At 72.9% G+C, this 52,865-nt stretch carries 46 protein-coding genes, 2 rRNA genes and 4 pseudogenes; 39 read left to right on the plus strand and 13 right to left on the minus strand.

Annotated elements, in window-relative coordinates:
* From ACLB9X_RS31510 to ACLB9X_RS31525, 4 genes are all read left to right on the plus strand, one after another.
* Positions 1–106 (plus strand): 23S ribosomal RNA (locus ACLB9X_RS31510); the annotation flags it as partial.
* A gap of 134 nt (positions 107–240) precedes the next feature.
* Positions 241–357: ribosomal RNA gene (gene rrf, locus ACLB9X_RS31515) — 5S ribosomal RNA — on the plus strand.
* A 218-nt stretch (positions 358–575) separates the two neighbouring features.
* Positions 576–1,421, plus strand: coding sequence for a hypothetical protein (locus ACLB9X_RS31520; RefSeq protein ID WP_410363847.1), 846 nt, complete (start codon positions 576–578; stop codon positions 1,419–1,421).
* Positions 1,406–2,149 carry a hypothetical protein gene (locus tag ACLB9X_RS31525; protein ID WP_410363848.1) on the plus strand — a complete coding sequence of 248 codons (744 nt, stop codon included), beginning with the start codon at positions 1,406–1,408 and terminating at the stop codon, positions 2,147–2,149. Before ACLB9X_RS31520 ends, ACLB9X_RS31525 begins: the two co-directional genes overlap by 16 nt.
* A gap of 74 nt (positions 2,150–2,223) precedes the next feature.
* Here ACLB9X_RS31525 and ACLB9X_RS31530 read toward each other — a convergent pair whose 3' ends face one another.
* Positions 2,224–3,507, minus strand: a complete 1,284-nt coding sequence (locus ACLB9X_RS31530) for a DUF1015 domain-containing protein (RefSeq protein ID WP_410363849.1) — start codon at positions 3,505–3,507, stop codon at positions 2,224–2,226.
* 72 nt (positions 3,508–3,579) lie between these two features.
* On the opposite strand from ACLB9X_RS31530, the gene ACLB9X_RS31535 reads away from it, so the two are divergent.
* From ACLB9X_RS31535 to ACLB9X_RS31550, 4 genes and pseudogenes are all read left to right on the plus strand, one after another.
* Complete coding sequence (locus ACLB9X_RS31535) at positions 3,580–4,608, plus strand: HAD-IIA family hydrolase (RefSeq protein WP_410363850.1); 1,029 nt, start codon at positions 3,580–3,582, stop codon at positions 4,606–4,608.
* Positions 4,609–4,767: 159 nt separating this feature from the next.
* A pseudogene (locus ACLB9X_RS31540) lies at positions 4,768–5,648 on the plus strand (FecCD family ABC transporter permease).
* Positions 5,645–6,244 (plus strand): annotated as a pseudogene (locus ACLB9X_RS31545) (FecCD family ABC transporter permease); the annotation flags it as partial. The pseudogenes ACLB9X_RS31540 and ACLB9X_RS31545, both read left to right, overlap by 4 nt.
* Positions 6,240–6,419 (plus strand): annotated as a pseudogene (locus tag ACLB9X_RS31550) (ATP-binding cassette domain-containing protein); the annotation flags it as partial. The pseudogenes ACLB9X_RS31545 and ACLB9X_RS31550, both read left to right, overlap by 5 nt.
* A 385-nt stretch (positions 6,420–6,804) precedes the next feature.
* Here the strand turns inward: ACLB9X_RS31550 and ACLB9X_RS31555 are convergent.
* Positions 6,805–7,152, minus strand: coding sequence for an SCP2 sterol-binding domain-containing protein (locus ACLB9X_RS31555; RefSeq protein ID WP_410363851.1), 348 nt, complete (start codon positions 7,150–7,152; stop codon positions 6,805–6,807).
* A 42-nt stretch (positions 7,153–7,194) separates the two neighbouring features.
* Here ACLB9X_RS31555 and ACLB9X_RS31560 point away from each other — a divergent pair, with 42 nt between their 5' ends.
* The 6 genes from ACLB9X_RS31560 (at position 7,195) to ACLB9X_RS31585 (ending at position 13,095) form a co-directional block, all read left to right on the plus strand.
* Positions 7,195–7,467 (plus strand): hypothetical protein, encoded by a 273-nt coding sequence (locus tag ACLB9X_RS31560; RefSeq protein WP_410363852.1) that lies wholly within the window; start codon positions 7,195–7,197, stop codon positions 7,465–7,467.
* A gap of 7 nt (positions 7,468–7,474) precedes the next feature.
* Positions 7,475–8,290, plus strand: a complete 816-nt coding sequence (locus tag ACLB9X_RS31565) for a TlyA family RNA methyltransferase (RefSeq protein ID WP_410363853.1) — start codon at positions 7,475–7,477, stop codon at positions 8,288–8,290.
* A complete protein-coding gene (locus ACLB9X_RS31570) occupies positions 8,287–9,219 on the plus strand; it encodes an NAD kinase (RefSeq protein WP_410363854.1) in 933 nt (310 codons plus the stop codon). Before ACLB9X_RS31565 ends, ACLB9X_RS31570 begins: the two co-directional genes overlap by 4 nt.
* Positions 9,220–9,315: 96 nt before the next feature.
* Positions 9,316–11,034 (plus strand): DNA repair protein RecN, encoded by a 1,719-nt coding sequence (gene recN, locus ACLB9X_RS31575; protein ID WP_410363887.1) that lies wholly within the window; start codon positions 9,316–9,318, stop codon positions 11,032–11,034.
* A gap of 122 nt (positions 11,035–11,156) precedes the next feature.
* Positions 11,157–11,930 (plus strand): hypothetical protein, encoded by a 774-nt coding sequence (locus ACLB9X_RS31580; protein WP_410363855.1) that lies wholly within the window; start codon positions 11,157–11,159, stop codon positions 11,928–11,930.
* Between the two features lie 88 nt (positions 11,931–12,018).
* On the plus strand, positions 12,019–13,095 hold the full coding sequence (locus ACLB9X_RS31585; RefSeq protein ID WP_410363856.1) for a glycosyltransferase family 4 protein: 1,077 nt from the start codon (positions 12,019–12,021) through the stop codon (positions 13,093–13,095).
* A 242-nt stretch (positions 13,096–13,337) separates the two neighbouring features.
* Here ACLB9X_RS31585 and ACLB9X_RS31590 read toward each other — a convergent pair whose 3' ends face one another.
* Together ACLB9X_RS31590 and ACLB9X_RS31595 are read right to left on the minus strand one after the other, a co-directional pair.
* Positions 13,338–14,957, minus strand: coding sequence for a PucR family transcriptional regulator (locus ACLB9X_RS31590; RefSeq protein WP_410363857.1), 1,620 nt, complete (start codon positions 14,955–14,957; stop codon positions 13,338–13,340).
* Between the two features lie 44 nt (positions 14,958–15,001).
* Positions 15,002–16,804, minus strand: a complete 1,803-nt coding sequence (locus tag ACLB9X_RS31595) for a glycoside hydrolase family 15 protein (RefSeq protein WP_410363858.1) — start codon at positions 16,802–16,804, stop codon at positions 15,002–15,004.
* 481 nt (positions 16,805–17,285) lie between these two features.
* On the opposite strand from ACLB9X_RS31595, the gene ACLB9X_RS31600 reads away from it, so the two are divergent.
* The 13 genes from ACLB9X_RS31600 (at position 17,286) to ACLB9X_RS31660 (ending at position 31,798) form a co-directional block, all read left to right on the plus strand.
* A complete protein-coding gene (locus tag ACLB9X_RS31600) occupies positions 17,286–18,968 on the plus strand; it encodes a CTP synthase (RefSeq protein WP_410363888.1) in 1,683 nt (560 codons plus the stop codon).
* A gap of 85 nt (positions 18,969–19,053) precedes the next feature.
* Positions 19,054–19,680 (plus strand): NUDIX domain-containing protein, encoded by a 627-nt coding sequence (locus ACLB9X_RS31605; RefSeq protein WP_410363859.1) that lies wholly within the window; start codon positions 19,054–19,056, stop codon positions 19,678–19,680.
* Between the two features lie 200 nt (positions 19,681–19,880).
* On the plus strand, positions 19,881–21,920 hold the full coding sequence (locus tag ACLB9X_RS31610; protein ID WP_410363860.1) for a tetratricopeptide repeat protein: 2,040 nt from the start codon (positions 19,881–19,883) through the stop codon (positions 21,918–21,920).
* A gap of 143 nt (positions 21,921–22,063) precedes the next feature.
* Positions 22,064–23,179: an alanine dehydrogenase gene (ald, locus tag ACLB9X_RS31615; RefSeq protein WP_410363889.1), complete on the plus strand. Its 1,116-nt coding sequence runs from the start codon at positions 22,064–22,066 to the stop codon at positions 23,177–23,179.
* A gap of 337 nt (positions 23,180–23,516) precedes the next feature.
* Positions 23,517–24,695, plus strand: a complete 1,179-nt coding sequence (locus ACLB9X_RS31620; protein WP_410363861.1) for a ParA family protein — start codon at positions 23,517–23,519, stop codon at positions 24,693–24,695.
* Positions 24,680–25,264 carry a hypothetical protein gene (locus ACLB9X_RS31625; protein ID WP_410363862.1) on the plus strand — a complete coding sequence of 195 codons (585 nt, stop codon included), beginning with the start codon at positions 24,680–24,682 and terminating at the stop codon, positions 25,262–25,264. Before ACLB9X_RS31620 ends, ACLB9X_RS31625 begins: the two co-directional genes overlap by 16 nt.
* A gap of 680 nt (positions 25,265–25,944) precedes the next feature.
* A complete protein-coding gene (locus ACLB9X_RS31630) occupies positions 25,945–26,715 on the plus strand; it encodes a segregation and condensation protein A (RefSeq protein WP_410363863.1) in 771 nt (256 codons plus the stop codon).
* A 32-nt stretch (positions 26,716–26,747) separates the two neighbouring features.
* Positions 26,748–27,317 (plus strand): SMC-Scp complex subunit ScpB, encoded by a 570-nt coding sequence (scpB, locus tag ACLB9X_RS31635; RefSeq protein WP_410363890.1) that lies wholly within the window; start codon positions 26,748–26,750, stop codon positions 27,315–27,317.
* Positions 27,317–28,420 (plus strand): pseudouridine synthase, encoded by a 1,104-nt coding sequence (locus tag ACLB9X_RS31640; RefSeq protein WP_410363864.1) that lies wholly within the window; start codon positions 27,317–27,319, stop codon positions 28,418–28,420. Before scpB ends, ACLB9X_RS31640 begins: the two co-directional genes overlap by 1 nt.
* A gap of 153 nt (positions 28,421–28,573) precedes the next feature.
* Entirely contained in the window at positions 28,574–29,227 is a 654-nt protein-coding gene (gene pnuC, locus ACLB9X_RS31645; RefSeq protein ID WP_410363865.1) for a nicotinamide riboside transporter PnuC, read from the plus strand.
* Entirely contained in the window at positions 29,224–30,072 is an 849-nt protein-coding gene (locus ACLB9X_RS31650) for a transcriptional regulator (protein WP_410363866.1), read from the plus strand. The genes pnuC and ACLB9X_RS31650 overlap by 4 nt, the downstream gene beginning before the upstream one ends.
* Positions 30,072–30,791, plus strand: coding sequence for an NUDIX hydrolase (locus ACLB9X_RS31655; protein WP_410363867.1), 720 nt, complete (start codon positions 30,072–30,074; stop codon positions 30,789–30,791). The genes ACLB9X_RS31650 and ACLB9X_RS31655 overlap by 1 nt, the downstream gene beginning before the upstream one ends.
* On the plus strand, positions 30,788–31,798 hold the full coding sequence (locus ACLB9X_RS31660; protein ID WP_410363868.1) for an ADP-ribosylglycohydrolase family protein: 1,011 nt from the start codon (positions 30,788–30,790) through the stop codon (positions 31,796–31,798). The genes ACLB9X_RS31655 and ACLB9X_RS31660 overlap by 4 nt, the downstream gene beginning before the upstream one ends.
* Positions 31,799–31,853: 55 nt before the next feature.
* Here the strand turns inward: ACLB9X_RS31660 and ACLB9X_RS31665 are convergent, their stop codons facing one another.
* The 3 genes from ACLB9X_RS31665 to ACLB9X_RS31675 form a co-directional block, all read right to left on the minus strand.
* Complete coding sequence (locus ACLB9X_RS31665; protein ID WP_410363869.1) at positions 31,854–32,534, minus strand: DNA polymerase beta superfamily protein; 681 nt, start codon at positions 32,532–32,534, stop codon at positions 31,854–31,856.
* A gap of 30 nt (positions 32,535–32,564) precedes the next feature.
* Entirely contained in the window at positions 32,565–33,020 is a 456-nt protein-coding gene (locus ACLB9X_RS31670) for a Rieske (2Fe-2S) protein (RefSeq protein ID WP_410363870.1), read from the minus strand.
* Positions 33,021–33,150: 130 nt separating this feature from the next.
* Positions 33,151–33,483, minus strand: a complete 333-nt coding sequence (locus ACLB9X_RS31675; protein WP_410363871.1) for a DUF952 domain-containing protein — start codon at positions 33,481–33,483, stop codon at positions 33,151–33,153.
* A 157-nt stretch (positions 33,484–33,640) separates the two neighbouring features.
* Here ACLB9X_RS31675 and ACLB9X_RS31680 point away from each other — a divergent pair, with 157 nt between their 5' ends.
* The 4 genes from ACLB9X_RS31680 (at position 33,641) to der (ending at position 37,922) form a co-directional block, all read left to right on the plus strand.
* A complete protein-coding gene (locus ACLB9X_RS31680; RefSeq protein ID WP_410363872.1) occupies positions 33,641–34,726 on the plus strand; it encodes a prephenate dehydrogenase in 1,086 nt (361 codons plus the stop codon).
* 361 nt (positions 34,727–35,087) lie between these two features.
* On the plus strand, positions 35,088–35,771 hold the full coding sequence (cmk, locus tag ACLB9X_RS31685) for a (d)CMP kinase (RefSeq protein ID WP_410363873.1): 684 nt from the start codon (positions 35,088–35,090) through the stop codon (positions 35,769–35,771).
* A gap of 53 nt (positions 35,772–35,824) precedes the next feature.
* Complete coding sequence (locus ACLB9X_RS31690) at positions 35,825–36,412, plus strand: lysophospholipid acyltransferase family protein (RefSeq protein ID WP_410363891.1); 588 nt, start codon at positions 35,825–35,827, stop codon at positions 36,410–36,412.
* A gap of 61 nt (positions 36,413–36,473) precedes the next feature.
* The gene (der, locus tag ACLB9X_RS31695; protein ID WP_410363874.1) at positions 36,474–37,922 is read left to right on the plus strand and encodes a ribosome biogenesis GTPase Der; all 1,449 of its coding nucleotides are present in this window, start codon (positions 36,474–36,476) and stop codon (positions 37,920–37,922) included.
* 63 nt (positions 37,923–37,985) lie between these two features.
* Here the strand turns inward: der and ACLB9X_RS31700 are convergent, their stop codons facing one another.
* Entirely contained in the window at positions 37,986–38,300 is a 315-nt protein-coding gene (locus tag ACLB9X_RS31700) for a hypothetical protein (RefSeq protein ID WP_410363875.1), read from the minus strand.
* A 271-nt stretch (positions 38,301–38,571) separates the two neighbouring features.
* Positions 38,572–39,351: a hypothetical protein gene (locus ACLB9X_RS31705; protein ID WP_410363876.1), complete on the minus strand. Its 780-nt coding sequence runs from the start codon at positions 39,349–39,351 to the stop codon at positions 38,572–38,574.
* Positions 39,352–39,623: 272 nt separating this feature from the next.
* On the opposite strand from ACLB9X_RS31705, the gene ACLB9X_RS31710 reads away from it, so the two are divergent.
* The 3 genes from ACLB9X_RS31710 to ACLB9X_RS31720 all read left to right on the plus strand — a co-directional run bounded on the left by ACLB9X_RS31710 (position 39,624) and on the right by ACLB9X_RS31720 (position 42,851).
* Positions 39,624–40,901 carry a glycosyltransferase gene (locus ACLB9X_RS31710; protein ID WP_410363877.1) on the plus strand — a complete coding sequence of 426 codons (1,278 nt, stop codon included), beginning with the start codon at positions 39,624–39,626 and terminating at the stop codon, positions 40,899–40,901.
* Between the two features lie 463 nt (positions 40,902–41,364).
* Positions 41,365–42,375, plus strand: coding sequence for a helix-turn-helix transcriptional regulator (locus tag ACLB9X_RS31715; protein ID WP_410363878.1), 1,011 nt, complete (start codon positions 41,365–41,367; stop codon positions 42,373–42,375).
* A 260-nt stretch (positions 42,376–42,635) separates the two neighbouring features.
* A complete protein-coding gene (locus ACLB9X_RS31720; RefSeq protein ID WP_410363879.1) occupies positions 42,636–42,851 on the plus strand; it encodes an I78 family peptidase inhibitor in 216 nt (71 codons plus the stop codon).
* An 82-nt stretch (positions 42,852–42,933) separates the two neighbouring features.
* Here the strand turns inward: ACLB9X_RS31720 and ACLB9X_RS31725 are convergent, their stop codons facing one another.
* Positions 42,934–43,959, minus strand: a complete 1,026-nt coding sequence (locus ACLB9X_RS31725; protein WP_410363880.1) for a phosphatase PAP2 family protein — start codon at positions 43,957–43,959, stop codon at positions 42,934–42,936.
* A gap of 434 nt (positions 43,960–44,393) precedes the next feature.
* Between ACLB9X_RS31725 and ACLB9X_RS31730 the strand changes: the two genes are divergently transcribed.
* On the plus strand, positions 44,394–46,052 hold the full coding sequence (locus tag ACLB9X_RS31730) for an MFS transporter (RefSeq protein WP_410363881.1): 1,659 nt from the start codon (positions 44,394–44,396) through the stop codon (positions 46,050–46,052).
* A 202-nt stretch (positions 46,053–46,254) separates the two neighbouring features.
* Positions 46,255–47,445: an acyl-CoA dehydrogenase family protein gene (locus ACLB9X_RS31735; RefSeq protein WP_410363882.1), complete on the plus strand. Its 1,191-nt coding sequence runs from the start codon at positions 46,255–46,257 to the stop codon at positions 47,443–47,445.
* Positions 47,446–47,528: 83 nt separating this feature from the next.
* On the opposite strand, the gene ACLB9X_RS31740 is transcribed toward ACLB9X_RS31735, so the two are convergent.
* Positions 47,529–47,963 (minus strand): cell division protein SepF, encoded by a 435-nt coding sequence (locus ACLB9X_RS31740; protein ID WP_410363883.1) that lies wholly within the window; start codon positions 47,961–47,963, stop codon positions 47,529–47,531.
* A gap of 291 nt (positions 47,964–48,254) precedes the next feature.
* On the opposite strand from ACLB9X_RS31740, the gene ACLB9X_RS31745 reads away from it, so the two are divergent.
* Complete coding sequence (locus ACLB9X_RS31745; protein ID WP_410363884.1) at positions 48,255–49,484, plus strand: DUF5685 family protein; 1,230 nt, start codon at positions 48,255–48,257, stop codon at positions 49,482–49,484.
* Between the two features lie 744 nt (positions 49,485–50,228).
* Entirely contained in the window at positions 50,229–51,137 is a 909-nt protein-coding gene (locus ACLB9X_RS31750) for a S1 family peptidase (protein ID WP_410363885.1), read from the plus strand.
* 90 nt (positions 51,138–51,227) lie between these two features.
* Here the strand turns inward: ACLB9X_RS31750 and hutG are convergent, their stop codons facing one another.
* Positions 51,228–52,208 carry a formimidoylglutamase gene (gene hutG, locus ACLB9X_RS31755; RefSeq protein WP_410363886.1) on the minus strand — a complete coding sequence of 327 codons (981 nt, stop codon included), beginning with the start codon at positions 52,206–52,208 and terminating at the stop codon, positions 51,228–51,230.
* An 86-nt stretch (positions 52,209–52,294) separates the two neighbouring features.
* On the opposite strand from hutG, the pseudogene proY reads away from it, so the two are divergent.
* Positions 52,295–52,537 (plus strand): annotated as a pseudogene (gene proY, locus ACLB9X_RS31760) (proline-specific permease ProY); the annotation flags it as partial.
* 181 nt (positions 52,538–52,718) lie between these two features.
* Here proY and ACLB9X_RS31765 read toward each other — a convergent pair.
* On the minus strand, positions 52,719–52,865 hold a 147-nt coding region (locus ACLB9X_RS31765; protein WP_410363892.1), incomplete at its 5' end, for a hypothetical protein.

Genomic DNA, 52,865 nt, shown 5'->3' on the forward strand with positions numbered 1-52,865 from the left:
CTTGAGAGGGTAAGGCTCCCAGTAGACGACTGGGTTGATAGGCCGGATATGGAAGCCAGGTAACTGGTGGAGTTGACCGGTACTAATAGGCCGAGGGCTTGTCCTCAGTTGCTCGCGTCCACTGTGTGGTTCCCGGGTTGCGAACAGTCGCACCGGTTGAACCAGTTTCACTTATTAATTGAAGAGTGTGCTTGTTCGCTAAGTGCCGATATCCCGCTCTGCGGGGTGGCCCGATAGAGTTTCGGTGGTCATAGCGTTAGGGAAACGCCCGGTTACATTCCGAACCCGGAAGCTAAGCCTTTCAGCGCCGATGGTACTGCAGGGGGGACCCTGTGGGAGAGTAGGACGCCGCCGAACAATCTTTGAAGGACCCTTGGTCCAGCGTTCACGCTGGACCAAGGGTCCTTTTTTGTTTGCTGATATGCCGAAGCGCGGCCGATGGCCGGCTGCGCGAGAATGACTGTGGTACCCGAAGACAGGAGTCACGCCGATGTCCACCAACTCTCCCGACGATCGTCCGGATCGCGAGCCGCGTCGCAGGGACGGTGGTGACAGGGGAGGTTTCCGCGGCGGTCGTGACGACCGGGACCGTGGGCCTCGTCGGGACAACGACCGTGGTGAGCGCGGGGGTTACCGCGGATCGCGTGACGACCGTGGTGGTCGTCCTGCCGGTGGCGGCTTCCGCCGTGACGACCGGGACCGGGATCGCGATCGTGACCGGGACCGTCAGGGTGGTGGGTTCCGTCGTGACGACCGGCGTGACGACCGTGGTGGTCGTCCCGGCGGCGGCGGTGGCTACGGTCGTCGTGACGACCGCCCCGGTGGCGGCTTCCGCCGTGACGATGAGCGTGGTGGCGGGTTCCGTCGCGACGAGCGTCGTGATGACCGGCGTGATGATCGTGGTGGGTACCGGGGTCCCCGTGAGGACCGGCAGCGTGACGACCGGGGCGGTCGTCCCGTCGGCGGCGGCTTCCGTCGCGACGACCGGGACCGGGATCGCGATCGTGACCGGGACCGTCAGGGTGGTGGGTTCCGTCGTGACGACCGGCGTGACGACCGTGGTGGTCGTCCCGGCGGCGGCGGTGGCTACGGCCGTCGTGACGACCGCCCCGGTGGCGGCTTCCGCCGTGACGACCGCGACCGGGACCGCCAGGGCGGCGGTTTCCGCGGTCCCCGCCGCGACGACAGGCGTGACGACCGGCGCGACGACCGTGGTGGCTACCGCGGCCGCGACGACCGCGGTGGCTACGGCCGTCGTGACGACCGGGAGCGTTCGGACCGCGAGCCCATCAAGCGGCTGCCCATCCCCGACGACGTCACCGGGGACGAGATCGACAAGGACGTACGGCAGGAGCTGCAGAGCCTTCCGAAGGGTCTCGCCGAGGACGTCGCCAGGAACCTCGTCATGGTCGCGAACCTGATCGACGAGGACCCCGAGCGGGCTTACGCCTACTCTCGTGTCGCTCTGCGGCTCGCCTCCCGCGTCGCCGCCGTGCGCGAGGCCGCCGGCTTCGCCGCGTACGCGACGCAGAAGTACGCGGAGGCGCTTGCCGAGTTCCGGGCGGCGCGGCGGATGACCGGCACCGTGGAGCTGTGGCCCGTCATGGCCGACTGCGAGCGCGGTCTCGGCCGTCCCGAGCGCGCGCTGCAGATGGCCGGCGAGCCCGAGGTGCAGAAGCTGGACAAGGCGGGCCAGGTCGAGATGCGGCTCGTCGCCGCCGGTGCCCGCAGGGACATGGGGCAGCTGGAGGCGGCCATCGTCACCCTGCAGAGCCCCGAGCTGGCCTCGAACGCCGTGCAGCCCTGGACCGCGCGGCTGCGGTACGCGTACGCCGACGCGCTCCTGGCCGCCGGTCGGGAGGGCGAGGCGCGTGAGTGGTTCGCCAAGGCGCTGGAGGCGGACAAGGACGGCGCGACCGACGCCTCCGACCGGCTCGCCGAGATCGACGGCGTCGAGTTCGTCGACGTGATGGACGACCTCGACGGGAGCCTGGAGAACCAGGACCTCGACGACCACGAGGGCGGTGCCCCGGTGTCCGAGCGGGGGGCGGAGCCGGGCGGCACCGGTGACGCCGGCACGCAGGCCGACGCCGAGGGCAAGGCGGAGGGCAGGCCCGAGGGCAAGGCGGAGGACACGTCCGCCGAGTAGCGGGCAGGCGGTAGTGATGAAGACGTGTGAGGGCGGTACCCGGCCGGGTACCGCCCTCACACGTGTGGGCCGCCTCAGTCGAGTGCGAGGCTCCGCAGCACCAGGCCCGTGGCCGGCTTCGGGCCGAACGAGGTCGACTTGCGCGGCATCGTGACGCCTTCGCGCGCGAGCTCGCGTACGACCTCTTCGGGCACCGGGTGCATCAACACGGCGGTGCCGCCGTCCCGTTCGGCCTGGGTGACCGCCGCCCGGGTGTCGTGGATGTAGGTGATGTGGTCCGGGGTGTCGGGGACGCGCCAGATGTGGTCGAGCAGCGTCGCGTGGAGCACGGTCGCGTCCAGCGTGCGCCAGGCCTCCGGGCGTCCGCGGGGGACCGTTCCGGAGAGCAGTTCCGGGTCCGGGCGGTCGACGAGATGGAAACGGCCGTCACCGGCGAGCAGGAAGGCGTTGCCCTCGGCGGCCGCTTCGGCGAGGGTGCCTATCGCCTGCTCCAGGGAGACGTCGAGGCCGCGGACGCGGAACGACCCGTCGAGAGCCGACAGGGCGTCGGCGATCGGCAGCCGGCGCAGCAGCCGGTGGATCGCGCGGACCTGGAGCGGGTAGCGGGCGGTGTCGATGAGCAGAACCAGACCGTAGTCCCAGGGGCCGGGCGAGCCCGTGTGTTCGGCGCGCAGGCGCAGATAGGTGGCCCAGCGGTGATGGCCGTCGGCAATGAGGGCCTGGCGGTGGCTCAGGTCGTCCCGGATACGGGAGAGTTCGCCCGCGTCCGTGACCGACCACAGCCGGTGGCTGAATCCGTCCTCGGTGGTGGTGGCGATGACCGGCGGGCCCAGGATGGTGCGCTCGATGACGGCACTGGTCCCGGAGAGTTCGCCACCGCTGCGGTAGGTGAGGAGCAGCGGTTCCAGGTTGGCCGCGGTGGTCCGCATCAGCGCGGCACGGTCGGCGACGACCTCCGGCATCACGTCCTCGTGCGGCAGGACGATGCCGTCGGACGGTTCGGACAGCGCGAGCGCCCCGATGACGCCGCGCTGGAGCAGATCGCCCTTGCGCTGCTCGTACACGTACAGGGCGGGCTCCGGGTCGGCGGCCAGCACGCCGTCGGACAGCCAGCGGGTCAGTGTCTCGGCGGCCTGCCGGTGACGGTCCGCGGGGGAGGCGGCCTGCGGCAGGATGAGACGCACGATGTTGTGCGGATCCGCCGATTCGAGGTGGTGCAGGCCGTCGGGCCTGACGACCACGTCGTACGGCGGCGAGGTCACGGCGGCGAGGCTGCCCACCCGCTCGGGGACGTAGCGCAGTCCGCGGAACGGGATCAGGTGCAGGCCGCCATTGGCCGCGGGACCTTCGTTGTTCATCAGGGCATCGTATGCGTGCACGGGGGATGAGCGATGATCGGGGGAGTGGACCCGAGCGAGGAGCGGATACGGATGAGTCAGCAGGGCACGAACCGGCCGGGCGCCAGCGCGAGCGCGCTGAGCGAGGCGTACGACACGGCCCTGCTCGACCTGGACGGTGTGGTGTACGCGGGCGGGGAGGCGATTGCGTACGCCGTCGAGTCGCTGGCGACGGCGCGTGCCGGCGGAATGCATCTCGCGTACGTGACGAACAACGCGCTGCGCACGCCGGACGCCGTGGCGGCGCACCTCACGGAGCTGGGCGTGCCGACCGCGGCCGGGGACGTGATCACGTCCGCGCAGGCGGTGGCGCGGCTGATCTCCGAGCAGGTTCCGGCCGGTTCCCGGGTGCTGGTGGTCGGCGGCGAAGGGCTGCGGGTGGCGCTGCGTGAGCGCGGGCTCGAGCCGGTGGAATCGGCGGACGACGGGCCGGTGGCCGTGGTGCAGGGGTACGGCGGGCCGGATCTGGCGTGGGGGCGGTTCGCGGAGGCGTGTTACGCGATCGCGCGGGGCGTGCCGTGGTTCGCCTCCAACACCGACCTGACGATTCCCAGCGCCCGGGGCATCGCGCCCGGCAACGGTGCGGCGGTCGAGGTCGTCCGGATCGCCACGGGCGCCGAGCCGCAGATCGCGGGCAAGCCGCTGCCGCCGATGCACCGGGAGACGATTCTGCGGACGGGCGCCGAGCGGCCGCTGGTGGTCGGGGACCGTCTGGACACGGACATCGAGGGCGCGTTCAACGGGGGCGTGGACTCGCTGCTCGTCCTGACCGGCGTGACGGACGCGGCGCGGTTGCTGGCGGCCGTTCCGCAGCACCGGCCGACGTACGTGGACGCCGATCTGCGCGGGATACTGACGCCGCAGCCGGAAGTGACAGAGGCGGACGGGGAGTTCCGCTGCGGGGGCTGGAGCGCGACGGTGCGCGGCGACGAGCTGGTGCTGGACGGCGCGGGGGCGGCGCTGGACGGGCTGCGGGCGCTGTGCGGGGCCGCGTGGACGTATGCGGGGGACGGCGCGTGCACGCTGGACGCGGGGAAGGTGCTGGCGACGCTGGAGTGGTAGCCCGGCGCGCTGATCCGGGCCGGGCGGTCGGCACGTGTGGGGCTGCCCTGACCGGGGTCGGTACGCCCGGGGTCACCACGTCCGGTTGGTCGCCACGACCGGGGTCGCCGGGCTCCCAGCCGGGGCCGTCGGCGCGCAAAGGACCGGCCGGTCTCCGACGTGTGGGACGGCCTGTTCCACAACACGGGCACCAGGAACGACGTCATCGTCCGGGACGTACGCGTACCCCGGACGCTGCTCGGCCTGATCGCCGGGGCCGCGCTCGGCCTGTCCGGCGCGGTCATGCAGGCCCTGACCCGCAACCCCCTCGCGGAACCCGGCCTGTTGGGCGTCAACGCGGGGGCGGCCGCCGCGGTCGTGTCGGCCATCAGCTTCCTCGGCGTCACCTCGCTCACCGGCTACGTCTGGTTCGCCTTCGCCGGGGCCGCGGTCGTCTCGCCCGCCGTGTACGTCCTCGGCGGGAGCCGCAGCGCCACTTCCGTACGGCTCGCCCTCGCGGGGACCGCGGCGACGGCCGCCCTGTACGGGTACCTCAACGCCGTGCAGCTGCTCGACTCGGCGGCGCTGGACCGGCTGCGTTTTTGGACCGTGGGCTCGCTGGCGGCGGCCGAGTCGGGCACGGTCACGAAGGTCGTGCCGTTCGTCACGGTGGGCGCGGTGCTGTCGTTGCTGCTCGCCCGCTGAACGCCATGGAGATGGGCGACGACACCGCCCGTTCCCTGGGCGCCCGTCTGAACCGTACCCGGGTCCTCGCGATGCTCGCGGTCACCCTGCTGTGCGGGGCCGCGACGGCCGCGTGCGGGCCGATCATCTTCGTCGGGCTGATGATCCCGCACATCGTACGGGCCATCACCGGCCCCGACATGCGCTGGATCCTGCCGTACGCCGCGGTCCTCGCGCCCGTCCTGCTGCTCGGTGCGGACGTCGTCGGCCGTGTCGTCGTGCGGCCCTCCGAACTGCAGGTGGGCATCGTCACCGCGCTGATCGGCCGTCCCGTCTTCATCCACCTCGTACGCCGCAAGAGGATGGCCCAGCTGTGAACAGCGCGGTGAAAGCGATACGCACGCCCGGAGGGTTCTCGGTCCGGGTCGAACCGCGGGCGGCGGCCGTCGTCCTGGTGTTCGCCGCGGCCGCCGCGGCCTCGGCCGTCGTTCTCATCGGCAGCGGCGACTTCCCCATGTCCTTCTCCGACGTCGTCGACACCCTGCTCGGGAACGGCACCGCAGCGCAGGAGTTCATCGTGCGGGAGCTGCGGCTGCCGCGCGTGCTCGTCGCCGTCCTCGTCGGGGCGTCCCTCGCCCTCAGCGGCGCGATCTTCCAGTCGCTGTCCCGCAACCCGCTCGGCAGCCCCGATGTGATCGGGTTCGGCCAGGGCGCGACCGTCGGGGCGCTCACCGTCATCGTGCTGTTCGGCGGCGGTTCGCTCGCCGTGTCGGGCGGCGCGGTCTTCGGCGGCCTGCTCACCGGCGTGCTCGTCCACCTCCTCGCGTGGAAGCGCGGCGTGCACGGCTTCCGGCTCGTGCTCGTCGGGATCGGCGTGGCGGCCGTGCTGACCGCGGTCATTCACTACCTGATCACCAACGCCGATCTGGTCGACGCGACCCGCGCCACGCTCTGGATGACGGGCTCCCTCGACCCTGCTGCGTGCCCTGTCCCGGATGCTCAAGCCCTCCCAGGGCCGGGTGCTGCTCGACGGGCAGGCCATCCACTCCATGCCCGCCAAGAAGGTCGCCAGGACGCTCGGCCTGCTGCCGCAGTCGTCGATCGCGCCCGACGGGCTCACGGTTTCCCGTGTGCCCGTGGTCCGGGGCCCGGCTGCGTTCCGGGCCCCGTCGCCCTCTGGGCGGTGCTCCGGGTGCGCTTGGGGCCTGGCAGCCGTGGGGCTTCGCCCCCCTGGGCCTGTGCCGCGCTCGGGCGGTTGCCCGAACCCCTGCGGTCCGTCGATCGTGGGGCTTCGAGTGCGGAGCCGGGGCTTCGCCCCAGGGCTCCATGCGCGCTCGGGCGGTTGCCCGAACCTCCCTGCGGCCCGGTGCCCATGAGCGTCCCCCGATACCCGTTGCCCCAGATCCGTGCCGCGCTCGGGCGGTTGCCCGGACACCCTGCGGGCCGGTGGCCCTGGGGAGACGAGCCCGTCCCCGGGGCTGGAGCGCGGGCCCGATGCGGAAGCGGCCCTCCAGAACGGCGCGGGAGCGTCCGTTACAGCAGTGCTCGAAGGCGGAGGAGGTCGCGGAAGCCGGCTTCGAGGCGGATGCGGCCGGACGCCCACGCTCTCGCGAAGTTCAGGTCGCCGTCGACCATCGCCACCAGGTCGTCGCCCGCCATCGCCAGGCAGATCTGGGCCTTCTCCCTGGGCGGGCCCGGCAGCGTGGCCGTCACCTCGATCCGGCCGTCCTGGAGGCGGCCGGTGAACGTCGTGTCCAGGTCCGTGACGTGGCAGCTGAGGGAGCGGTCCAGCGCCGCCGCGCTGCGCACGTCGCCGTTCGCGTTCGCCAGGTTGTCCGAAAGTCTCTCGAGTGCGCCGAGGCACTCCTGCGTCGTGGCCATCGTGATCGACGGTACCGCAGGGCTTCGCGGTAGCGTCTGGGCATGAGCGACTCCATGCCCGCCCAGGAGGGCCCCGCACCCGAGCCGGAGCCGGAGCCGGCGCCCGACCCCGCCGCGCCCGCGCCGCTCGGCGTGCCGCGCGTGCCCACCGGCAACGCCGACGTGGACGCCCTGCTGGAGAGGCTGGCCGACGCCGACCACCTCGCTGCCGCCGGACACCTGGAGGTGTACGAGGATGTACACCGGGGACTGCGGGACGCGCTGACCGCGCTCGACGCGCGCCCCCATGACCCGTCGCACAACCTCAGGAGCTGAACCCACCGTGGCAGGAGTCGCCCGCCGCCGTCTCGACGCCGAGCTGGTACGCCGCAAGCTCGCGCGCTCGCGCGAGCACGCCGCCCAGCTGATCGCCGCCGGGCGGGTCAGCGTCGGCGGCAACACCGCGACCAAGTCCGCCACCCAGGTCGAGACGAGCGCGGCGATCGTCGTCGCCGCCGACGACAACGACCCGGACTACGTGTCCCGCGGCGGCCACAAGCTGGCCGGCGCGCTGGCCGCCTTCGTACCGCTCGGCCTGAAGGTCGAGGGCCGGCGCGCGCTGGACGCGGGCGCCTCGACCGGCGGCTTCACCGACGTGCTGCTGCGCGCCGGCGCCGCGCACGTCGTCGCCGTGGACGTCGGCTACGGGCAGCTCGCCTGGTCCCTGCAGAGCGATGAACGCGTGACCGTCAAGGACCGTACCAACGTCCGTGAGATGACATTGGAGACGATCGACGGAGTGCCGGTGGACCTGGTGGTGGGCGATCTGTCCTTCATCCCGCTCGGGCTCGTGCTGCCGGCCATGGTCCGCTGCAGCGCGCCCGACGCGGACCTCGTCCTCATGGTCAAGCCCCAGTTCGAGGTGGGCAAGGAACGCCTCGGCAGCGGCGGTGTCGTGCGCAGCCCGGAACTGCGGGCCGAGGCCGTTCGTTCCGTGGCCGAGCGGGCGGGTGAGCTCGGTCTCGGCGTACGGGGAGTCACCGCCAGCCCGCTTCCCGGCCCGTCCGGGAACGTCGAATACTTTCTGTGGCTCCGGGCCGGGGCGCCCGAGCTCGATCCGGCGGACGTCGACCGTGCAGTGGCGGAGGGACCTCGTTGACCACGACAGCAGCGACCACGACATCAGCCAGAACCCGCGTACGCACCGTTTTCCTGCTCGCCCACACCGGCCGGCCCGCCGCGATCCGCAGCGCCGAACTCGTCGTCCAGGGCCTGCTGCGCAACGGCATCGACGTCCGGGTGCTGGAGGCGGAGGCGGCGGACCTGCCGTTGCCCGCCTCCGTCCAGACCGTGCCCGACGCGACGCCGGAGGTGCTCGACGGCTGTGAGCTGCTGATCGTGCTCGGTGGTGACGGGACGCTGCTGCGCGGCGCCGAGTTCGGCCGTGCCTCGGGCGTGCCGATGCTCGGCGTCAACCTGGGCCGGGTCGGCTTCCTCGCCGAGGCCGAGCGGGACGACCTCGACAAGGTGGTCGACCGCGTCGTCACCCGGGCGTACGAGGTCGAGGAGCGGATGACCCTGGACGTCGTGGTGCACAGCAACGGCGACATCGTGCACCGGGACTGGGCGCTGAACGAGGCCGCCGTCCAGAAGGTCTCGGCCGAGCGCATGCTCGAGGTCGTCCTGGAGATCGACGGACGCCCGGTGACCGGCTTCGGCTGCGACGGCATCGTCTGCGCGACCCCGACGGGCTCGACCGCCTACGCCTTCTCGGCCGGCGGACCGGTGGTGTGGCCCGAGGTCGAGGCGCTGCTGATGGTGCCGATCAGCGCGCACGCCCTGTTCGCGAAGCCGCTGGTGACCTCGCCGGACTCGACCCTCGCCGTCGAGGTCCAGCCGCACACCCCGCACGGAGTGCTCTGGTGCGACGGCCGCCGGACCGTGGAGCTGCCCTCGGGTGCTCGCGTCGTGGTCAGGCGAGGAGCCGTTCCGGTGCGGCTGGCCAGGCTGCACCACGCCTCGTTCACGGACCGGCTGGTGGCCAAGTTCGCCCTGCCGGTGTCGGGTTGGCGCGGCGCACCGCACTGAGCGGGTCCCGGCGTTGCCCGGGAGAGTGAATGCGTGGCCGGGGTCCGTCGCGCGGCGGCCCCCGGACCTCGTAAGGTCGTGTCCGTGTTGGAGGAGATGCGGATACGGTCGCTCGGAGTCATCGACGACGCGGTCGTCGAGCTGTCGCCCGGGTTCACCGCGGTGACCGGCGAGACGGGTGCGGGCAAGACGATGGTCGTCACGAGCCTCGGGCTGCTGCTCGGCGGACGGGCCGACCCCGCCCTGGTGCGGATCGGCGCCAAGTCGGCGGTGGTGGAGGGGCGGATCAGGGTGTCCGGCGACGCCCCCGCCGCGCTGCGCGCCGAGGAGGCCGGGGCGGAGCTCGACGAGGGGACGCTGCTGATCAGCCGGACCGTTTCGGCGGAGGGGCGCTCGCGCGCCCATCTGGGCGGGCGTTCCGTGCCCGTCGGCATGCTCTCCGAGCTCGCCGACGAACTCGTCGCCGTCCACGGCCAGACCGACCAGCAGGGCCTGCTGCGCCCCGCGCGTCAGCGCGAGGCGCTCGACCGTTACGCGGGCGACGCCGTCACCGGACCGCACGCCAAGTACGCGGCCGCCTACCGCCGGCTGCGCGCCGTCGCGGGCGAGCTGGACGAGCTGACCACACGTGCCCGTGAACGCGCTCAGGAAGCGGATCTGCTGCGGTTCGGCCTTGACGAGATCGCGGCCGTGGAGCCGCGGGCCGGCGAGGACGTCGAGCTGGCGGCCGAGGCCGAGCGGCTCGGGCACGCCGAGGCCCTCGCCTCCGCCGCCTCCCTCGCGCACGCCGCCCTCGCGGGCAACCCCGAGGACCCGGAGGCCGTGGACGCGACCACCCTGGTCGCCGGCGCGGGGCGGGCGCTGGACGCCGTACGGGCCCACGACCCGGCCCTGGCCGCGCTCGCGGACCGGATGGGCGAGATCTCCATCCTGCTCGGCGACGTGGCCGGCGAACTCGCCGGATACGCGGACAACCTCGACGCGGACCCGCTGCGGCTGGCGGCGGTCGAGGAGCGGCGGGCGGCCCTGACGCAGCTGACGCGCAAGTACGGTGAGGACATCGCGGCCGTGCTGGCCTGGGCCGAACAGGGCGCGGCCCGGCTCACCGAACTCGACGGCGACGACGACAGGATCGGCGAGCTGACCGCGGAGCGGGACGCGCTGCGCCGTGAACTCGCCGAGCTGGCCCAGGCGTTGACCGACGCGCGTACGGAGGCGGCGGCCCGGTTCGCGGAGGCCGTCACCGAGGAGCTCGCCTCCCTCGCGATGCCGCACGCCCGGGTCTCGTTCGCCATCCGGCAGACGGAGGACCCTGACGGAGTGGAGGTCGGCGGCCGGACCGTGGCGTACGGGCCGTACGGCGTGGACGAGGTCGAGCTGCTGCTCGCACCGCACCCGGGGGCGCCTCCGCGGCCCATCGCCAAGGGCGCGTCCGGCGGTGAGCTCTCGCGTGTGATGCTCGCCGTCGAGGTGGTCTTCGCGGGTACCGACCCGGTGCCGACGTACCTCTTCGACGAGGTCGACGCGGGCGTGGGCGGCAAGGCGGCGGTCGAGATCGGGCGGCGGCTCGCGAAGCTGGCCAAGTCGGCCCAGGTGGTGGTGGTCACGCACCTGCCGCAGGTGGCCGCGTTCGCGGACCGGCAGCTGCTCGTCGAGAAGACCAACGACGGTTCTGTGACCCGCTCCGGCGTCACCGCCCTGGAGGGGGAGGACCGGGTGCGCGAGCTGTCCCGGATGCTCGCCGGCCAGGAGGACTCGCAGACGGCGAGGGCGCACGCGGAGGAGCTGCTGGCGGCCGCCCGCGCGGACGGCTGACGGGGGCTCCGGCCGAGGCGGGCGTGTTCGTCGTCCGGTGTCGCCCCGGTGATCGTGCGCACCGGTGCCGGTCGCGGTGAACGCGCGTGATCAGGGCTCGCCTGATCAATAAGGTGGGGCTCATGCGAGCAGGCCAGGACATCAGGAGACCCGCCCGGACCGCCGCCCTTCTCACCGCCTTCGGCGCCACGCGGTCGGTCGTCTGGGTGCTGCGGCGGCGCGTGGGCACCGGTTCCGCGCGCTGGGAGCGCACGAACTACGCCGGACGCACCGTCGACCTGTTCGCCGGACCTGCCGTCGCCGTCGGGTCCGTGGTGGGCGCCCTGCCCGCCCGTACGCGGGGCGCGGCGGCGATCGCCGTCGGCGTGGCCGGATTGTGCGGGGCGTACGACGACACGGCCGGCGCCGGCGACTCGCGGCGCGGCTTCCGTGCCCACCTGGGCGCGCTGCGGCAGGGCGGAGTGACCAGCGGGGCCGTCAAACTGTTCGGGATCGGCGCCGCCGGGCTCGTCGCCGGGGCGATGCTCAAGGAACGGCCGCTCGACAGACTCCTCGCCGGCGTGGTGATCGCCGGCTCCGCGCACTTCGTCAACCTCGTCGACGTGGCCCCGGGGCGCGCTGCCCTCGCCGTCATGGGGCTCGGCGCGCCCGGCCTGCTGCGCCGGGGAGCGCTCGCCGCCGCGCCGGTCGGCGCCGCGGCCGCCGTCGTCACCGACGACCTCGGCGAGCGCACCATGCTCGGCGACACCGGCGCCCATGCGCTGGGCGCGGCGCTCGGTACGGCCGTCGTGGCGGGCAACGGCCGCGCCGGACTCTTCCTGCACGCGGCGGCCCTGGTCACGGCGGCGGTACGGGGAGCCGATGTCAGCAGAATCGCGGCCGAATCACCTATGTGAGTGATCCTGTTACAGAGGACCCCGTTCCGACACAGGCACGACATCAGAACGGTGCCGGAACGTCCGTACGGGCTGGCATCCTTGGCGCGTGAAAGAGCTGCGTACGGTCCAGGTGCTGGGCGGCGGCAGTGCGGGCAGCAGCGCGCACGTCAGATCGCTGGCCGCGGGGCTGGTGGCGCGGGGCGTGCGGGTGACGGTGTGCGCCCCCGCCGAACTCGACCATGCGTACGACTACGTGGGTGCAGGTGCGCACTTCGTGCCCGTGCCGCGCCGGAGCGATCCGCTGTCCGTCGGCGCGCTGCGCGCGGCGTGCGCCGACGCGGACGTGGTGCACGCGCACGGGCTGCACGCCGCCGTGCGCGCCGCGCTCGCGCTGAGCGGGCAGCGCGTGCCGCTCGTCGTCACGTGGCACACCCGCGGGCACGCCGAGGGCGCGCGACGCCGGCTCCTGCGGCTCCTCGAGCGAAGGGCCGTACGGGCGGCGGCCGTTGTGTTCGCCACCTGCTCCGAGCTGGTCGACCGGGCCCGCGAGTGCGGCGCCCGCGACGCCCGGCTCGCGCCGCTCGCGACGCCCCGCGCGTGCGCGGCGCTCGGCCGGCCGGACAAGAAGCGCGCCGAACTGGGCGTCGTCGAGCGCCCCTTGCTCGTCGCCGTCGGCAGCCTCGACGAACACCGCGGCTACGGAGTGCTGCTGGACGCCGCCCGCCAGTGGCGCGCGCTGGATCCGGTGCCGCTGCTCCTGATAGCGGGGGAGGGGCCTCAGTGGGCCGAGCTCCAGCGGCGCATCGAGGACGAGGACCTGCCGGTGCGGCTGCTCGGCCGCCGCGACGACGCGGCCGAGATCCTCGCGGCCGCGGACGTCGCGGTCCTGCCCAGCCGCTGGGAGGCGCGCTCGGTGCTGGCGCAGGAGGCGCTGAGGCTGGGCGTCCCCCTGGTGGCGACGGCCGTCGGCGGCGTGCCCGAACTGGTCGGCGAGGCGGCGGTACTGGTCCCGTACGGCGACGCGGGCGCGCTGGCGTCGGCGGTGTCGGGACTGCTGGCGGCCCCGGCGCGCCGGGAGGAGCTGGCGCGGGCGGGCCGGGTGCAGGCGGGGGCGTGGCCGTCGGAGGACGACACGATCGCGCAGGTGCTGAGTGTGTACGACGAGGTGGTGGGCGGGGGGTGAAGCGGGGCGCTCTGCCGGGGCTTCGCCGCGCAGCCCGTGCCGCGCTCCGCGCGGTGGCCCCGGTCGCCGGACGGGCCGGCTACGCCGCTGCCCGTCCAGCCCCGCTGGGGGGCACCTCCCACGGCCGCCAGGCCGTAGGGGCGGAGCCCGGAGGTGTCGTACGAGACCAGCCCCGCCGGCGATTGAGGCGCGGGGTTCGGGGCGGAGCCCCGCCACGGGGCGCCGGGGGCGGCGGCCCCCGGTCAAGGGGCGTGGCGGCGGGCGCGGAGGGCCAGGCTCAGGGAGAGCACCGTCTCCGGGTCGTCCAGGTCCGTGCCCAGCAGCTCCCCGATCCGCGCCAGCCTGTTGTACAGCGTCTGCCGGTTGAGATGCAGTTCGCGCGCCGTCTCCGCCTTGCGGCCCGCGTGGGCCAGATACCTCTCCAGCGTCGGCAGCAGCGGCGGGCGCGACGTCGCGTCGTGCGCCCGCAGCGGCCCGATCGCGCGGTCCACGAACGCCGCCAGGTCCGGATGCTCGCGCAGACGCCACAGCAGCAGGTCGATGTCCAGACGCCGGGCGTCGTACCAGGGGCGGTCACTCAGGCCGCGGGCCGCCGTCGCGGTCTCCGCCGCGTGCCGCAGCCCCGCGCCCGCCGTGGCCCAGCCGCCCGCCACGCCCACCACGACCACCGGCGGATGCGCCGCCCTCCCGAGCCCCGCCCGTTCGACGCCCGTGCGCAGCGCGTCGGCGACCCGGCCCGCGACCGCCGTCCGGTCGGACTCCGCCCGGAGGCCGACGAGGAGCGGCACGCGGCCCTCCACGGGGCGCACGCCGAGCAGGACCGGCACGCCGAGGGAGGCCAGCGCATCGGAGACGGCCCGGGCGAGCACGGCCCAGTTGCCCGTCGGCGTCAGCTCGGCGGCGAGCCGCATCACCACCGGCAGCAGCGGCCCCGAGCCCGGCTTGAAGCCGAGCACCCGGGCCTGCGCCGGGGCGTCCTCGGGGGCGATGCGGCCCTCGGCGAGATCGGTCAGGAAGTCGCCTCGGCCGCGGGCCGCGAGCTCCTCCTCCTGGCGGGCCTGCATGAGGACGACCGCGAGCGACGCCGCCGCGCGCTCCGCGGCGATGCGGTGGACGGGCAGCAGCGGGGACGACACCGCCAGCAGCACCAGCCGGGCGCGTACGGCGGCCGAGCCCCGGCCGCCGCCGGGCACGTCCACCAGGACGGCGTTCGTCGGCGGCCCCTCCTGGCGTCCGCCGCGGAGCCCTTCCCACACCTGGAGCGGGTCGGCGACGCCCGCCGCGTCGCCGGGGGTGTCCGCCGCGTACAGCAGCTGCCCGTCGGGCGTCTCCAGGAAGACCGGGTCGCCCGTGAACGAGGCGAGGATGCCGAGCACCTGGGGCACGCCGCCGCCGGCCAGGAGCGCCTCGGTGCACCGCCGGTTCACCTCCTCGGCCTGCCGCAGCAGCGCGTAGTGGCCGTTGACGATCTCGGTGTGGATCTCCTCCGTCACCGTCACGAACGGCACCTCGCGGTGCAGCTGCACCAGCGGCAGCCCGGCCGTGCGGGCCGTCTCGACGATCGTGCCGGGCAGGCGCGCGAACCGCGGCCCCAGTTCGACGACGAGCGCGGCGATCCCGCGTTCGGCGAGCCGGTTCACGAAGGCGCGCTGGTCGGCCGGCCGGGTGCCGAGCCCCAGACCGGTCGTCAGCAGCAGCTCGCCGCCCTTGAGGAGCGAGGCGATGTTGGGCACCTCACCGGCGTGCACCCAGCGGACCGTGCGGTCGAGCCGGTCCGCCCCTGCCAGGACCTCCGGCAGCCCGCTGCGGAGGCCGGGCAGCTCCAGCGCCCGCTGCACGGTGATGCCGCCCTGCGTCTCCATGGCTGCGGACGCTACAGGGGCGGCGCAACCTGGGACAACACGGATCAGCCGCCGTACGCGCCCGAGGCCGTCAGCCGCAGGGCGGTGTCGATCAGCGGGACGTGGCTGAACGCCTGCGGGAAGTTGCCCACCTGCCGCTGGAGACGCGGGTCCCACTCCTCGGCGAGCAGCCCGAGGTCGTTGCGCAGGGCCAGCAGCTTCTCGAACAGCTTGCGGGCCTCGTCGACCCGGCCGATCATCGCGAGGTCGTCCGCCATCCAGAACGAGCACGCGAGGAACGCGCCCTCGTCGCCCGGCAGGCCGTCCACGCCCTCGTCCGCGCCCTCCGTCGGGTAGCGCAGGATGAAACCGTCCGACGTCGACAGCTCGCGCTGGATCGCCTCGATCGTGCCGATGACCCGCTTGTCGTCCGGCGGCAGGAAGCCCATCTGCGGGATCAGCAGCAGGGAGGCGTCGAGCTCCTGCGAGCCGTACGACTGGGTGAAGGTGTTGCGCTCCTTGTCGTAGCCCTTCTCGCAGACGTCCCGGTGGATCTCGTCGCGCAGCTCGCGCCAGCGGTCCAGCGGTCCGTCGGCGTCGCCGGACTCGATGAGCTTGATGGTGCGGTCGACGGCGACCCAGGCCATCACCTTGGAGTGCACGAAGTGCCGGCGCGGACCGCGGACCTCCCAGATGCCCTCGTCGGGCTGGTCCCAGTGCTTCTCCAGGTACTGGATCAGCTTGAGCTGGAGCAGCGAGGCGTAGTCGTTGCGCGCCAGGCCGGTCATGTGCGCGAGGTGCAGGGCCTCGGTGACCTCGCCGTAGACGTCGAGCTGGAGCTGGTGCGCGGCGCCGTTGCCGACCCGGACCGGGCTGGAGTTCTCGTAGCCGGGCAGCCAGTCCAACTCGGCCTCGCCCAGCTCCCGTTCGCCCGCGATCCCGTACATGATCTGCAGGTTCTCGGGGTCGCCGGCGACCGCGCGGAGCAGCCACTCGCGCCAGGCGCGGGCCTCTTCGCGGTAGCCGGTGCGCAGCAGCGACGACAGGGTGATCGCCGCGTCGCGCAGCCAGGTGTAGCGGTAGTCCCAGTTCCGTACGCCGCCGATGTCCTCGGGGAGCGACGTCGTCGGCGCGGCGACGATCCCGCCGGTCGGTGCGTACGTCAGAGCCTTCAGCGTGATCAGCGAGCGGACGACGGCCTCGCGGTAGGGGCCGTGGTACGTGCAGTGGTCGACCCATTCGCGCCAGAAGTCGGCGGTCGCCGCCAGCGCGCCCTCGGGGTCCGGCAGCCCCGGCGGCTCCTTGTGCGAGGGCTGCCAGCTGATCGTGAACGCGATCCGGTCGCCGGGCGCGACGGTGAAGTCGGAGTAGGTGGTCAGGTCCTTGCCGTACGTCTCCGCCTCGGTGTCCAGCCAGACGGAGTCCGGTCCGGCCACGGCCACCGTGCGGGTGTCGATCTTGTGCACCCACGGCACCACCCGCCCGTAGCTGAACCGCATGCGCAGCGCGGAGCGCATCGGCACCCGGCCGCTGACGCCCTCCACGATGCGGATCAGCTGGGGCGCGCCGTCACGGGGCGGCATGAAATCGGTCACGCGGACCGTGCCGCGGGGGGTGTCGTACTCCGATTCGAGGATCAGCGAGTCGCCGCGGTAGCGGCGGCGGTCGGCGCTCGGCGGTGCGTCGTTCACGCTGTACGCCGGCCCGAGCCGCCAGTATCCGTGCTCCTCGGTGCCGAGGATTCCGGCGAAGCTGGCATGCGAGTCGAAGCGGGGCAGGCACAGCCAGTCGACCGTGCCGTCCCGGCAGACCAGGGCTGCGGTCTGCATGTCTCCGATGAGTGCGTAATCCTCGATGCGCCCGGCCACGTGTATCTCCAGTCGAACGGCCACGTCCGCCCCGCGGGGCGCTTACTGCAGTCAAGGGTCGTTGACGAGCCGCGGTGACCCCAAACACCACAGTGGCACCGTCGCCACCCCCATGGTGGGGGGTGGCCGGTTTTTCCGGGTGATGGGGCTCCGAGATGCCGGTCGAACGGCCCGGCTCGGCAGCGAGTGTCCGAGCAGGATACGACGCACGCACATGATCCGCGCAGGTGTCCGGACAACGTGACGACGCCGAACGGGCGAGCGGCAGGTGGGCTGCGGTGAACGGTCCGCACCCGGCCCGGGCGAGTCGCCGGGTGTGGCCGGAGCAGCCGTGTCCCGTCGCTGATACCCTGGTACCCCGTGGACCGGTGGCCGTCCCGCTACGAGAAGGCCCCGAAACCGCAGCGACGGCACCCCCCCGAATCCGGGCCGGACGCCGGTACGCACCCCACCAAGCGACCACGGGAGCCCCCTCTTGGCGATGCCGCCCGCTGCTTTTCGAAACAGCACAGCCATGACGACCAAGCACATCTTCGTCACCGGGGGTGTCGCCTCCTCCCTCGGCAAGGGCCTCACGGCCTCCAGCCTGGGCGCGCTGCTCAAGGCGCGGGGCCTGCGGGTCACCATGCAGAAGCTCGACCCGTACCTGAACGTCGACCCGGGCACCATGAACCCGTTCCAGCACGGTGAGGTGTTCGTCACCAACGACGGCGCCGAGACCGACCTGGACATCGGCCACTACGAGCGCTTCCTCGACGTCGACCTCGACGGCTCGGCCAACGTCACCACCGGCCAGGTGTACTCGCAGGTCATCGCCAAGGAGCGACGCGGGGAGTACCTCGGCGACACGGTGCAGGTCATCCCGCACATCACCAACGAGATCAAGTCGCGCATCCGCCGCATGGCCACCGACGACGTCGACGTGGTGATCACCGAGGTGGGCGGCACCGTCGGCGACATCGAGTCGCTGCCGTTCCTGGAGACCGTCCGCCAGGTCCGTCACGAGGTCGGCCGGGACAACGTCTTCGTGGTGCACATCTCGCTGCTGCCCTACATCGGTCCCTCCGGCGAGCTGAAGACCAAGCCGACGCAGCACTCGGTCGCAGCGCTGCGCAACATCGGTATCCAGCCGGACGCGATCGTGCTGCGCGCCGACCGGGACGTACCGACCGCGATCAAGCGCAAGATCTCGCTCATGTGCGACGTCGACGAAGCCGCGGTCGTCGCCGCCATCGACGCCAAGTCGATCTACGACATCCCGAAGGTGCTGCACACCGAGGGCCTGGACGCGTACGTCGTGCGCAAGCTGGACCTGCCGTTCCGCGACGTCGACTGGACCACGTGGGACGACCTGCTGGACCGCGTCCACAACCCCGACCACGAGGTCACCGTCGCGCTGGTGGGCAAGTACATCGACCTCCCCGACGCCTACCTGTCGGTCACCGAGGCGATGCGCGCCGGCGGCTTCGCGAACAAGGCCCGCGTCAAGGTGGAGTGGGTCACCTCCGACGACTGCAAGACGCAGGCGGGCGCGCAGAAGCAGCTCGGCGACGTCGACGCGATCGTCATCCCCGGCGGCTTCGGCGAGCGCGGGGTCGACGGCAAGGTCGGCGCCATCCGCTGGGCCCGTGAGAACAAGGTCCCGCTGCTCGGCCTGTGCCTGGGCCTGCAGTGCATCGTGATCGAGGCCGCGCGCAACCTGGCCGAGATCCCCGACGCCAACTCCACCGAGTTCGACGCCGGCACCGCACACCCGGTGATCTCCACGATGGAGGAGCAGCTGGCCTACGTGGAGGGCGCGGGCGACCTGGGCGGCACCATGCGGCTCGGCCTGTACCCGGCCAAGCTCGCCGAGGGCTCGATCGTCCGCGAGGTCTACGCGGACCAGCCGTACGTCGAGGAGCGCCACCGCCACCGCTACGAGGTGAACAACGCCTACCGCGCGGAGCTGGAGAAGAAGGCGGGCATCCTCTTCTCGGGCACCTCCCCCGACAACAAGCTCGTCGAGTACGTCGAGTACCCGCGCGAGGTGCACCCCTACCTGGTCGCCACCCAGGCGCACCCGGAGCTGCGCTCGCGCCCGACCCGTCCGCACCCGCTGTTCGCCGGCCTGGTGAGGGCGGCCGTGGAGCGGCAGCAGGCCGCGCGCACGTCGGGCGAGTAACCGCGGGCGATACGGTTGACCGGGGTACGGACCGTGCGGGTCCGTGCCCCGGTTTTCGTTTGTGTGTGGTGGAAGGACGCTTTTGATGACCATCAAGGACACGCCCGAGGAGTGGCGGGTCACCGCGACCGAGACGCCGTTCCGGGGCAACAAGACGAGCGTCCGCACCGACGACGTGGTCATGCCCGACGGCGCGGTGGTCAAGCGGGACTACCAGGTCCACCCGGGCTCGGTCGCCGTCCTCGCCCTCGACGAGGAGGGGCGGGTGCTGGTGCTGCGCCAGTACCGCCACCCCGTGCGCCACAAGCTGTGGGAGATCCCGGCCGGCCTGCTGGACGTGCCCGGCGAGAACCCGCTGCACGCGGCCCAGCGTGAGCTGTACGAGGAGGCACACGTCAAGGCCGAGGACTGGCGGGTGCTGACCGACGTCTACACCACCCCGGGCGGCTGCGACGAGGCCGTGCGGATCTTCCTGGCGCGCGATTTGTCCGCGGCCGACGGCGAGCGCTTCGAGGTCGCCGAGGAGGAGGCGGACATGGAGCTGGACCGGGTGCCGCTGGAGGAGCTGGTCCGCGCGGTGCTCGCCGGGGACCTGCACAACACCTGCCTGGTCGTCGGCGTCCTGTCGGCGGTGGCGGCGCGCGCGGGAGAGGGCTTCGACGCGCTGCGCGAGGCGCAGGCACCGTGGCCGGCCCGTCCGTTCGAGGCGTGACGCGGCCTGCGTACCGGGCCGGCCGGGGCTGACCGGTACTCACCGTCGCCAGTGTGACGATCGGTTGATCCGATCGAGCGATCGCGGCGTCCTCCCCGGCCGCTCCGCGCGGTTCGTCGCAGAGCGTGAACTACGCTCGAACCGCCCGTGCGGAGCCCCGGCGGGCTCGGCTCGTGCGCGGACGGACTGGAGCGTGCCCCGTGACGGATCAGGTGCTGGACTTGGGCGACCCCGACCGGGCCGATGCCGTTCGCTCCGGCCGGGGTGACCGGTTCTTCGGCCGCCAGCGGGAACTGAAGTCACTGCACGCCGACATCGAGCACGCCGGACTCGACACCCTCGCGGGCCGCAAGGCCGCCCGTGCCCGCGTCCTCCTCATCGCCGGGCGGCCCGGTTCCGGGCGGACCGCGCTCGCCGAGGAGCTCGCCCGGCAGCTCGCCGACCGGTACCCGGACGGCACTCTGCGCATCAGGCTGGCCGAGCCCGGCGGCCGGCCCGTACCGCTCGACGAAGCGGCCCGGCACCTGCTCGGCGACCTCGGCATCGCCTCGCCGCCCGGGGCCGGTGACGACGAACTGACCGGGATGGTCCGCGAAGCCCTCGCCGCACGGCGCGCGCTGCTCCTCGTCGACGAGGCCCACGACGCCGAGCACGTCGACCTGCTGCTGCCCGACAACCCCGACTGCCTGGTGGTCGCCGTCTCCGACGGTCCGCTGACCGGCATCCCCGGCGTACGCCCCTGCACCGTCGGCGGCCTGGACGCCAAGGCCGCCATCGAGCTGCTCACCGCCTTCACCGGCGAGGTCCGCATCACGGTGGACCCGCAGGCCGCGGAGGCGGTCGCGGAGGAGTGCGGCGGGCAGCCCGCCGCACTGGTCCTGATCGGCGGCTGGCTGGCCGCCCGGCCGGCGGTGTCGGTCGCCGACGCCGCCAAGCGGCTGCGGGCCCTGCCGGACGACGGGGAGCAGCCACGCGGCGTACGGCCGCTGGCCCGCGCGTTCCGCCTGGTCCACGAGTCCTTGCCGTCGCCCGCCGCCCGGATACTGCGCCTGCTCGCCCTGGCCCCCGCCGGATTCGCCGACGCCCACACCGCCTCCGCCCTGGCCGGCTGCTCGGTGGCCGCCGCCCAGGCCACCCTCGAGGGGTTCGCCGAACTCGGCCTGCTGCACCCCGCCGGGGACGGCTTCGAGGTGCCCGGCTGCCTCACCCCCCTGCTGCGCGCGCTGTCGGAGGCGACCGACCGGCCCGCAGAGGTACAGCTCGCCAGGGCCCGCATGCTGGAGCGGACGGTGCGCCGTCTCCAGGCATGCCGCGCGGTCACCGAGCCCGAGGAGTCACCGGCCCGCAAGAAGCTCGCGGGGCTTCCCCGTGCACTGCGCTTCGCGTCGGTGGCCGAGGCCGACGCGTGGCTGCGGGCGCACCGGCCCGCGCTGCTGGCCGCCGCGCGGCTCGCCGTCGACGACGGCGAGCTGGACACGCTGGCCCGCAGACTGGTCGCGGCCCTGGTCAGAGCCCTCGCCGCGCACCAGGGCACGGAGGCCGCCGCGCCCGACCTGTACGGACTGCACCAGCTGGTGCTCGGCGTCGCCGAGCGCCGCGGCCTGCACCGGGAGCGGGCCGCGGCGCTGCTGAACCTCGCCGACCTGGATGCCAGGACCGGCCGCACCGAGGACGCACTCGCCCGCTACCGGGCCGCACTGGACGCCGGCCGGGCCGCGAACGACGCCTATGCCACCGGCCGCGCGATGGAATCCGTCGGCGGTGCCTACCAGGAGCTGGGGGACTGGCAGCGGGCCGCCGACTGGTACGGGCGGGCGCTCGCCCAGCGCCAGGCACGCGGCGAGCAGGCCGACGCGGCCCGGCTGTACGGACGCCTCGGCACGGCCCACACCTACGCGGGCCGCTACGGAGAAGCGCTGCGCAGCTGGCGGGCGGCGGCCGCCGGATACCGCAGGCTCGGCGACGTCCCGGCCCAGGCGCGGGCGCTGAGCGAGGCGGCCCGGGTGCAGGAGTACGCGGGACGGCCGGAGGAGTCGCTGCACACCTGCCGCGAGGCCGTGGAATGGGCGCGGCGCGCCGGCGACGTACGTCTGCAGGCCGCGCTGCAGCTCAGGCTCGCCGACACACTCGACCGTCTCGGCGACCCGGCCGCGGCGCGGCTGCACCGGCTGACTTCGGAAAGACTGCTGGGAACCGAGGCTTCCACCTACGAAATCCGTAGTGCTCCGGAGAAAGATTGATGCTTTGTAAGGCTAGACAGCGAGAAATCCTTCATTAGACTGGTCGCACCACGTCTTCTCGTGGTGTGTCCCGGTGCGCGCTGTGTGCCTGGGTATCTATGGCATTGACCGAAATATCCCCTGAGTCAAGGACCGTGATCGACGTGAAGGTCGGTATCCCCCGCGAGGTCAAGAACAACGAGTTCCGGGTGGCCATCACCCCCGCCGGCGTGCACGAGCTGGTGCGCAACGGCCACCAGGTCTTCGTCGAGCAGAACGCCGGTGTCGGCTCCTCGATCACGGACGACGAGTACGTCTCCGCCGGTGCGCAGATCCTGCCCACCGCCGACGAGGTCTGGGCCACCGCCGACCTGCTGCTGAAGGTCAAGGAGCCCATTGCCGAGGAGTACCACCGCCTCCGCAAGGACCAGACGCTCTTCACCTACCTGCACCTCGCCGCGTCCCGCGAGTGCACGGACGCCCTCCTGGAGTCCGGCACCACCGCCATCGCGTACGAGACGGTGGAGACCGCGAACCGCGCGCTGCCGCTGCTCGCCCCGATGTCCGAGGTCGCGGGCCGCCTGGCCCCGCAGGTCGGCGCCTACCACCTGATGCGCTCGGCCGGCGGCCGCGGCGTGCTCCCCGGCGGCGTCCCGGGCGTGGTCCCGGCCAAGGCCGTCGTCATCGGTGGCGGCGTCTCCGGCTGGAACGCCACGCAGATCGCCGTCGGCATGGGCTTCGAGGTGACCCTGCTCGACCGCGACATCAACAAGCTGCGCGAGGCCGACAAGATCTTCGGTACGAAGGTCAAGGCCGTCATGTCCAACTCGTTCGAGCTGGAGAAGGCCGTCCTCGAGGCCGACCTCGTCATCGGCGCCGTGCTGATCCCGGGAGCCAAGGCCCCGAAGCTGGTCACCAACGAGCTCGTGTCCCGCATGAAGCCCGGAAGTGTCCTTGTCGACATTGCGATCGACCAGGGCGGCTGCTTCGAGGACTCGCGTCCCACCACGCACGCCGAGCCGACCTTCCAGGTCCACAACTCGGTCTTCTACTGCGTCGCCAACATGCCCGGCGCGGTGCCCAACACCTCCACCTATGCGCTGACCAACGCCACGCTCCCGTACATCGTGTCGCTGGCCAACAACGGCTGGGTCGAGGCGCTCCGTCGCGACGCCGCGCTCGCCAAGGGCCTCAACACCCATGACGGCAAGGTGGTTTACGCCGAGGTCGCTGAGGCGCACGGCCTCGAGAGCGTCGAGCTGAGCACGCTGCTCGGCTGACGGGTCAACCGACGTCGTCAACGTCACGCAGCCGGCCGGACCTTGCCCGAGGTCCGGCCGGACGCGTGTTCCGGCCCGGATCGCCGCGCCTGCTCAACTCGCCTCGAACGCAGCCCTTTACCATCTTGCCCGCCACCGAAACCTGTGCGCGGAAGCACGCGGAAAGGGCTCTGCGCCCTTGACATCGGCGTGTTCGATTGCCGACACATCGGGCCGGGTCCGGCGGATTGTGTTGCTGCGGACCGGTGACACGCCATAGAGTCGCCAACCGTCGGCATGGTGCCACGCTGACCTATCGATAAGTTTCCTGGTCACGTCCAAGGAGGTAAGACGACTTGTGAATGAGTCGACATTTACTCCCGGGGGTGGTCAACCAGGAACGGCTTCTGCGGGCCAGGACCCGTCGACCGGTTTCGAGGCTGTCGGCTCCGTCGCTGTCCGCCCCTTCGCGACGCACCAGCACACGACGCACATGACGACACCCCACACGATGAAGATGATGGACGGCCAACACGTGAACGCCATGGCCGGCAACGAGAGTGGCCGAGAGTCCACCCACTTCGCCGCCTACGAGGAAGTCCCCGAAGGGCACTTCTACGACCCCGACGCCGAGTACGAGCCCGATCCCGAGTACGCGGCCACCCTCGCGCCCGACGCCGCCCGCCAGCGCCGCGAGCGGATCGGCCCCACCGGGCGCCCCCTGCCGTACTTCCCGATCCCGGGCCCGCTGACCGATCACGGACCCGCGAAGATCATCGCGATGTGCAACCAGAAGGGCGGCGTCGGCAAGACGACGTCGACCATCAACCTGGGCGCGGCACTCGCGGAATACGGACGCCGGGTGCTGCTCGTCGACTTCGACCCGCAGGGCGCGCTGTCCGTGGGCCTCGGGGTCAACCCCATGGAGCTGGACCTGACGGTCTACAACCTCCTCATGGAGCGCGGCATGTCCGCGGACGAGGTGCTGCTCAAGACCGCCGTCCCCAACATGGACCTGCTGCCGAGCAACATCGATCTCTCGGCCGCGGAAGTGCAGTTGGTGAGCGAGGTCGCGCGCGAGTCGACGCTGCAGCGTGCGCTGAAGCCGCTGATGTCCGACTACGACTACATCGTGATCGACTGTCAGCCCTCGCTCGGCCTGCTGACCGTCAACGCGCTGACGGCGGCTCACAAGGTGATCGTGCCGCTCGAGTGCGAGTTCTTCGCGCTGCGCGGTGTCGCGCTGCTGACCGAGACCATCGAGAAGGTCCAGGAGCGGCTCAACCCCGAGCTGGAGCTCGACGGCATCCTCGCCACGATGTACGACTCCCGGACCGTGCACAGCCGCGAGGTGCTGGCGCGCGTCGTGGAGGCCTTCGACGACCACGTCTACCACACGGTGATCGGCCGGACCGTGCGCTTCCCGGAGACCACGGTCGCCGGTGAGCCGATCACCACGTACGCGTCCAACTCCGTCGGTGCCGCCGCCTACCGCCAGCTCGCCAGGGAGGTGCTCGCCCGGTGTCACGCCGAGTGAGTCTGCCCGGGGCCGACGAGCTGTTCCGTACGACCGGGGGCACGGCGCTGCAGGCGTCGACCCCGCGCAGGCAGACGAACGGTGAGCCGCGGGTGCCGGCGCCGGCGGGGGAGAGCGACCCTGCGGCGGACGGCACGCCGTCGTCCCGTTCGCAGGAGCACGCCGCGGCCGCCGAGCCGGAGGCGCCCGTCGAGGAACGCAGCCGGGGCGCGGAGGCCGCGGAGGCGGCGCCGGCTGGGGGTGCGGCTGCGGGTGCGGCTGGGGTGAAGGGACGCCGGGCGCCGGCGGGCGAGGCGCAGGCGGCGGGTGCCGCCGGTGCGACGCGCAGGCGGGGGCGCGGGGCCAACCGCCGGCCCAGTGGCCGTGAACGGCACGACGAGAAGATCACGGTCTACGTCTCGGCCGAGGAACTGATGGACCTGGAGCACGCGCGGCTCGTGCTGCGCGGCGAACACGGGCTGGCCGTCGACCGCGGGCGCATCGTCCGCGAGGCGGTGGCGGTGGTGCTGGCGGACCTGGAGCAGCGCGGCGACGCGAGCATCCTCGTGCGGCGTCTGCGCGGACGCTGACGCGGTAGCCTGCGGGCCTGCCCGCCTGCGCCGCCGCTGCCTGTTCCTGGACCACGATGCCCCCGACCGACGAAACGCCCCGCCCGTCGCGCCGTCGCGCGCTGGGCCGCGGCCCGGGCACGGGTCCGCGGCCGGCGTCCCCCACCCCGCCCCTTCCCGAAACCGGGGTCGAGCCCCCGGCCCCCGAGCCGCGCGCCGCGGACGCCCTGGGCGGGGCGGATGCGGAAGGCCCGGGTGGGCGTTCGGTGGGGGTTGTTTCCCCTCCCCCGCCCCTCCCCGAAACCGGGGTCAAGCCCCCGGCCCCCCAGCCGCACACCGCAGCCGAACGCGCGGCGGCGGGCCCCGGGGGGCTGGCCAGCGGCCCCGCCGGTGCCGCCGATGGGGGGGATCCGGCGTCCCCCCAGCCGCGTGCGCCGCGCGCCGCGGGTGAACCCGCGGCGGCGGGCCCCGGGGGGCTGGCCAGCGGCCCCGCCGGTGCCGCCGATGGGGCGGTTCCCGCGTCCCCCCAGCCGCGTGCGCCGCGCGCCGCGGGCGAACTGCTCACCGGCCCCGCCGGTGGGCCGGATTCCGTGGGTGAGCCCGCGGGCGGCGCGGCGTCCGGTCCGGGTGGGAGCCCGGGGGAGGGTCACGTCCCGCAGGGCGTAGGCGTGGGCGAGGGTGGGCGGTTCACCGTGCGGTTGGTGAACTTCGAAGGGCCCTTCGACCTCCTCCTGCAGCTCATCGCCAAGCACAAGCTCGACGTCACCGAGGTCGCCCTCTCCAAGGTCACCGACGAGTTCATGGCGCACATCCGGGCCATGGGCGCCGACTGGGATCTCGATCAGACCACCGAGTTCCTCGTCGTCGCCGCGACGCTCCTCGACCTCAAGGCCGCCCGCCTGCTCCCCGCCGCCGAGGTGGAGGACGAGGCCGACCTCGCGCTGCTCGAAGCCCGGGACCTCCTCTTCGCGCGGCTGCTCCAGTACCGCGCGTACAAGCAGATCGCCGAGATCTTCGACCGCAGGCTCGACGACGAGGCCCGGCGTTTCCCGCGGACCGTGGGGCTGGAGCCGCACCACGCCGAGCTGCTGCCCGACGTCGTCATCAGCATCGGCGCCGAGGGCTTCGCGAAGCTCGCCGTCAAGGCGATGCAGCCGAAGCCCAAGCCGCAGGTGTACGTCGACCACATCCACGCGCCCCTCGTCAGCGTCCGCGAGCAGGCCGAGGTGGTCGTCGCCCTCCTCAGGGAGCGCGGCCGAGTCACCTTCCGCGAGCTGACCGAGGGCGTCGACGACACCCTGACCGTCGTCGCGCGCTTCCTCGCGCTGCTGGAGCTGTACCGCGAGAAGGCCCTCGTCCTGGACCAGGAGGAGGCGCTCGGGGAGCTCACGGTCACGTGGGCGGCCGGCGACGGGACCGCGGCGGTGACCGTCACCGACGAGTTCGACCAGGTTGTGGAGGAGAAGGAGTGAGCGAGCTCAAGCCCGCGCTGGAGGCCGTCCTCATGGTCGTCGACGAGCCGGCCACCGAGGAGCACCTCGCCAAGGTGCTGGAGCAGCCCCGCAGGGCCGTCGCGGACGCCCTGCGGGAGCTCGCGGACGAGTACACCGTGCAGGGGCGCGGATTCGAGCTGCGGCTCGTCGCGGGCGGCTGGCGGTTCTACAGCCGCCCCGCGCACGCCGCCGCCGTCGAGCGCTTCGTCCTCGACGGCCAGCACGCCCGGCTCACGCAGGCCGCCCTGGAGACGCTCGCGGTCGTCGCGTACCGCCAGCCCGTCAGCCGTTCCCGGGTCTCCGCGGTGCGCGGGGTGAACTGCGACGGCGTCATGCGCACCCTCCTCCAGCGGGGTCTGGTGGAGGAGGCGGGCACGGAACCCGAAACAGGTGCGATCCTGTACAGGACGACGAACTACTTCCTGGAGCGGATGGGCCTGCGCGGCCTGGACGAGCTCCCGGAGCTCGCGCCCTTCCTCCCCGAGGTGGACGCGATCGAGGCGGAGACGCAGGAAGGGCTCCCGTCGTTCGATCCGGATGCACCGGATCGTGAGGACGCAGACGACAAGACGGAAATTTGATGCGAAGCAGCAGCGGCAGGAACAGCAGCGGAAACAACGGCGGGAGCCGTGGTGGCAACAGCGGCGGCCGCGGCAGCAGCGGTGGGCGCGGCAACTACCGGGGCGCGGGCAACAACCGCGACGACAAGCAGGGCCGGCCCCGCAAGCCCCGTCCCGAGGAGCGTCGCTACGACGTGGGCACGCCCTCCGACGACCCGAAGAAGGGCCGCGGCGGCGCGGCCCGCGGCGGCGCCAAGGGCGGCCCGAAGCAGTCCCCCCAGCGCGGCGGCGGCCGCACCGCTCCCGCGCGCTCGCGCGAGTACGACGCCCGCGCCGAGCAGCGCAACCGCGAGCGGTACGAGAACCGGCCGCAGATCAAGACCCCCAAGACCTTCGGGGACCAGGAGGGCGAACGGCTGCAGAAGGTGCTCGCGCGCGCCGGCATGGGCTCTCGCCGGGCCTGCGAGGAGCTGATCGACGCGGGCCGTGTCGAGGTCAACGGCGAGATCGTGATCGAGCAGGGCGTCCGCGTCGACCCCGAGAAGGACGAGATCAAGGTCGACGGCCTGACCGTCGCTACCCAGTCGTACCTGTTCTTCGCGCTGAACAAGCCCGCCGGTGTCGTCTCCACCATGGAGGACCCGGACGGCCGGCAGTGCCTCGGCGACTACGTGACCAACCGTGAGACGCGGCTGTTCCACGTCGGCCGCCTCGACACGGAGACCGAGGGCATCATCCTGCTCACCAACCACGGCGAGCTGGCCCACCGTCTCACCCACCCCAAGTACGGCGTGAAGAAGACATATCTCGCCGCCATCCAGGGCCCCCTGCCCCGCGAGGTCGGCCGGCGGCTCAAGGAGGGCATCCAGCTCGAGGACGGCTACGCCCGGGCCGACCACTTCCGGGTCGTCGAGCAGACCGGCAAGAACTACCTCGTCGAGGTGGTCCTCCACGAGGGCCGCAAGCACATCGTGCGCCGCATGCTGGCTGAGGCGGGCTTCCCGGTGGACAAGCTCGTGCGCACCGCCTTCGGGCCGATCACGCTCGGCGACCAGAAGTCGGGCTGGCTGCGCCGTCTGACCAACACCGAGGTCGGCATGCTGATGAAGGAAGTGGGCCTGTAGTCCGCTGAAGGAAGCCGGCCTGTAGCACCGCACACCGCCGCAAGCCGCGCACCGCCGCAAGAGCCCGCGACCGTTCCCGGTCGCGGGCTCTTCCGCGTCTTGCGGGACGCGCCCGGAGGCCTTTATAGTCATCATGACTATTAAGGGGTGGGCATGAGTCTCGCGGACATCGTCGAACCGTTGCAGCAGCCGCTGTTCACCGTGCTCGGCACGCCGGTGAGCTCGACCGAGTTCCTGGGATTCGGCAGTGGCGCCCTCTGCGTCTGGCTCGTCGCCCGGCAGCACATCGCGAACTGGCCGATCGGCATCGCCAACAACGTGCTGTTCATCCTGCTGTTCTCCCAGGCGGGCCTGTACGCCGACGCCGGCTTGCAGGTCGTCTTCATCACCCTCGCCGTGTACGGCTGGTGGACCTGGACCCACGGGGGTGGACCAGGTTCCGGCACGCTGCCGGTGCGACGCACCACCCGCACCGAGTGGACGTGGCTGCTCACGGCGGGGGTGGTGGGGACCCTCGCGCTGACACTCCTGCTCGACCGCGCCACCGACTCGACCGTGCCCTTCTGGGACGCACTCACCACCGCCCTGTCCCTGATGGCGACCTACGGCCAGTGCCGCAAGCGCCTGGAGTCGTGGTGGCTGTGGATCGCGGCCGACGTCGTCTACATCCCGCTCTACGCCTACAAGGAGCTGTACCTGACCGCCCTGCTGTACGTCGGCTTCATGACGCTCTGCGTCATCGGCCTGCGCAACTGGTCGCGGGATGCGGGCACCGGGCGGCAGCGGGTCGCGGAGGCCACCGCATGAGCCGCTTCCGGCACGGACTGGTGCTCGGCACGTTCTATCCGCCGAACGCCGGGCACCACCATCTCGTCCGCACCGCGGCCGGCCGCTGCGACCGGCTCACGGTGCTCGTGTGCGCCGCCTCCGTGGAGAGCGTCCCGCTCGCGGACCGCGTCGCCCGGATGCGCGAGGTGCACCCGGATGTGCGCGTCGTCGGAGCCGTGGACGACATCCCGGTGGACGTCTCCGACCCCGCCGTCTGGGACGCGCACATGACCGTCTTCCGCACCGCCGTCCCCGAGCCCGTGGACGCCGTCTTCACCTCGGAGGCGTACGGCGACGAACTCGGCCGCCGCTTCGGCGCCGCGTCCGTGTGCGTCGACCCCGACCGCGTTCACCACCCCGTCTCCGGCACCGCCGTACGCAAGGATCCGGTCGGCTGCTGGGACTTCCTCGAAGCCCCCGTGCGCGCCGCCTTCGCCCGCCGTGTGGTCGTCCTCGGCGCCGAGTCGACCGGCACCACGACCATGGCGCAGGCGCTCGGCGAGCACTACCGGGCACGCGGCGGTGTGTGGGCGCGGACCCGGTGCGTGCCCGAGTACAGCGAGCGCAAACTCGCCGCACTGCGCGCCGTACGGCCCGGAGCGGACTGGCCGGACGTCGCCTTCGAGGACGACGGCCTGCGCGACGGGGAGCACCTGCGCTCGTGGATGACCGGCCGCTTCCGCGAGGAACTGGCCCGCACCGGCCGCCGTACGGTCGAACTCACCGGACCGCACGAACAGCGGCCGGCACGGGCCGTCGCCGCCGTGGACACGCTGATCGGCGAGGGCCGGCAGCTCGCCGACCCTCTGCCGGAGCGGCGCTGATGCAGGGCTACGACCCGAGCGCCTTCCCGCCCTTCGCCGTCACCGTCGACCTCGCCGTCTTCACCGTCCGCGAGGGAGAGTTGCACGTCCTGCTCGTCGAACGGGGGCAGGAGCCCTACCGCGGGGCCTGGGCGCTGCCCGGGGGGTTCCTGCTGCCCGACGAGTCCGCAGAGACCGCCGCCCGCCGCGAACTGGCCGAGGAGACCGGCCTGTCCCCGCACACCGCGGCCGGACTGCACCTGGAACAGCTGCGCACCTACAGCGAACCGGACCGCGACCCGCGGATGCGGGTCGTCTCCGTCGCGTTCACCGCGCTCGTACCGGGCCTGCCCGAACCGCGCGGCGGCGGCGACGCCGCCCACGCCCGCTGGGCGCCCCTCGGCCGGGCCGCGCCGCTCGCCTTCGACCACGACCGCATCCTCGCCGACGCGCACGACCGGATCGGCGCGAAGCTCGAGTACACCTGCCTGGCCACGGCCTTCTGCCCACCGCAGTTCACCCTCGGCGAACTGCAGCAGGTGTACGAGACGGTCTGGGGCGTCGCGCTCGACCGGCCCAACTTCCGGCGCAAGGTCCTCGCCACCCCCGGCTTCGTCGAGGCCGTCGAAGGCGGACCACGCCGCACCGGCGGCCGGGGGAAGCCGGCCGCCCTCTACCGGGCGGGCACCGCCTCCGCACTGCACCCACCACTCCTGCGACCGGAAGGACGGCAGCCATGACCACCGCCAAGCGGGCCGCCACGGGATCACTCGTCGGCCTGGCTCTCGGGGACGCGCTGGGCTTCCCCACCGAGTTCAACGACGTGCCCTCCATCCTGGCCAAGTGCGGCCCCTGGCGGGAGATGGACCTGCCGAAGCCCGCCGTCGTCACCGACGACACCCAGATGACGCTCGCGCTCGGCCGGGCCCTGCGCACCGCCATGGAGCACGGGCCGCTCGTCGCCGCCCGACTCCAGCGGCCGCTGCGCGAGGAGTTCGTCGACTGGTACCACTCGCCGCAGAACAACAGGGCCCCCGGCCGCACCTGCCTGGTGGCCTGCCGGCAGCTAGACGGCGACGGCCCCTGGCAGGCGGCGAGCCAGACCGGCTCCAAGGGCTGCGGCGCCAACATGCGCGTCGCGCCGGTCGGCCTCGTACCCGGCCTCGACGAGGACCAGCGCGCGGGCGCCGCCCAGCTGCAGTCCGGGCTCACGCACGGGCACCCCACGGCACTCGCGGCGAGCGACCTGACGGCCCGCGCGGTGTACCTGCTGGCCCAGGGCACGGAGCCGACCGGCCTGGTCGGACACCTGCGCTCGTACGCGTACGAGAACCGCGGCCGCTACCACGAGCGCTGGCTCGGCAACCTCTGGACGTACTCCCACGACCCGACACTCGAGGCCTTCATCGCCCGCGGCTGGGACGAGTGCCTGCAGATCCTGGAACGGCTGGCGGCCGCGCTGCGCTCGCCCCAGCCGGAGCTGGACCCGTGTCTGGCGACCGGCGACGGCTGGATCGCGGAAGAGGCGCTGGCGACATCGCTGCTGTGCTTCCTGATGTTCCCGGAGGACCCGCTCACGGCCCTGCGCCGGGCCGCCTGCACCAAGGGCGACTCGGACTCGCTCGCCTGTCTGACGGGCGCGTTCGCGGGCGCGCACCTGGGAGCGGACGCGTGGCCGAAGGAATGGGCGGAGCGGATCGAGTACGGAGAGGAGCTGCTGGCGCTGGGAGCGCTCTGGGACGCCTGACCTCGGTCTGTGCGTCAGGCCGATCTGCGCAGCCCTTGCCGGGCCGAGCGCCGCCTCACCCCGCTGACGCCCTCCGGGCCCGTACCAGGAAGTCCTCCACCCGTGCCCGGTCCGGCTCCGGTGGGAGCGGGGTCGTGCGGGCCGCCGTGTCGGCCTCGTCGGACAGGCGGGTCATCCACGACTCGACCCGTTCCCACGGCACCTCGCCCCGCCTGACCTTCAGGAGCCGGTCGCGGTCAGGGCCGACGTCGATCACCAGCCGGCCCGTGCGCAGCAGGTCGCGGCAGCTGGTGAGGAGGCGGAGGAGGTGCATCGCGTGTTTCCAGCGGGGAGCGCCGTACTGCCGTACGTCCGCCTCCAGCTTTCGGCGCTGCCCGTCCGCGTACCGCACGAACGTCTCGTGCGCCCGGCAGGACAGGAACGCTCCGCGCAGGGAGAGCAGTTCGCGACCCGTGTCGTCGAGGTGCTCGACGAGCGGGGAGTGCAGGCACTCCAGGATGTTCGGGTTGGCGCGCAGGGCCAGTTCGAGGAACCTCTCCAGTTCCCACGAGAACTGCTCCTCCGCCGGGCCCTCGACATGAGTCGGCGGCTTGGCGAACCGCCAGTACAGCGCGGTCGGGGCCAGGAAGACCCCGCGGCGGTCGGTGTCGCTGGACTCCGTCGCCAGTCCGAACGCCCGCGATCCCATGACACAGGAGTAGATCGTGTGATCGCGGACGAGAGCCTCTGGAGTCATGCGCGCGAGGCTACGACACGGTGTCCGCGGTCATGCCAGCAGGATGGAGTCCCCCTCGACGGTGATCTGCTTCGCCGGCAGCGGCCGTGTCGCCGGGCCCGCCGCGACCGAGGCGTCCTCGATGCGGAACTTGCTGCCGTGGCAGGCGCAGTTGATGAGGCCGTCGCTGACCGAGCCCACCGCGCACCGCTGATGCGTGCAGATCGCGGAGAACGCCTTGAACTGCCCGGCTGTCGGCTGCGTCACCACGACCTCCTGCTCCTTGAAGACGGTTCCGCCGCCGACCGGGATGTCCGCGGTCCTGGCCAGCTCCTCGCCGTCCGGCGACGCCGTGAGCGCGCCGTCCTTCGGTTTCGTGTTCCCGGTCGCGGCCCCCTCCGCGGGGGACTGCGGTGCGTCGCCCCCGTCCCCGTCCGCGCAGCCCGTCACCAGCGCGACGGCCCCCGCTGCTCCCGCCGCCAGGACCGACCTTCTGCGCGTGTCCATGCCACTCTCCCTCGGTTCGGGACGCTCCTCGCCCCGACCACCGGGGCACCAGCATCCTCGCGCTCCCCGCACCTCCGGTGAAGCAACCGCGCGGGCATGTCCGTCCCGCGGCCCAGCCGAGGGCGCGCCGTCAGTCCCAGGGGGTGAGCTCCCGGGCGTGGCCGTCCTCGTCCCGCCGTACGGCGAGCACCTGCGTCACGGCCGCCCGCTCGACCGGGCCGTACACATGCGGGAAGACCATGTCCCGCGAGCCCTCCCAGCGGACTTCGGCGCTGAGCAGGGACTCGTCGATGACCAGCACCAGCAGGTCCGCCACGTCCCGGTACGGGCCGTCCGCGACGGCCAGCGCGGCGGACTCGTCCGCGGAACAGTGCACGAAGCCCTCGGCGGTGAGGGAGGCCGGGGCGTACGGGCCGGCCACGTCGCCGGTCCACTCGTCCGCCGGCACGACATGAAAGAGCATGCGCCATTTGTAGCGCAGGCGCCGGGCCCGGTGTCTCGGGCAGCGGGCGTCGCGGCCCGGCGCGGGCGCGCTGACTAGGCTGAACGAAGCAGCCCCACGCAGACGCCGCAGCACGCTCCGCGTCACCCAGGCAAGGACACCGCAAGGACATGGCCCAGTGAGAACCGCGCTCGTCATCGGAACAGGACTGATCGGCACGTCCGCCGCGCTCGCTCTCGCGGGGCGCGGCGTCGAGGTGCACCTCGTCGACCACGACGCGGCGCAGGCCCGCACGGCCGCCGCGCTGGGCGCGGGCACGGACGAGCCGCCCGAGGGGCGTGTGGACCTCGCCGTCGTCGCGGTGCCGCCCGCGCACGTGGCCACCGCGCTCGCCGAGGCGATGCGCGCGGGCGTCGCGCGCGGCTACCTCGACGTCGCCAGCGTCAAGGGCGGACCCCGCCGCGAGCTGGAGGCGCTGGGTGTGGACCTCTCGGCGTACATCGGTACGCACCCGATGTCCGGCAAGGAGCGCTCCGGCCCGCTGGCGGCCACCGCCGACCTCTTCGAGGGCCGCCCCTGGGTGCTCACGCCCACCCGCGACACCCACACCGAGGTGCTGAACCTCGCGCTGGAACTGGTCGCGCTGTGCCGGGCCGTCCCCGTCGTGATGGACGCCGACGCCCATGACCGCGCCGTCGCCCTCGTCTCGCACACCCCGCAGCTGATCTCGTCCATGGTCGCGGCCCGCCTGGAGGAGGCCGACGACACCGCCGTACGGCTGTGCGGCCAGGGCATCCGGGACGTGACCCGTATCGCGGCGTCCGACCCCCGGATGTGGCTGGACATCCTGTCCGCGAACCCGGGACCGGTCGCCGACGTGCTGGCCGGCGTGGCCGCGGACTTGGACGAGACGGTCCAGTCACTGCGGGCGCTGCAGGCCGCGGACGAGTCCAAGCGGCGCACCGGTGCGCAGGGCATCGAGGACGTGCTGCGCCGCGGCAACGCCGGCCGTGCCCGCGTCCCCGGCAAGCACGGCGCGGCACCGGCGGCGTACGAGACCGTCGCGGTCCTGATCAGCGACAAGCCCGGCGAACTCGCCCGCATCTTCGCGGACGCGGGCCGGGTGGGCGTGAACATCGAGGACGTCCGCATCGAACACGCGACGGGTCAGCAGGCGGGCGTCGTCCAGCTGATGGTCCAACCGACGGCGGCCCAGCCCCTGAGCGCCTCCCTCCGCGAACGCGGCTGGGCGCTCCGCCAGTAGCACGGGGCGCGCCGCCGGCACGTGGGCCGTGGCCCTCGGGCCCCACACCCACGTGCCGGCCCCGTGCCGATGGCCCCTGCACCCCGATCGGCCGCCTTCTGCCCGGGGACTCGGGCGGCCGCGGCTGCTTTACGCTCCCGAGCCCGTCCGTGCGTCGGCCCGTCCCCGGGCCGACCGAGCCTCGGGCCCCTGGACGCGGCCCGTATACATGGTCCTGCCTGGGACGGGCCCCGCCCGGGCGTCGGCCGCGCCCCGGCCCGACCCCCGCCCGGGCGGGCGGGTAAAGAGCCTGTCCGGCACTCGGTAACCTTGTGGCGGGGCCCTCGGCAGTCCCGCCGCCCCCTTCCCGCGAACCCGAAAGGTGTCCGACACCGTGGAATCCGTGATCGTCGCCATCGATGGCCCCTCCGGCACGGGCAAGTCGAGCACCTCCAAGGCCGTCGCCTCCGCGCTGGGCCTCAGCTACCTGGACACCGGCGCCCAGTACCGCGCGATCACCTGGTGGATGATCAGCAACGGCATCGACGTCGCCGACCCGGCCGCCATCGCCAGCGCCGCCGGCAAGCCCGTCATCGAGTCCGGCACCGACCCGGCCGGGCCGACGATCAGCGTCGACGGCCTCGACGCCACCGGCCCCATTCGTACGCAGGAGGTCACCTCCAAGGTCAGCGCCGTGAGCGCCGTGCCCGAGGTGCGCACCCGGATCACCGAGCTGCAGCGGTCCATCGCCGCCGCCGCCGAGAAGGGCATCGTCGTCGAGGGACGCGACATCGGCACCACCGTCCTCCCCGACGCCGACCTGAAGATCTTCCTGACCGCCTCGCCCGAGGCGCGGGCGGCCCGCCGCAGCGGCGAGATCAAGGGCTCCGACGTCGCCGCCACCCGCGAGGCGCTCATCAAGCGCGACGCGGCCGACTCCAGCCGCAAGACCTCCCCGCTCGCCAAGGCGGACGACGCGGTCGAGGTCGACACCACCGACCTCACCCTCCAGCAGGTCATCGAGTGCGTCGTGACCCTGGTTGAGGAGAAGCGGGCCGCCAAGTGACCGTCCCCTCCAAGAAGGGCGCGGCCGTCGGACGGCGCATCGGCATCGGCCTGATGTACGGACTGTGGAAGCCGCGCGTCCTGGGCGCCTGGCGGGTCCCCGCCGCCGGCCCGGTCATCCTCGCGGTGAACCACGCGCACAACATCGACGGGCCGATGCTCATGGGCACCTCCCCCCGTCCCGTGCACTTCCTGATCAAGAACGAGGCGTTCGTCGGCCCCCTGGACCCCTTCCTGACCGGGATCGGGCAGCTCAAGGTGGACCGTACGGCCCCCGACCGCACGGCCATCGCGGGTGCGCTGGGCGTCCTGGAGAACGGCGGCGTCCTCGGCATCTTCCCCGAGGGCACCAGGGGCGAGGGCGACTTCGCCTCACTGCGCGCGGGCCTCGCGTACTTCGCCGTCCGCAGCGCCGCGCCCATCGTGCCGGTCGCCGTCCTGGGAAGCACGGAGCGCCGCGGACGGTTGGTACGGGCACTGCCGCCGCTGCGCAGCAGGGTCGACATCGTCTTCGGCGACGCCTTCGAGGCCGGGGACAGCGGTGGACGGCGTACGCGCAAGGCGCTGGACGAGGCCACCGTACGCATCCAGGAGCGGCTGACCGCCCACCTGGAAAACGCAAAGCGCCTGACCGGGCGCTAGGCCAGACTTGAGTAATGGGCCGCGGAGCACGCGGCCCAGTGACGAACGAGGAACGGACTTCATGAACGACCAGCACGACCACGGAGCGCTCGGCGACGCCGAGTACGCGGAGTTCATGGAGCTCGCCGCGGAAGAGGGCTTCGACGTCGAGGACGTCGAGGGCGCGATCGAGGAGGCGGGCCACGGCCCGCTGCCCGTCCTCGCCGTCGTCGGCCGCCCCAATGTCGGCAAGTCGACCCTGGTGAACCGCATCATCGGCCGCCGCGAGGCGGTCGTCGAGGACAAGCCCGGCGTCACCCGCGACCGCGTCACCTACGAGGCCGAGTGGGCGGGCCGCCGCTTCAAGGTCGTCGACACCGGCGGCTGGGAGCAGGACGTCCTCGGCATCGACGCGTCCGTCGCCGCCCAGGCCGAGTACGCCATCGAGGCCGCCGACGCGGTCGTCTTCGTCGTCGACGCCACCGTCGGTGCGACCGACACCGACGAGGCCGTCGTCAAGCTGCTGCGCCGCGCGGGCAAGCCCGTCGTGCTGTGCGCCAACAAGGTCGACGGGCCGAGCGGCGAGGCCGACGCCACCGCCCTGTGGTCGCTCGGTCTCGGCGAGCCGCACCCCGTCTCCGCGCTCCACGGCCGCGGCACGGGCGACATGCTCGACGCCGTCCTGGAGGCCCTGCCGGACGCCCCGGCGCAGACCTTCGGCACCGTGGTCGGCGGCCCGCGCCGCATCGCCCTGATCGGCCGCCCGAACGTGGGCAAGTCCTCCCTGCTGAACAAGGTCGCGCGTGAGGAGCGCGTCGTCGTCAACGAGCTCGCGGGCACCACCCGCGACCCGGTCGACGAGCTGATCGAACTCGGCGGCGTCACCTGGAAGTTCGTCGACACGGCCGGCATCCGCCGCCGCGTCCACCTCCAGGAGGGCGCGGACTACTACGCCTCCCTGCGCACCGCCGCCGCCGTGGAGAAGGCCGAGGTCGCGGTCGTCCTGATCGACGCGAGCGAGTCGATCAGCGTTCAGGACCAGCGCATCGTCACCATGGCCGTCGAGGCGGGCCGGGCCATGGTCATCGCGTACAACAAGTGGGACACCCTCGACGAGGAGCGCCGCTACTACCTGGAGCGGGAGATCGAGACCGAGCTCGGCCAGGTCGCCTGGGCGCCGCGGGTCAACGTCTCCGCCCTCACCGGCCGCCACATGGAGAAGCTGGTCCCCGCGATCGAGACCGCGCTCGCCGGCTGGGAGACCCGCGTCCCCACGGGCCGGCTGAACGCCTTCCTCGGCGAGCTCGTCGCGGCCCACCCGCACCCGATCCGCGGCGGCAAGCAGCCCCGCATCCTGTTCGGTACGCAGGCGGGCACCAAGCCGCCCCGGTTCGTCCTCTTCGCCTCCGGCTTCCTGGAGCACGGCTACCGGCGCTTCGTCGAGCGCCGCCTGCGTGAGGAGTTCGGCTTCGAGGGCACGCCGATCCACATCTCGGTGCGGGTGCGCGAGAAGCGCAGCCGCAAGAAGTGACCTGACACGTCGAAGGGTGCCGTCGCCGAGGCAACGGCACCCTTCGACGTGTCGCGGGCCGGGTCACTCCCCCCGGCGCGGCGCCGGCGGCAGGGCGGCGGGCTGAGCGCTGTGCCGGCCGACCTGGCGGTACGGCTGCGCATCGTCCTGGTGCGCCGAGGAGTCGAGATGCCCCGTCTGGCCGCCGTAGCCGCCGTACGCGCCGAAGCCGCCCCGGGTGCTGTGCAGTCCCGTCGCCCCGAAGGCCCGGAACCCGAGATCCTCCTCGCCGCTGCGGTCACCCGGCAGCGCCTTGAACGACCTCAGGTACTCCGAGTACAGCGCGTCGTAGATCGGCGTGGCCGAGTGGCCCGACGATCCGTCACGCGCCGGGCGCATCGCGGGAATGTGGCTCTGGTAAGGCTGGCGGGAGGGGTCGTATGAGTGCACGTACCCTGCAACGACGCGGGAGTCCTGCGGATGCGGGCTGGGACCAGCTGCATTCTTCCGGGGGACGAGAGCCCATGCGGCCGCGCCCGGACACACGGAAGCACGCCCGGGACGAAAGGCTCTCCGGGCGTGCGTCCGCGTGCCCGCGCGTCGCTTACGGCACAGTGCGTCGTGGGCCGTCGGCGCGCGGTGTGCCGACCGGGGGATCGGCGGGGAACGGTCAGGTGCCCGCGAGCGGCATCGCGGCGGCCACCAGGCGGCCGTTGGCCGCGGCCTTCTCCAGGGCGTCGCGCAGCAGGTCCTCGCGCGGCTGCTGACCGATGAAGCCGACCGGCGCGGCGTACACCAGCACGGTGTGGGTCTTGTTGGCCGCCGTACGCCAGCCCTCCGTGACCTGGAGCGGCTGGTGGGCCTGCCACCAGGCGACCTGGCCGCCGCCTCCCGTGCCGGGCTGGAGCACGGCGTGCAGCTGCCCCATGGCGACCAGCACCGACCAGCCGGGCAGCCGCCCCGGCACCCGGTTCATGTCGGAGACCGGCTGGAAGCCCTGCTCCAGGAGGAGCGGGAGGAACTCGTCCCCGGCCGTGCCGGGGGTGCCGGCACGGGCGATGGGCGCGGTCGGCTCGACCACGAGCGCGGGGTGCAGCTCCCCGTTGATCAGGATCAGACCGCTGGTGACGCCGAGCACCGCCTGCTCGGGTGCCGCTCCCGGAATCCGGGGCTCCTCGCCGGTGATGGACCGGACGGCGCCCTGGAGCTGGTTCTCGGCGACCTGGACGACCTGCGAGGGGATGCAGGTGGCGTGGGCGAAGGCGAGAACGGCGGTCTCCTCGCCGACGAACAGCACCGTGCTGGTGCGTTCCTGCTCGGAGTCGCCCGGGGTACGGCAGGAGGTGCAGTCGTAGCTGCCCGGGGCGTTGTGGCCGGCGAGCAGCCGGTCGGCTTCTTCGTCGCCGATCTCGGCGCGTACGTCCTCGCTGACGTCGAGCATGCGCGGCACGGGAGGCTCCTCGGACTTGATCACGTGCGCCGGGCGGGTCCCGGCTCATAACGGGTCAACGGGTGATATGCGGCAGGGGTCACGCGCGAGGCGGCACCGAATCGCGGGCATCCGGCGGCGGCGCAGGTCAGGGGCCGGGCGCCCGGTTCCGTCACGGGCGGGCCGGCCGCCGGCCACCGAGGCGGCCCCTTCTGCTTCCGGCCAGTACAGTTCAACAGGTGCGCCCTCCACGACCCGGGGCGCAGCGACAGACCGAGGGGGACGCGTCGCGCATGCGTATTTCATTTCTGCTCCACAACGCCTACGGCATCGGCGGGACCATCCGGTCGACGTTCAATCTCGCCGAGGCGCTCGCCGAGCGCCACGACGTCGAGATCACGTCCGTCTTCCGCCACCGCGACGTGCCGAGGCTGGGTGCGCCGAAGGGCGTGACGCTGTCGTACCTGGTCGACCGGCGCAAGAACAGCCCCGGCTTCGACGGCGATGATCCCCTGGCCCAGCGGCCCGCGAAGGTCTTCCCCCGCGGCGACGGCCGGCACAAGCAGTACAGCCGCCTCACCGACCTCCGCATAGGAGCCCATCTGAAGGAGCTGGAGGCCGATGTCGTCGTCGGTACGAGGCCCGGCCTCAATGTGCACATCGCCCGGCAGGCTCCCCGCGGGATCGTGAAGGTCGGGCAGGGACATCTGGCGGTGGACGGCCACGGCTACCGGCTGCGCCGGGACATAGGGCACTTCTACGCGCTGCTGGACGCGGTCACCACCGTCACGGAGGCCGATGCCCGCACGTACCGGCAGCGGTTCACGCTGCCCGGCGTGCGCATCGAGGCGGTGCCCAACAGCGTGCCCGCACCGACGTCCGCGCCCGCCGACTCCCGCGCCAAGTGGGTCGTGGCGGCCGGCCGGCTCACCCGCGTCAAGCGCTACGACGTGCTCATCGAGGCCTTCGCCAAGGTGGTCGCCGCCCGGCCGGACTGGCGGCTGCGGATCTACGGCAGCGGGGATGCGAGCGGCAACGAGAAGGACGCCCTGGCAGCCTTGACGAAGGCGCGCGGCCTGCAGGACCACGTCTTCCTGATGGGCACCGCGAACTCGATGGAATCGGAGTGGCCCAAGGGCTCCATCGCGGCCGTCACCTCCACGGCGGAGTCCTTCGGCATGACCATCGTGGAGGCCATGCGCTGCGGCCTCCCGGTGGTCTCGACCGACTGCCCGCACGGGCCGCGCGAGATCATCGAGGACGGCGTCGACGGGCGGCTCGTGCCGGTCGGCGACGTGGACGCGGTCGCCGCGGCGCTGCTCGGACTGATCGAGGACGACGAGCGGCGTCGGCGGGCCGGGCAGGCGGCGCGCGACGCCTCCGCCCGATTCGACCCGGTCCGGGTCGCGGAACGCCACGAGGCCCTGTTCGCCGAGCTTGTCGCCCGCGGCGCACGTGCCGACGCCCACGGCGCGCTGCGCGAGGCCGTGCACCGCGGCACGAGCGCGCTCTACGACGGCGTCAGCTGCCTGCGCGGCGCCGCGGCGGGGGTGACCCGCCGGGGCGCGTAGCGCTCATGGGTACGCCGCGGGAGGGGGCACCCGCGTCGCGCGGTACGTGCTGACCGCGAGGGCGCTCGCGCTGCGCATCCGGCCCCCACGCCGCGCATCCGGCCCCCACGCCCGTAGCCGGCGTCACGCCGGCTCACGCGGGGGCTGCGCCCCGTGGGGCGTGGCCCGCCTCGCATGAAATCCAGCCTCGCCGGCGTTTGTGGCGCGGGGTGCGGGGGTGGAGCCCCCGAATGCCGCGTGGAGGCGGTACGGGTCCGGGGCAGCACACCCGGCGCGCACGCCCGCTCACGCGGACGTGTGCCCCGTGGGCGTGGCCCGCCTCGCATGCCGGGGGCGCGAAATTCAGCGTCGCCGGCGTTTGAGGCGCGGGGGTGCGGGGGCGGAGCACCCGAGGGACTCGCCCGCGCAGCGCACCCGGCCCCGCGGACAGGGCCTGTCCGCAACCGCTGGCAGACTCGGGCGCATGTTGGAGACCTCGGCACGACTCCTCCGCCTGCTCTCGTTGCTGCAGGCCCATCGCGAATGGTCGGGCGCCGACCTCGCCCAGCGGCTCGGTGTCACACCGCGCACCGTGCGCCGTGACGTGGACCGGCTGCGCGAGCTCGGCTATCCCGTCAACGCCAGCCCCGGCACGGGCGGCGGCTACCAGTTGGGCGCGGGCGCCGAGCTGCCGCCGTTGCTGCTCGACGACGACGAGGCGGTGGCCGTCGCCGTCGGCCTGCGCACGGCGGCCGGCCAGGGCATCGAGGGCATCGGCGAGACGTCCGTACGCGCCCTCGCAAAACTGGAGCAGGTGCTGCCGGCCCGGCTGCGCCGCCGGGTGAGCGCGCTCAACGCCTTCACGGTGCCGATGCTGCGCACGCCGCAGGCCCGGCTCGAACCGTCCGTCCTGACCGAGCTCGCGAACGCCTGCCGCGACAGCGAACGGCTGCGGTTCGAGTACCTCGACCACGCCGGTGCCACGACGCGCCGCACGGTCGAGCCGCACCGCCTGGTGTGCACCGAACGGCGCTGGTACCTGGTGGCCTGGGACGTCGAGCGGGACGACTGGCGCACGTTCCGTGCCGACCGGATCACGCCGAAGCCGCCGCACGGCCCGCGCTTCACCCCGCGCGAGCCGCCCGCCGACGACCTGGCCGCCTACGTCTCGCAGGGCGTCTCCACCCAGGCGTACGCGGCCCGTGCGGTGATCAGACTCCACACCTCCGCCGAGCGGGCGGCCCAGGTGATCGGGCCGTCCGACGGGGTACTGGAGCCCGTCGACGCGTCGCACTGCCTGCTGCGCACCGGTGCCGCCGGTCTGGACGTGCTGGTGATCCACGTGATGCTGATGGGCGTGGACTTCGAGGTGGTGGAGCCGCCGGAGCTGACCGACCGCGTCCGGGAGGTACGCGACCGGCTCTCGCGCGCTCTGGCGCCCGGGACAGATCGCGGCACGGGAACAGATGATGGGGGTCCTGTGAGGGAGTGGTGAATTCACCTTGCCACGTCAATTCGTCCCCCCGGGGTGGCTCCGGAAATTCCACGGGAGAATTCTCTTGACCGCCAATGGCTCGCTGAATTTCGGCAGAACACGCGCGGAGCACCCGTTCGGGTGAACCGGTTCGCGGCGAAGCCCTTCCCAACTGATGTCGAGATCCTGTGACAGAAGCGTGACCGGTGAGGTACTCGGGGCTGCTGGGTGATCGACTTCCCGCCTTCCGTCACCGTCCGCTGCCGCCTACGGTGGAGTGCATGGCACCCCTACCGACACGTTCCGAGCAGCCCGACGATGCGCCGGACTCCTATGTCGGCCTAGGCGCCCGGGAGGCCGAGCAGCAGGCCCGCGAGCGCGGCTGGACGACCGTCAGAGCACTGCCCCCCGGCTCGATCATCACGATGGAGTTCCTGGCCGGCCGGCTCAACTTCGAGGTGCGCGACGACGTGGTCATTCGCTGCTGGAAGGGCTGACCGACACCAGGCGGCGGAACGCGCGAAAGGCCCCGGCACCGATGTGCCGGGGCCTTCCCGCACCGTGACCCTGCCGCCGCTCCTACACCGTGCCGCCCGTGCCGGGCCGCGAGTGCGGCGGGCGTCTGCTGCCCGACGGCGTGACGGGCGAGCGCTCGGAGCGCACGGGGTGCGGCCGCTGCGGATGCTTCGCCGTCGGATGCGCCGTGCCCGGGTGTGCCGTCGTCCTCGTGCCGACCGGCGAACCGGGCCGGGTCGCACCGGCGACGGCCACCGGCTCCCGTGACGGATCGTCCGCCACGAGCGCGGGAACGCGGCTCGTGAGGACCGCGTGCCGCGGGCCGCCCGCCGCGACGGGCCGGGAGGGCGACAGCGTCCGGCGCGAGCGCCACTGGTCGCGCAGCCCCAGGATGATCCTCTCGGCGCGCGCGATGACCGGCTCGCACCAGGGCAGTCCCAGCAGGATCAGCAGTCCCGCGGCCCAGCCGAGCAGGACGTCGCTCAACCAGTGCGTACCGAGGTAGACCGTGGTCAGCCCCACGCCGAGGGAGACGACGGCCGACAGGGCCGACAGATACCGGCGGGCCCGGGGCGTGGTGGCGAGATACGCCAGAATGCCCCAGGTCACCACGGCATTGGCGGTGTGCCCGGAAGGAAATATATCGCCGCCGGCGAAGAGCTCGGCCGAGCCGATCTGCGTCGCGTAGTGGGGGCCGAGCCGGCCGAGTCCGATCTTGACCGCGCCCACGGTGACGTTCAGCAGCAGCAGAGCCGCGCCGAGCACCAGCAGGGGCCTGAGGGTGTGCTGACGCCACGAGCGCCAGCCCAGCCACGCCGCGACCATGACGGCCGTCGGGCCGCGCTGGCCGAGTACGACGAAGTAGTCGAGAAACGCGTGCTGCTCGGGCCACTGCTGGTAGGGACGGAAGAGCATGAGCTTCCAGTCCAGGGCCACGAGCCACGTCGACGCCAGGACGGCGACCACGATGGCCACGTAGAACGCGGACGTCCCGCCGAAGAGCGCGAGACGCGTGCGGCTCATCCGCGGGATCTCTGTCTTCGGCGGTTCCGGCTCCCGGTCCAGCCGGGCAAAGATGTCGGTACGCACCCAATCGACGTTACAGCGAGTGAGTGGTCGGTCCGGTCGATCCACTCCTTTCGTGATGCCTATGTGATGTGGAGTTTCTCTCAGATCCCCGTCAATTCACGGCCCGTCAGGAAAAACCGCTGAGCTTGTTCCCTATTTATCGGACGATCTCCCCGGAGTGATTCACGGAGCGTGCCGGAAATCATTCACCGGGGTAATGCACGGAATTTCCGTGCCGTTCAGAACGACTCCGAGTGTGCCCCGGACGCGGGCGTGAGTGGCGTACGCCACACCCGGCCGTGAGTGGAGGTGAGAGATCGGCCACGCGCTCCGCCCGCGAACTCGCGTACGCTGGCGCCACTCGCCCGTCGATGCCGGGCCGCCCTGCGGGACCAGCCACCAGTACCGTCCCCGGCCGGTCCACCGAGCGCGAGGCTTCACTGGGAGGTTCGTACATGTCCGTGACGACCACGGCCGGGGCACGCCTGCGTGCCGCCGGCGGCGGTGCCAACCGCTGGGTCGTCCTGATAGTCCTCTGCATCAGCCTGTTGCTGGTCGCCCTGGACGCGACGGTCCTGCACGTCGCCGTCCCCGCGGTCACGGAGGACCTGCGTCCGAGCGGCGTCGAGCTGCTGTGGATCGTGGACGCCTATCCACTCGTCTGCGCCTCGCTGCTGATCATGTTCGGCACGCTGGGCGACCGCGTCGGACGCAGACGGCTGCTGCTCATCGGCTACGGCCTCTTCGGCCTCGCCTCGCTCGTCGCGGCCTTCGCGCCCGGCCCGGCGGTGCTGATCGGCGCCCGCGCGCTGCTGGGTGTCGGCGGCGCGATGATCATGCCCGCGACGCTCTCGATCCTGCGGGCCGTCTTTCCCGACCGGCGCGAGCGGGCCACGGCCATCGGCATCTGGACGGCGGTCGCCGCGGTGGGCGCCGCCACCGGACCGGTGCTCGGCGGCTTCCTTGTCGAAAACTTCTGGTGGGGCTCCGTCTTCCTCGTCAACATCCCGCTGATGGCCCTGATGCTGCCCGTCGGCCGCTGGCTCCTGCCCGAGTCGCGCGGCGGGAACGACGGCCCCTGGGACGTGCTCGGCGCGCTGACGGCCGCGGCCGGTGTGCTCGGGGTGGTCCTCGGGGTCAAGCGCCTGGGCGCCGGCGACGGACTGCTCGACATCAGGGCCGTGGGGCCGCTGCTCCTCGGCGCCGTCCTGCTCGTGCTCTTCGTGCGGCGCCAGAAGCGGCGCGAGCACCCGCTCATCGACATGCGCATGTTCGCGCGCCCTGCCTTCTCGACCTCCGTCGGCTGCATCGTCCTCGCCATGCTGGCGCTGGTCGGCCTGGAGCTGATCGCGGTCCAGTACCTTCAGCTGGTCCTCGGGCTCAGCCCCCTGGAGACCGGGCTGCGCCTGCTGCCGCTGACGTTCGCGGCGATGGCCGCGGGCGCCACGGGCTCGTACACCCTGCGCCGCGTCGGGCCGCGCCGGATGGTCGGCTGGGGCTTCGTCCTCACGGCCGCCGCCGTGCTGCTGCTCGTCCTGATGGGGCAGCACGACCGGCCGCTGCTGCTCACCGCGGGCTTCGTGCTGCTCGGCTTCGGCCTGCAGACCACGCTCTTCGCCGCGTACGAGTCGATGCTCAGCGAGGCGCCGCCGGAGCAGGCCGGGGGAGCGGCCGCCATCGGCGAGACCTCCTACCAGCTCGGCGCCGGCATGGGCATCGCGCTGCTCGGCAGCGTGATGAACGCGGCGTACGGGCCCTCCGTGGCCTCCCTCGCCGGGGTGCCCGCGTCCGCGAGCTCCGCCGCCGCGCACTCGCTCGGCGAGGCCTACCAGGAGGCGGAGCGCCTCGGCGGCCCCGTGGGTGACCTGCTGCGCACCACCGCGCGGCACTCCTTCGTGAACGGCCTGCACATCACGTTGCTGGTCAGCGCGGGTCTCCTGCTCCTCGGGGCGTTCGCCGCGCTGCGGCTGCCCCGGGTGATGGAGTGCGCGGCACAGGAGCGCTGCGAAGCCGATGTCCCGGCGGCCCGCCGCCCGGAAGCGCCTGCCGTGCGCCGGCCGACCGCGCCCGCCGAGCCCGTTCCGGCCGGCCGCAGGCCCAAGAGCCCTGCCTGAGCCTGCCCCGGCCCCGGGGTGTATCGGCGCTGCGGATGTCGTCGTACCGGGGACAAGCGCATGCCGTCCGCCCCGGTGGGTCTGGACGCGCGGGACACTTGGCCGTAACGTCGCTCCCGTCGTAACTAGCGCTGCTAGTTTTCGGGACCGTCACCAGTGTTCCGCAGCGCCGAGCTGCGGGAGAGCCGCCGGAGGCCACCTCATGTCCGCACCCTCGAAGCTTCCGCCCTTCGACCCGGCCGACCCGCTCGGCATCGACGATCTGCTCGACCCCGAGGACCTCGCCATCCGCGACACCGTCCGCTCCTGGGCGGTCGACCGCGTCCTGCCGCACATCGCCGACTGGTACGAGCGCGGCGAGCTGCCCGGTATCCGCGAGCTGGCCCGCGAGCTCGGCTCCCTCGGCGCGCTCGGCATGTCCCTCGACGGATACGGGTGCGCGGGCGCGACGGCCGTCCAGTACGGACTGGCCTGCCTGGAGCTGGAGGCAGCCGACTCCGGCATCCGCTCCCTCGTGTCCGTCCAGGGCTCCCTGGCCATGTACGCCGTCCACCGCTACGGCTCCGAGGAGCAGAAGCAGCGCTGGCTGCCGGGCATGGCCGCGGGCGAGACCATCGGCTGCTTCGGCCTGACCGAGCCCGACCACGGCTCCGACCCGGCCGCCATGCGCACGTACGCCAAGCGCGACGGCTCCGACTGGGTGCTGAGCGGCCGCAAGATGTGGATCACCAACGGCTCCGTCGCCTCGGTCGCCGTCGTGTGGGCGCAGACGGACGAGGGCATCCGCGGCTTCGCCGTGCCCACCGACAGCCCGGGCTTCTCCGCGCCCGAGATCAAGCACAAGTGGTCGCTGCGCGCGAGCGTCACCAGCGAACTCGTCATGGACGACGTACGCCTGCCCGCCGACGCGGTGCTGCCGGAGGTCACCGGCCTGCGCGGACCGCTCAGCTGCCTGAGTCACGCCCGCTACGGGATCGTGTGGGGTGCGATGGGCGCCGCGCGCGCCAGCTTCGAGGCGGCGGTGGCGTACGCGAAGACGCGCGAGCAGTTCGGCCGGCCGATCGGCGGCTTCCAGCTCACCCAGGCCAAGCTCGCCGACATGGCGGTCGAGCTGCACAAGGGCATCCTGCTCGCCCACCACCTCGGCAGGCGGATGGACGCCGGGAAGCTCCGGCCGGAGCAGGTCAGTTTCGGAAAGCTCAACAACGTGCGCGAGGCGATCGAGATTTGCCGCACTTCACGCACCATCCTCGGTGCGAACGGGATCTCCCTGGAGTACCCCGTCATGCGGCACGCGACCAACCTCGAGTCGGTGCTCACCTACGAGGGCACCGTCGAGATGCACCAACTCGTGCTCGGCAAGGCGCTCACCGGGCTCGACGCCTTCCGGTAGACCGGGTACCGGAGGCGGACCGACGAGCCCGTGCCGCCGGGTGGGGGTGCCCCCGGACGAAGTCCTCAGGGGTGCCCCCACGCTCAGCTCTGGTTGAAGAAACCGTCCTGCGAACGACCCGAGGGGTCCCCGCTGACGATCTGCGTGTCGGCGGGGGTCAGCAGGAAGACCCGCGTCGCCACGCGCTCGATCGAACCGCGCAGGCCGAAGGCGAGGCCCGCCGCGAAGTCCACGACGCGCTTGGCGTCGGCGGGCTCCATCGCCGTGAGGTTCACGATGACGGGAACGCCGTCACGGAAGAGCTCGCCGATGCCCCGGGCGTCCCGGAAGCCGTCGGGGGAGACCGTGGCGATCCGCCGGCCCTCCTGCTGCGCGGATTCGGAGGCCACGCGCACCCGCGGGTCGGTGACCCACGCGTCACCCGCCTCCGCGCCATCGGTGTACTCGTCGTCGTAGTAACGCCCGTCGTTGTCCTCGACGAGTCCCAGCCAGGCGCTCGCCTTGCGTACCGAACCCATGGACGCCTCCTTCCGCTGCTGCAGTGGTCTCACTGCGGTCTCTGTCGTTTCCGCACCCCTATGGTCGTCCATCATGCGGATCGCGCGCCAAGTGGATAGCCGCCGCGCAGAGGATTCGTGACGGTACTGGTGCAGAACATGTGGCGATTCGTCAAGGTTCCTGCTGGGCAGGGGCCATGGAGGGATCAAAATACAAAAGTCGGACCAGACGGGTGACGTTGGGGACGTACGGGTGAACGGCCCGTCGGTACGATGCCCCCGATCTTGTCGAAGGACTCCCGGGGGACCGTCATGTTCGGAATAGTCAGGCCATGCTCGCACCGGCTCGGTGACGCGCTGAAGACCGAGTGGATGGCGCATCTGTGCGGGCTCTGCCTGGCGCTTCGCGCCGACCACGGCCAGTTCGCCCGCGTCGTGACGAACTACGACGGCCTCGTCGTCTCGGTTCTGACGGAGGCTCAGACCGAGCGCACTCCCGCACAGCGCCGCACTGCCGGGCCCTGCCCGCTGCGCGCCATGCGCACGGCGCCCGTCGCCCGGGGCGAGGGCGCGAAGCTCGCCGCGGCCGTCTCGCTCGTCCTCGCATCGGCGAAGGTCCGCGACCACGTCGCGGACGGGGACGGCGTGTTGGCGCGCAGGCCGGTGGCCGCGGCCGCCCGGCGCGTCGCCGCGGGCTGGGACAGGGCGGGCGCACGCTCGGGCGCCGCACTCGGCTTCGACACGGCCGTCCTCGTCGACGCCGTCGACCGGCAGACGGGGATCGAGGCGCTGGCCGGCCCCGGGACGCCGCTCCTCGCCGTCACCGAGCCGACCGAGACCGCGACCGCCGCGGCGTTCGCGCACACCGCGGTGCTCGCCGGCCGCCCCGAGAACACGGCCCCGCTCGCCGAGGCCGGACGCCTCTTCGGGCGGCTCGCGCACCTGCTGGACGCCGTGGAGGACAAGGCGTCTGACGTCGCGTCGGGTGCCTGGAACCCGCTCACCGCCACCGGCACCTCCCTCGCCGAGGCCCGCCGCCTCGCCGACGACGCGGTGCACGGGATCAGGCTGGCGCTCAAGGACGCCCGCTTCGTGGACGACCGTTTGGTGCACGTGCTGCTCGCGCACGAGCTGCGCACCGCGGTGAACCGCACCTTCGGCACGACGACGTGCTCGCACCTGGGACACGGCGGTCAGCAGCCGCCGCAGGGCAACCCGTACGGCTCCGGCGGCGCGCCGGGCCCGTACGGCTCCGACCCGTACGGCGGCAATCCCTACGGCTCCAGCCCCTACGGCGGGAATCCCTACGGCGGCGGCTCGCCCGGCGGGCCCGGTGGGCCCGGCGGGCTGCCGCCGCAGTTCGGCGGCCCGCCGCCGGCGCCCAAGCGCCGGGGCTTCTGGGCCGGCTGCGCCGTCTTCGTCGGCCTCTTCTGCACCTGCCAGATCTGCTGCGCCAAGGAGTACGAGGGGCCCTGGTCCCGCAAGAAGCGCGAGGGCTGCTGCCGGGACTGCGACTGCTGCGACTGCGGCTGCGACTGCTGAACGGGCGTCAGGTCGGCACGTCGGCACGACGATCAGCGCGGGTGGGGCCGGCACGAGCGGCGCGTCGCCCTGGTCGCCGGGCCGTACGCTCCGCTGTCCCGCACGGGCGCCTTCCCCCTGCCTTCGGCGGACCCTCAGCCCTCCGACCATCCGGAGGGGTAAATTCCGGCCGTGCCGGGGACATGGGCGGAGGAGGGGGACGAGGTGGTGGTCACCGCCACGGCCGAGGACGCCTCCACCGGCCGTTCACCAGCCGCTTCCCGGCGCGAAGCCGACCAACGCCCATCCCCGGTTCCCGGGCGGCGCACGGCGACCGGCGCCTGGCCGTCATGCGACGAGAAAGGGTCTGTGCCATACGGGACTTCGACCCGGACGCGCCGGTCCGCACGGCGTTCCGGGACATCGAGGCGGCGGTCGAGGCCGCCGGGCAACACCCTGCTCGTCGCGATCGAAGCGGGCGAACGGAACCACGCGGGCGGCTGATCCGTCCTGGCGGGCGACCCGAGCACAGCGGAGCAGGATCGGCCCCCGCGGCACACCGCCGCCGGGGTCGGCCGTCGGCATGTGCACGGCGGCCGAAAGCCGCCCTTGTGCCGTTGGTTGACGCCGCGAATACTCCCGATCAGCGCTTGTCAGGAACACGGCGATGTCCGGTTTTCGAACGGGCCGCCGCGCTTCATGGCTGCGCCTCACCGGGCCCCGACCCCACGAGAGGGCCCCCTTTCCCCTCGGGAGGAACGACAAGTGAGGATCAAGCGCACCATCCCCCGCACCACCACCGGCAGACGCACCCGCCTGCTCGCCGTGTCGACCGGCCTGATCGCGGTCGCGGCACTGGCCGTCACCACCGCCACCGCCAGCGCCGACCCGGCGCAGACCTACAGCGCGAGCCGGCTCTCCGCCGCGAGCGACGCCGTGCTCGAAGCGGACGTGGCCGGTACCGCCTGGCACGTCGACAAGGCCACGAACACCCTTGTCGTCACCGCCGACAGCACCGTCTCCCGGGCCGAGATCGCCCGGATCAAGCGCGAAGCCGGAAACAACGCCGGCGCCCTGCGCATCGAGCGCACGCCCGGCACCTTCTCCAAGCTCATCTCGGGCGGCGACGCCATCTACGCCTCCAGCTGGCGCTGCTCCCTCGGCTTCAACGTCCGCAGCGGCAGCGGCACGTACTACCTCCTGACCGCCGGTCACTGCACCGACGGCGCGGGCACCTGGTACACCAACTCCTCGCGCACCACCACCATCGGCCCCACGGCCGGATCCAGCTTCCCCGGCAACGACTACGGCATCGTCCGCTACTCCAACACCTCGCTGTCCCACCCGGGCACCGTCGGCAGTGTCGACATCACCAGCGCCGCCGACGCCTACGTCGGGATGCCGGTCACCCGCCGCGGCTCCACGACGGGCACCCACAGCGGCAGCGTCACGGGCCTGAACGCCACCGTCAACTACGGCGGCGGAGACATCGTCTACGGCATGATCCGCACCAACGTCTGTGCCGAACCGGGCGACAGCGGCGGCCCGCTCTACTCCGGCAGCCAGGCCGTCGGCCTGACCTCCGGTGGCAGCGGCAACTGCACCACGGGCGGCACGACCTTCTTCCAGCCGGTCAAGGAAGCGCTCAGCGCGTACGGAGTCAGCGTCTACTGACGCGGGTAGTCCTGCCCCTCACAGACGCCTTGGCCCCCGCCCGGACCTCCGGGCGGGGGCTCGTCCTGCCCCCGGCTGTCTGCGCTTACGTCATGCCACGGGCGGCACCGCGTCCAGGATGCGGTGGACGAGCCGGGCGCCGGCGCGGGCCGTGCGGTCGTCGACGTCCAGAGCGGGGTTGAGTTCGGCGACGTCGCACACGGCGAGCCTGCCGCTCGCCGCCACGGCCGCGCACACGCGCTCCACGATCTCCATCGGCACGCCGTACGCGGCGGGCGCGCTCACCCCGGGGGCCACCGCGGCGGGCAGGACGTCCAGGTCGATGCTCAGATGCACCAGGTCGCAGTCCGCCAGGAACCCGTCGACGAACGCGTCGACCCGGTCGCGGTCGAGCACGCCGCACTCCGTGTCCAGCAGGTGGCGGACGCCGAGCCTGTCCGCCGTGTCGAAGAGCCTGCGGGTGTTGGCGGGCCGGCTCACGCCGAGCACCCGATAGTCGAGCCGGCGGCCGTGGGCCTGCTCGGCCCGCGCCATCTGGAGGAACGGCGTGCCGGAGCTGGGTCGCGCGTCGTCGCGCAGGTCGAAGTGGGCGTCGAGGTTGAAGACGCCGACCCGGGCGCCCTCCCGTACGGCCCGGCTGCCCGCCAGACCGAGGTAGCTGCCGTAGGCGACCTCGTGACCGCCGCCGAGCACGACGACCGGGCGGCCGCCGCGGTCGAGCAGCGAGGTGACCGCCTCGCCCAGGCGCCGGTGCCCGGACTCCAGGTCGTCGCCGCGGACTTCGACGTCTCCCGCGTCCACCGCGTGCAGCGGATGCCGCAGAGCCATCGGCGCGAGCGCCCGGCGCAGCGCGCCCGGGCCGTCGGCCGCGCCGGGCCGGCCCTGGTTCCTGCGCACGCCCGCGTCGCTGCGGAACCCCACGAACGCGGCGTGCCACGGTCCGGCACCGGCTTGGCCACCGCGGCCGTCCGCCGCTCCGGTGACGGCGTGGTGCCAGCGCACGAGGTCGGCACCCGGCCCGTCGTCACGGCCGGTCCAGGGCTGGGGGGTCACGTCCACGGCGAGGGTCATGTCGGTCGGTCTCCTTGCTCTCGGGCCCATTACACGCCGCTCACCCCGACGCGGGCCAGCGCGGACGCCTCGGGTTCTCGGATCCGATGCCCGAGCGGATCTTCCTGGTCGTCTCGTCCGTCGCCACGTTCGCCACCGTCTGGGTGTGGCTGCTGATCCTGCTGTCGCAGATGCGGGCGCGCCGGATGATGCCGCGCGGGGAGTACGAGGCGCTCGCCCACCCCGCGCCCTTCTGGCCGTACGGGCAGATCGTCACCCTCGTGTTCCTCGTCGGCGTCATGGTGCTCCTCGCCTTCTCCGACACCACACGGATCGCGCTGATCGTGGGTGCCGTGTGGCTGGCACTGCTCGCGGTCGTCCATCACCTCTGGGTCCGTTCGCCTCGCGCCGCCGCCCGGCCGTCCGGCCACGCGGCGCCGGACGGGCGGGACCGGGAGACTGCTTCCGCCATGAACCAGGCCCCTGCCGCGACGAGCCGTACGCTCGGGAAGCCGCGGGGCCCTCGGCCGGCTACGCGGGGGCGTTCTCCTGCATGGGGATGCGGACGCCCTTGTCGGTGGCGACGGTGTCGGCGATGTCGTAGCCGGCGTCGACGTGACGGATGACGCCCATGCCCGGGTCGTTGGTCAGCACCCGGCGGACCTTCGCCCCCGCCAG

This window comes from Streptomyces sp. 5K101 (assembly GCF_046506645.1).
Lineage (GTDB): Bacteria > Actinomycetota > Actinomycetes > Streptomycetales > Streptomycetaceae > Streptomyces.

Bases quoted from the DNA above. Each gene is read 5' to 3' on its own strand.
- ACLB9X_RS31525 (WP_410363848.1), top strand. From the start codon at position 1,406: ATGGTCGCGAACCTGATCGACGAGGACCCCGAGCGGGCTTACGCCTAC.
- ACLB9X_RS31530 (WP_410363849.1), bottom strand. From the start codon at position 3,507: ATGAACAACGAAGGTCCCGCGGCCAATGGCGGCCTGCACCTGATCCCG.
- ACLB9X_RS31535 (WP_410363850.1), top strand. From the start codon at position 3,580: ATGAGTCAGCAGGGCACGAACCGGCCGGGCGCCAGCGCGAGCGCGCTG.
- ACLB9X_RS31555 (WP_410363851.1), bottom strand. From the start codon at position 7,152: ATGGCCACGACGCAGGAGTGCCTCGGCGCACTCGAGAGACTTTCGGAC.
- ACLB9X_RS31560 (WP_410363852.1), top strand. From the start codon at position 7,195: ATGAGCGACTCCATGCCCGCCCAGGAGGGCCCCGCACCCGAGCCGGAG.
- recN (WP_410363887.1), top strand. From the start codon at position 9,316: ATGCGGATACGGTCGCTCGGAGTCATCGACGACGCGGTCGTCGAGCTG.
- ACLB9X_RS31580 (WP_410363855.1), top strand. From the start codon at position 11,157: ATGCGAGCAGGCCAGGACATCAGGAGACCCGCCCGGACCGCCGCCCTT.
- ACLB9X_RS31590 (WP_410363857.1), bottom strand. From the start codon at position 14,957: ATGGAGACGCAGGGCGGCATCACCGTGCAGCGGGCGCTGGAGCTGCCC.
- ACLB9X_RS31600 (WP_410363888.1), top strand. From the start codon at position 17,286: ATGCCGCCCGCTGCTTTTCGAAACAGCACAGCCATGACGACCAAGCAC.
- ACLB9X_RS31605 (WP_410363859.1), top strand. From the start codon at position 19,054: ATGACCATCAAGGACACGCCCGAGGAGTGGCGGGTCACCGCGACCGAG.
- scpB (WP_410363890.1), top strand. From the start codon at position 26,748: ATGGTCGTCGACGAGCCGGCCACCGAGGAGCACCTCGCCAAGGTGCTG.
- ACLB9X_RS31640 (WP_410363864.1), top strand. From the start codon at position 27,317: ATGCGAAGCAGCAGCGGCAGGAACAGCAGCGGAAACAACGGCGGGAGC.
- pnuC (WP_410363865.1), top strand. From the start codon at position 28,574: ATGAGTCTCGCGGACATCGTCGAACCGTTGCAGCAGCCGCTGTTCACC.
- ACLB9X_RS31650 (WP_410363866.1), top strand. From the start codon at position 29,224: ATGAGCCGCTTCCGGCACGGACTGGTGCTCGGCACGTTCTATCCGCCG.
- ACLB9X_RS31655 (WP_410363867.1), top strand. From the start codon at position 30,072: ATGCAGGGCTACGACCCGAGCGCCTTCCCGCCCTTCGCCGTCACCGTC.
- ACLB9X_RS31660 (WP_410363868.1), top strand. From the start codon at position 30,788: ATGACCACCGCCAAGCGGGCCGCCACGGGATCACTCGTCGGCCTGGCT.
- ACLB9X_RS31665 (WP_410363869.1), bottom strand. From the start codon at position 32,534: ATGACTCCAGAGGCTCTCGTCCGCGATCACACGATCTACTCCTGTGTC.
- ACLB9X_RS31670 (WP_410363870.1), bottom strand. From the start codon at position 33,020: ATGGACACGCGCAGAAGGTCGGTCCTGGCGGCGGGAGCAGCGGGGGCC.
- ACLB9X_RS31675 (WP_410363871.1), bottom strand. From the start codon at position 33,483: ATGCTCTTTCATGTCGTGCCGGCGGACGAGTGGACCGGCGACGTGGCC.
- ACLB9X_RS31690 (WP_410363891.1), top strand. From the start codon at position 35,825: ATGTACGGACTGTGGAAGCCGCGCGTCCTGGGCGCCTGGCGGGTCCCC.
- der (WP_410363874.1), top strand. From the start codon at position 36,474: ATGAACGACCAGCACGACCACGGAGCGCTCGGCGACGCCGAGTACGCG.
- ACLB9X_RS31700 (WP_410363875.1), bottom strand. From the start codon at position 38,300: ATGCGCCCGGCGCGTGACGGATCGTCGGGCCACTCGGCCACGCCGATC.
- ACLB9X_RS31710 (WP_410363877.1), top strand. From the start codon at position 39,624: ATGCGTATTTCATTTCTGCTCCACAACGCCTACGGCATCGGCGGGACC.
- ACLB9X_RS31715 (WP_410363878.1), top strand. From the start codon at position 41,365: ATGTTGGAGACCTCGGCACGACTCCTCCGCCTGCTCTCGTTGCTGCAG.
- ACLB9X_RS31720 (WP_410363879.1), top strand. From the start codon at position 42,636: ATGGCACCCCTACCGACACGTTCCGAGCAGCCCGACGATGCGCCGGAC.
- ACLB9X_RS31730 (WP_410363881.1), top strand. From the start codon at position 44,394: ATGTCCGTGACGACCACGGCCGGGGCACGCCTGCGTGCCGCCGGCGGC.
- ACLB9X_RS31735 (WP_410363882.1), top strand. From the start codon at position 46,255: ATGTCCGCACCCTCGAAGCTTCCGCCCTTCGACCCGGCCGACCCGCTC.
- ACLB9X_RS31740 (WP_410363883.1), bottom strand. From the start codon at position 47,963: ATGGGTTCGGTACGCAAGGCGAGCGCCTGGCTGGGACTCGTCGAGGAC.
- ACLB9X_RS31745 (WP_410363884.1), top strand. From the start codon at position 48,255: ATGTTCGGAATAGTCAGGCCATGCTCGCACCGGCTCGGTGACGCGCTG.
- hutG (WP_410363886.1), bottom strand. From the start codon at position 52,208: ATGACCCTCGCCGTGGACGTGACCCCCCAGCCCTGGACCGGCCGTGAC.